At 58.6% G+C, this 57,421-nt stretch carries 54 protein-coding genes and 1 tRNA gene (1 of these 55 cut by a window edge); 17 read left to right on the forward strand and 38 right to left on the reverse strand.

Going from position 1 to position 57,421, the window contains the following annotated elements; translation table 11 throughout:
• Positions 1-135: 135 nt before the first annotated feature.
• Positions 136-1,422: a tyrosine--tRNA ligase gene (tyrS, locus tag ABRP95_RS04845; protein WP_349839030.1), complete on the reverse strand. Its 1,287-nt coding sequence runs from the start codon at positions 1,420-1,422 to the stop codon at positions 136-138.
• 70 nt (positions 1,423-1,492) lie between these two features.
• Positions 1,493-1,684, reverse strand: a complete 192-nt coding sequence (locus ABRP95_RS04850; protein WP_284850219.1) for a Trm112 family protein — start codon at positions 1,682-1,684, stop codon at positions 1,493-1,495.
• Positions 1,685-1,928: 244 nt separating this feature from the next.
• Between ABRP95_RS04850 and thiC the strand changes: the two genes are divergently transcribed.
• From thiC to ABRP95_RS04880, 6 genes are read left to right on the forward strand one after another with little or no spacing between them, the layout of a single operon-like run.
• Positions 1,929-3,860: a phosphomethylpyrimidine synthase ThiC gene (thiC, locus tag ABRP95_RS04855; RefSeq protein WP_349839031.1), complete on the forward strand. Its 1,932-nt coding sequence runs from the start codon at positions 1,929-1,931 to the stop codon at positions 3,858-3,860.
• Complete coding sequence (locus ABRP95_RS04860) at positions 3,850-4,530, forward strand: thiamine phosphate synthase (RefSeq protein ID WP_349839032.1); 681 nt, start codon at positions 3,850-3,852, stop codon at positions 4,528-4,530. The genes thiC and ABRP95_RS04860 overlap by 11 nt, the downstream gene beginning before the upstream one ends.
• A complete protein-coding gene (gene thiO / locus ABRP95_RS04865; protein WP_349839033.1) occupies positions 4,523-5,659 on the forward strand; it encodes a glycine oxidase ThiO in 1,137 nt (378 codons plus the stop codon). The genes ABRP95_RS04860 and thiO overlap by 8 nt, the downstream gene beginning before the upstream one ends.
• Before the next feature lie 24 nt (positions 5,660-5,683).
• Entirely contained in the window at positions 5,684-5,887 is a 204-nt protein-coding gene (gene thiS / locus ABRP95_RS04870) for a sulfur carrier protein ThiS (RefSeq protein WP_349839034.1), read from the forward strand.
• Positions 5,888-5,898: 11 nt separating this feature from the next.
• A complete protein-coding gene (locus ABRP95_RS04875) occupies positions 5,899-6,681 on the forward strand; it encodes a thiazole synthase (protein ID WP_349839035.1) in 783 nt (260 codons plus the stop codon).
• On the forward strand, positions 6,681-7,844 hold the full coding sequence (locus ABRP95_RS04880) for a ThiF family adenylyltransferase (RefSeq protein WP_349839036.1): 1,164 nt from the start codon (positions 6,681-6,683) through the stop codon (positions 7,842-7,844). The genes ABRP95_RS04875 and ABRP95_RS04880 overlap by 1 nt, the downstream gene beginning before the upstream one ends.
• 51 nt (positions 7,845-7,895) lie before the next feature.
• On the opposite strand, the gene argH is transcribed toward ABRP95_RS04880, so the two are convergent.
• The 17 genes from argH to uvrA all read right to left on the reverse strand — a co-directional run bounded on the left by argH (position 7,896) and on the right by uvrA (position 27,013).
• A complete protein-coding gene (gene argH / locus ABRP95_RS04885) occupies positions 7,896-9,335 on the reverse strand; it encodes an argininosuccinate lyase (protein ID WP_349839037.1) in 1,440 nt (479 codons plus the stop codon).
• A 6-nt stretch (positions 9,336-9,341) separates the two neighbouring features.
• The gene (locus ABRP95_RS04890) at positions 9,342-10,562 is read right to left on the reverse strand and encodes an argininosuccinate synthase (RefSeq protein ID WP_349839038.1); all 1,221 of its coding nucleotides are present in this window, start codon (positions 10,560-10,562) and stop codon (positions 9,342-9,344) included.
• A gap of 78 nt (positions 10,563-10,640) precedes the next feature.
• A complete protein-coding gene (locus ABRP95_RS04895; RefSeq protein ID WP_284770485.1) occupies positions 10,641-11,123 on the reverse strand; it encodes an arginine repressor in 483 nt (160 codons plus the stop codon).
• Positions 11,124-11,125: 2 nt separating this feature from the next.
• Entirely contained in the window at positions 11,126-12,046 is a 921-nt protein-coding gene (gene argF, locus ABRP95_RS04900; protein ID WP_284850226.1) for an ornithine carbamoyltransferase, read from the reverse strand.
• Positions 12,043-13,221, reverse strand: coding sequence for an acetylornithine transaminase (locus ABRP95_RS04905; RefSeq protein WP_284850227.1), 1,179 nt, complete (start codon positions 13,219-13,221; stop codon positions 12,043-12,045). Before ABRP95_RS04905 ends, argF begins: the two co-directional genes overlap by 4 nt.
• Positions 13,218-14,153: an acetylglutamate kinase gene (gene argB / locus ABRP95_RS04910; RefSeq protein ID WP_284850228.1), complete on the reverse strand. Its 936-nt coding sequence runs from the start codon at positions 14,151-14,153 to the stop codon at positions 13,218-13,220. Before argB ends, ABRP95_RS04905 begins: the two co-directional genes overlap by 4 nt.
• A gap of 8 nt (positions 14,154-14,161) precedes the next feature.
• Positions 14,162-15,331, reverse strand: a complete 1,170-nt coding sequence (gene argJ / locus ABRP95_RS04915) for a bifunctional glutamate N-acetyltransferase/amino-acid acetyltransferase ArgJ (RefSeq protein ID WP_349839039.1) — start codon at positions 15,329-15,331, stop codon at positions 14,162-14,164.
• 28 nt (positions 15,332-15,359) lie between these two features.
• A complete protein-coding gene (argC, locus tag ABRP95_RS04920) occupies positions 15,360-16,403 on the reverse strand; it encodes an N-acetyl-gamma-glutamyl-phosphate reductase (protein ID WP_349839040.1) in 1,044 nt (347 codons plus the stop codon).
• A gap of 203 nt (positions 16,404-16,606) precedes the next feature.
• Positions 16,607-19,123 (reverse strand): phenylalanine--tRNA ligase subunit beta, encoded by a 2,517-nt coding sequence (gene pheT, locus ABRP95_RS04925; protein ID WP_349839041.1) that lies wholly within the window; start codon positions 19,121-19,123, stop codon positions 16,607-16,609.
• A gap of 23 nt (positions 19,124-19,146) precedes the next feature.
• A complete protein-coding gene (gene pheS, locus ABRP95_RS04930) occupies positions 19,147-20,193 on the reverse strand; it encodes a phenylalanine--tRNA ligase subunit alpha (protein WP_284770492.1) in 1,047 nt (348 codons plus the stop codon).
• 120 nt (positions 20,194-20,313) lie between these two features.
• Positions 20,314-21,120, reverse strand: coding sequence for a TrmH family RNA methyltransferase (locus ABRP95_RS04935; RefSeq protein ID WP_284853738.1), 807 nt, complete (start codon positions 21,118-21,120; stop codon positions 20,314-20,316).
• 95 nt (positions 21,121-21,215) lie between these two features.
• Positions 21,216-21,626, reverse strand: a complete 411-nt coding sequence (locus ABRP95_RS04940) for a TM2 domain-containing protein (RefSeq protein WP_284850233.1) — start codon at positions 21,624-21,626, stop codon at positions 21,216-21,218.
• A gap of 164 nt (positions 21,627-21,790) precedes the next feature.
• The gene (rplT, locus tag ABRP95_RS04945; protein WP_023017886.1) at positions 21,791-22,174 is read right to left on the reverse strand and encodes a 50S ribosomal protein L20; all 384 of its coding nucleotides are present in this window, start codon (positions 22,172-22,174) and stop codon (positions 21,791-21,793) included.
• A gap of 56 nt (positions 22,175-22,230) precedes the next feature.
• Positions 22,231-22,425: a 50S ribosomal protein L35 gene (gene rpmI / locus ABRP95_RS04950; RefSeq protein WP_239269865.1), complete on the reverse strand. Its 195-nt coding sequence runs from the start codon at positions 22,423-22,425 to the stop codon at positions 22,231-22,233.
• A 35-nt stretch (positions 22,426-22,460) separates the two neighbouring features.
• Complete coding sequence (gene infC / locus ABRP95_RS04955) at positions 22,461-22,982, reverse strand: translation initiation factor IF-3 (protein WP_081443661.1); 522 nt, start codon at positions 22,980-22,982, stop codon at positions 22,461-22,463.
• 270 nt (positions 22,983-23,252) lie between these two features.
• A complete protein-coding gene (locus ABRP95_RS04960; protein ID WP_349839042.1) occupies positions 23,253-24,089 on the reverse strand; it encodes a serine hydrolase in 837 nt (278 codons plus the stop codon).
• Between the two features lie 83 nt (positions 24,090-24,172).
• A complete protein-coding gene (gene uvrA / locus ABRP95_RS04965; RefSeq protein WP_349839043.1) occupies positions 24,173-27,013 on the reverse strand; it encodes an excinuclease ABC subunit UvrA in 2,841 nt (946 codons plus the stop codon).
• Positions 27,014-27,077: 64 nt separating this feature from the next.
• On the opposite strand from uvrA, the gene ABRP95_RS04970 reads away from it, so the two are divergent.
• From ABRP95_RS04970 to ABRP95_RS04980, 3 genes are all read left to right on the forward strand, one after another.
• Positions 27,078-27,680: an MBL fold metallo-hydrolase gene (locus ABRP95_RS04970; RefSeq protein WP_349839044.1), complete on the forward strand. Its 603-nt coding sequence runs from the start codon at positions 27,078-27,080 to the stop codon at positions 27,678-27,680.
• A 77-nt stretch (positions 27,681-27,757) separates the two neighbouring features.
• Positions 27,758-28,774, forward strand: coding sequence for a DoxX family protein (locus ABRP95_RS04975; RefSeq protein ID WP_349839045.1), 1,017 nt, complete (start codon positions 27,758-27,760; stop codon positions 28,772-28,774).
• A gap of 98 nt (positions 28,775-28,872) precedes the next feature.
• Entirely contained in the window at positions 28,873-31,176 is a 2,304-nt protein-coding gene (locus ABRP95_RS04980) for a HelD family protein (RefSeq protein WP_502880353.1), read from the forward strand.
• A gap of 73 nt (positions 31,177-31,249) precedes the next feature.
• On the opposite strand, the gene ABRP95_RS04985 is transcribed toward ABRP95_RS04980, so the two are convergent.
• The 7 genes from ABRP95_RS04985 to rpsA form a co-directional block, all read right to left on the reverse strand.
• Complete coding sequence (locus ABRP95_RS04985) at positions 31,250-31,690, reverse strand: universal stress protein (RefSeq protein ID WP_023026529.1); 441 nt, start codon at positions 31,688-31,690, stop codon at positions 31,250-31,252.
• A gap of 83 nt (positions 31,691-31,773) precedes the next feature.
• Positions 31,774-32,226, reverse strand: a complete 453-nt coding sequence (locus tag ABRP95_RS04990) for a universal stress protein (RefSeq protein ID WP_023026527.1) — start codon at positions 32,224-32,226, stop codon at positions 31,774-31,776.
• A gap of 151 nt (positions 32,227-32,377) precedes the next feature.
• Positions 32,378-34,471, reverse strand: coding sequence for an excinuclease ABC subunit UvrB (gene uvrB / locus ABRP95_RS04995; RefSeq protein WP_284770501.1), 2,094 nt, complete (start codon positions 34,469-34,471; stop codon positions 32,378-32,380).
• Between the two features lie 39 nt (positions 34,472-34,510).
• A complete protein-coding gene (locus tag ABRP95_RS05000; protein WP_284770502.1) occupies positions 34,511-34,873 on the reverse strand; it encodes a DUF4259 domain-containing protein in 363 nt (120 codons plus the stop codon).
• Positions 34,874-34,948: 75 nt separating this feature from the next.
• Positions 34,949-35,551 (reverse strand): dephospho-CoA kinase, encoded by a 603-nt coding sequence (gene coaE / locus ABRP95_RS05005; RefSeq protein ID WP_284770503.1) that lies wholly within the window; start codon positions 35,549-35,551, stop codon positions 34,949-34,951.
• Between the two features lie 74 nt (positions 35,552-35,625).
• The gene (locus ABRP95_RS05010) at positions 35,626-37,674 is read right to left on the reverse strand and encodes a glucose PTS transporter subunit IIA (RefSeq protein ID WP_349839047.1); all 2,049 of its coding nucleotides are present in this window, start codon (positions 37,672-37,674) and stop codon (positions 35,626-35,628) included.
• 314 nt (positions 37,675-37,988) lie between these two features.
• Positions 37,989-39,452, reverse strand: a complete 1,464-nt coding sequence (gene rpsA, locus ABRP95_RS05015; protein ID WP_005280312.1) for a 30S ribosomal protein S1 — start codon at positions 39,450-39,452, stop codon at positions 37,989-37,991.
• A 249-nt stretch (positions 39,453-39,701) separates the two neighbouring features.
• Here rpsA and ABRP95_RS05020 point away from each other — a divergent pair, with 249 nt between their 5' ends.
• Entirely contained in the window at positions 39,702-40,433 is a 732-nt protein-coding gene (locus ABRP95_RS05020) for a class I SAM-dependent methyltransferase (protein ID WP_284796594.1), read from the forward strand.
• A gap of 10 nt (positions 40,434-40,443) precedes the next feature.
• Positions 40,444-40,911 (forward strand): RDD family protein, encoded by a 468-nt coding sequence (locus ABRP95_RS05025; protein ID WP_349839048.1) that lies wholly within the window; start codon positions 40,444-40,446, stop codon positions 40,909-40,911.
• On the opposite strand, the gene ABRP95_RS05030 is transcribed toward ABRP95_RS05025, so the two are convergent.
• From ABRP95_RS05030 to polA, 3 genes are read right to left on the reverse strand one after another with little or no spacing between them, the layout of a single operon-like run.
• Positions 40,875-41,246 (reverse strand): hypothetical protein, encoded by a 372-nt coding sequence (locus ABRP95_RS05030; RefSeq protein WP_349839049.1) that lies wholly within the window; start codon positions 41,244-41,246, stop codon positions 40,875-40,877. The genes ABRP95_RS05025 and ABRP95_RS05030 overlap by 37 nt on opposite strands.
• A gap of 38 nt (positions 41,247-41,284) precedes the next feature.
• Positions 41,285-42,211 (reverse strand): DNA glycosylase AlkZ-like family protein, encoded by a 927-nt coding sequence (locus ABRP95_RS05035; RefSeq protein WP_349839050.1) that lies wholly within the window; start codon positions 42,209-42,211, stop codon positions 41,285-41,287.
• 4 nt (positions 42,212-42,215) lie between these two features.
• Positions 42,216-44,864 (reverse strand): DNA polymerase I, encoded by a 2,649-nt coding sequence (polA, locus tag ABRP95_RS05040; protein WP_349839064.1) that lies wholly within the window; start codon positions 44,862-44,864, stop codon positions 42,216-42,218.
• 144 nt (positions 44,865-45,008) lie between these two features.
• On the opposite strand from polA, the gene ABRP95_RS05045 reads away from it, so the two are divergent.
• From ABRP95_RS05045 to ABRP95_RS05065, 5 genes are all read left to right on the forward strand, one after another.
• Positions 45,009-45,082 (forward strand) — tRNA-Leu (locus tag ABRP95_RS05045).
• Positions 45,083-45,445: 363 nt separating this feature from the next.
• Entirely contained in the window at positions 45,446-46,282 is an 837-nt protein-coding gene (locus ABRP95_RS05050) for a DUF368 domain-containing protein (RefSeq protein ID WP_284782982.1), read from the forward strand.
• Positions 46,282-47,169, forward strand: coding sequence for an ABC transporter substrate-binding protein (locus tag ABRP95_RS05055; protein WP_284782980.1), 888 nt, complete (start codon positions 46,282-46,284; stop codon positions 47,167-47,169). The genes ABRP95_RS05050 and ABRP95_RS05055 overlap by 1 nt, the downstream gene beginning before the upstream one ends.
• The gene (locus ABRP95_RS05060) at positions 47,162-48,115 is read left to right on the forward strand and encodes an amino acid ABC transporter permease (protein ID WP_284783040.1); all 954 of its coding nucleotides are present in this window, start codon (positions 47,162-47,164) and stop codon (positions 48,113-48,115) included. The genes ABRP95_RS05055 and ABRP95_RS05060 overlap by 8 nt, the downstream gene beginning before the upstream one ends.
• Complete coding sequence (locus tag ABRP95_RS05065) at positions 48,115-48,879, forward strand: amino acid ABC transporter ATP-binding protein (protein ID WP_284770511.1); 765 nt, start codon at positions 48,115-48,117, stop codon at positions 48,877-48,879. Before ABRP95_RS05060 ends, ABRP95_RS05065 begins: the two co-directional genes overlap by 1 nt.
• Positions 48,880-48,907: 28 nt before the next feature.
• On the opposite strand, the gene ABRP95_RS05070 is transcribed toward ABRP95_RS05065, so the two are convergent.
• The 8 genes from ABRP95_RS05070 to ABRP95_RS05105 are packed head-to-tail and all read right to left on the reverse strand — an operon-like array spanning position 48,908 to position 56,142.
• Entirely contained in the window at positions 48,908-49,654 is a 747-nt protein-coding gene (locus ABRP95_RS05070) for a sulfite exporter TauE/SafE family protein (RefSeq protein ID WP_284782978.1), read from the reverse strand.
• Positions 49,651-50,124: a pantetheine-phosphate adenylyltransferase gene (coaD, locus tag ABRP95_RS05075; RefSeq protein ID WP_005280301.1), complete on the reverse strand. Its 474-nt coding sequence runs from the start codon at positions 50,122-50,124 to the stop codon at positions 49,651-49,653. The genes ABRP95_RS05070 and coaD overlap by 4 nt, the downstream gene beginning before the upstream one ends.
• Positions 50,125-50,139: 15 nt before the next feature.
• Positions 50,140-50,733, reverse strand: a complete 594-nt coding sequence (rsmD, locus tag ABRP95_RS05080; RefSeq protein WP_284770513.1) for a 16S rRNA (guanine(966)-N(2))-methyltransferase RsmD — start codon at positions 50,731-50,733, stop codon at positions 50,140-50,142.
• Complete coding sequence (locus tag ABRP95_RS05085) at positions 50,734-50,946, reverse strand: acyl-CoA carboxylase biotin carboxyl carrier protein subunit (RefSeq protein WP_284770514.1); 213 nt, start codon at positions 50,944-50,946, stop codon at positions 50,734-50,736.
• Between the two features lie 19 nt (positions 50,947-50,965).
• Positions 50,966-53,098: an ATP-dependent DNA helicase RecG gene (locus tag ABRP95_RS05090; RefSeq protein ID WP_284770515.1), complete on the reverse strand. Its 2,133-nt coding sequence runs from the start codon at positions 53,096-53,098 to the stop codon at positions 50,966-50,968.
• 2 nt (positions 53,099-53,100) lie between these two features.
• Positions 53,101-54,453: a DAK2 domain-containing protein gene (locus ABRP95_RS05095; RefSeq protein WP_284770516.1), complete on the reverse strand. Its 1,353-nt coding sequence runs from the start codon at positions 54,451-54,453 to the stop codon at positions 53,101-53,103.
• A gap of 10 nt (positions 54,454-54,463) precedes the next feature.
• A complete protein-coding gene (locus ABRP95_RS05100; protein WP_284770517.1) occupies positions 54,464-55,102 on the reverse strand; it encodes a uracil-DNA glycosylase in 639 nt (212 codons plus the stop codon).
• Between the two features lie 2 nt (positions 55,103-55,104).
• Positions 55,105-56,142, reverse strand: a complete 1,038-nt coding sequence (locus ABRP95_RS05105) for a thiamine-phosphate kinase (protein WP_284770518.1) — start codon at positions 56,140-56,142, stop codon at positions 55,105-55,107.
• Here ABRP95_RS05105 and ABRP95_RS05110 point away from each other — a divergent pair.
• On the forward strand, positions 56,090-56,989 hold the full coding sequence (locus tag ABRP95_RS05110) for a DUF3515 domain-containing protein (RefSeq protein ID WP_284782973.1): 900 nt from the start codon (positions 56,090-56,092) through the stop codon (positions 56,987-56,989). The two genes, ABRP95_RS05105 and ABRP95_RS05110, sit on opposite strands and share 53 nt — an antisense overlap.
• A gap of 43 nt (positions 56,990-57,032) precedes the next feature.
• Here ABRP95_RS05110 and ABRP95_RS05115 read toward each other — a convergent pair whose 3' ends face one another.
• Positions 57,033-57,421: the final stretch of a D-alanine--D-alanine ligase family protein gene (locus ABRP95_RS05115; protein ID WP_349839051.1), read on the reverse strand. Its footprint extends 679 nt past the window's final position; the window shows 389 of its 1,068 coding nt (coding positions 680-1,068); its start codon lies off the right edge, out of view; the stop codon is at positions 57,033-57,035.

Below are 57,421 nucleotides of genomic sequence, written 5' to 3' on the forward strand. Positions count from 1 at the left end.
CTAAAAAGTAACCAACCGGCTACCTCTCGGCGACTTGGATAAACCTACACCCCACTCCAAGAAACGCACAAATCCCCTGGCAAAAGCGTAAAACCGCAATTACCAAGGGATCAGTTAACAGCTAGGGCGCCATCACTAGGAAGGATTCACAACCCGTGCCCCGGCGAAACGCTTCTTGCCCTTACGCAACACCAGCCAAGAGCCATGCAGCAGGTCTTGGGAAGACGGGGACCACTCGATGTCCTCGATGCGCTGGTTATTCACGTACGCGCCACCTTCACCCACAGTGCGGCGCGCGGCACCCTTTGATTTCTCCAATCCCGACTCAACCAACAAGTCCAGGATGGTGGCCCGCGTGCTGACCTCAACCACCTCGGTTTCCTGCAACGCAGAAGACAGCGTGGACTCGTCCAGATCCTGCAGTTCTGCCCTGCCGAACAGTGCCTGGGAAGCCAGCTCCACTGCTTCGGTTGCCTGCGCGCCGTGCACCAAGGTGGTCATCTCCCGCGCCAACACGCGTTGCGCCTCACGCTTGTGGGGTTCCTGCTCTACCTTGCGCTCCAGCTCCGCGATCTCTTCTTGGTTTAGGAAGGTAAACCAACGCAGGTAATCGATAACAACGGCATCACCGGCATTGATGAAGTATTGGTACCAGGAGTACGGGCTGGTCAGCTCTGGATCTAGCCACAGTTTGCCGCCGCCGGTGGATTTGCCAAACTTATTGCCCTCGGCATCTGTCACCAGCGGTACCGTCAGGCCGTGCACCTTCGCACCGTTTACGCGGCGGTTGAGATCCACGCCGGAAACGATGTTGCCCCACTGGTCGCCACCGCCAATCTGCAGTACGCAGTCGTACTCGTTGTGCAGGTGCGCAAAGTCGTTAGCCTGCAGCAGCATGTAGGAAAACTCGGTGTAAGAAATACCGTCGGATTCCAAGCGCCGCTTAACGGTATCGCGGTCCAGCATGGTGTTGAGCGAGAAGTTCTTACCAATGTCGCGCAGGTATTCAATGACGTTGATCTGACTGGTCCAGTCGGCGTTATTGACCATCACTGCCGGGCTTGCAACCTCGCCCGAATCGGTGAAGTCCACGAAAGCCTCAAGTTGAGTCTTGATTGCCTGCATGTTCTCTGCGATCTGCTCTTCCGAGAGCATGGAGCGCTCGCCGACATCGCGCGGGTCACCAATCATTCCCGTCGCTCCACCGGCCAACGCGATTGGACGGTGACCGAATTGCTGAAAACGCTTCAGCATAATCAGCGGCACCAGGTGGCCCGCATGCAGCGAGCTGCCCGTCGGATCGAAACCGCAGTACAAGCTGATCGGGTTCTCTGTGGCTTCCTTCAGCGCCTCCAAGTCCGTGGACTGGTTGATCAGCCCGCGCCATTGCAGTTCGTCGATGATGTTCGTGGTGTTGCTCATACGAAGGTGTTCCCTTTGCTCCCTAATATTTGTTCTTTTTTGGGGTTATTTCTTTGCAGGGCGTGCGGTTCTACTTATCCGCAGCCAATGGGTGGTACTCGCCGGGCCAGTCCGTGGCCTCGTCGACCAGCAGCACCGGGATGCCATCCTGCACCGGATAGGCCTTGTTCAGCCTGGGGTTCACCAAATAGTCACCGTGATCCTCCAGCGGTTGCCTGTCGATTGGGCACACGAGGATCTCTAGGAGCTTCTGATCAATCATGCTGCTTAGTTTAGCCCCTGCCCCGGACATCTCACCGAGTGACTCCCTGGTGTTGCTTGCCGATGCCTCCTCGGTCAACCACCTAGCCCATAACTTCACTCTCTGGTGGTGTGCGTTACAGTGGAAGGTGCAACCGAACACGGGCGCTCGAGGTATCGAGCTGAGATCGCGCTGTATGCCCGCGCGAGTACCGCTAGAACCTGCCTGGTTAGAACCAGCGAAGGAAGAATGAGGAGAGTCAACTATGACGGATACGTCTACCCAACACACCCGTACCACCATTCCGAACGACGAGTACGGTGCGGAAATCCACCCGAAGCACAGCTTCGCCCCCATCGAAAAGCAGGTGGAATCCTTCGGCAAGACCTTCACCCTGCAGGTGCCGGAGACCGAGGTGCAGCTGGACGATTCCCCGACCGGCCCGAACGCACCGCAGAAGCTCTACCGCACCCGCGGTCCGTGGGCCGAGCCAACCGAAGGCCTAGAGGCCCTGCGCAGCGAGTGGATCGAAGCCCGCGGAGATGTGGAGGCCTACGAGGGGCGTCGTCGCAACTTGCTGGACGACGGTAACCGCGCCCTCAAGCGTGGCGAAGCCAGCGACGAGTGGAAGGGCGTCAGCCGCGAAACGCTGCGGGCCAAGGAAGGAAAGCGCGTCACCCAGATGCACTACGCCCGCCAGGGTGTTATCACCCCGGAGATGGAATACGTCGCACTGCGCGAGCACTGCGACGTAGAAAAGGTGCGCGAGCAGGTTGCCTCCGGTAAAGCGATCATCCCGAACAACATCAACCACCCGGAGTCCGAGCCGATGATCATCGGCAATGCCTTCAACACGAAGATCAACGCCAACATCGGTAACTCCGCCGTGACTTCCTCGATCCGCGAAGAGGTAGACAAGCTGCGCTGGGCTACCCGCTGGGGCGCAGATACCGTGATGGATCTATCCACCGGTAACGACATTCACACCACCCGCGAGTGGATCATGCGCAACTCTCCGGTGCCGATTGGTACCGTGCCGATCTACCAAGCACTCGAGAAGGTCGACGGCGTCGCCGAGGATCTGACCTGGGAAATCTTCCGCGATACCGTGATCGAGCAGTGTGAGCAGGGTGTGGACTACATGACGATCCACGCCGGCGTGCGCCTGCCCTTCGTGCCGCTGACCACCAAGCGCGTGACCGGCATCGTCTCCCGCGGCGGTTCCATCATGGCTGGCTGGTGCCTGGCACACCACAAGGAATCTTTCCTCTATGAGAACTTCGACGAGCTGTGCGAGATCTTCGCCAAATACGACGTCGCGTTCTCACTCGGTGATGGCTTACGCCCAGGTTCTATCGCCGACGCCAACGACGCAGCCCAGTTCGCCGAGCTAAAGACCATCGGCGAGCTGACCCACCGCGCGTGGGAATACGACGTGCAGGTGATGGTCGAAGGCCCGGGCCATGTGCCGCTAAACATGGTGCAGGTCAACAACGAAAAGGAGCAGGAATGGTGCGGCGGTGCACCGTTCTACACCCTGGGACCGCTGGTTACCGATATCGCTCCCGGCTACGACCACATTACCTCCGCCATCGGTGCGGCCAATATCGCCATGGGTGGTACCGCAATGCTGTGCTACGTCACCCCGAAGGAGCACCTCGGCCTGCCGAATAAGGACGACGTGAAGACCGGCGTGATCACCTACAAGGTCTCGGCGCACGCCGCGGACGTCGCCAAGGGCCACCCCGGCGCCCACGAATGGGACGATGCGATGAGCAAGGCGCGCTTCGAGTTCCGCTGGCACGACCAGTTCGCCCTGTCCCTGGATCCGGATACCGCTCAGTCCTACCACGACGAAACCCTGCCTGCGGAGCCGGCAAAGACCGCCCACTTCTGCTCGATGTGTGGACCCAAGTTCTGCTCCATGCGCATTAGCCAGGACATCCGCGACGCATTCGGCGAGAAGATCGATGAGGCTCTGGCCACCGACCACGAGCAATCGCTGGTCAAGGACCTCGGCTTGCCGGGCTTCGGCCGCCAGAGCGTGGACGAAGCGGGTGTCACTAATGCCGAAGGCGAAGAAGAAATGGCCGAAGAATTCCGCCGCGCGGGTTCCAAGCTGTACCTGAACCGCAGCGAGGCCAAGGAAGTAGCCGAGGACTTGGAAAAGGAAGCAGCCGCGTACAGTGAGCGCTAACCTACTGGACCTGCGGTGCTACCACGTCACGGGCGCACCGCAGGAAAAGGTCGTACAGGTTGCCGCGGCAGCAGCGGCAGGTGGTGCGGGCGTGATTCAAGTTCGCAGCAAGCCCATCAGCGTGCGCGATTTGACCGCCCTGGCCATCGACGTTGCCGCAGCAGTAGAAAAAGCCAATCCGGCAACGCGAGTGCTTATCGATGACCGAGTGGACGTAGCGGCCGCCCTGATGGGCGAACACCATATCCACGGCGTGCACATCGGCCAGGACGATCTGGACCCGCGCCTGGCGCGGCGAATCCTTGGCGAGGATGCGATCATCGGGCTGACTACGGGCACCCTCGAGCTCGTACAGGCTGCTAACGAATACGCCGATGTGATCGACTACATCGGAGCCGGCCCCTTCCGCCCCACGCCGACGAAGTCCTCCGGCCGCACCCCACTGGGATTGGAAGGTTATCCCCCACTCGTGAGTGCATCGGCAGTTCCGGTGGTGGCTATTGGAGACGTGCGGGCCACCGACGCAGAAGCACTGGCCAAAACCGGTGTGGCTGGAGTGGCGATTGTGCGTGCTTTTATGGACTCCGATGATCCAGCTGCGCTGGCAACCACGGTTGTCGATGCCTTCGATCGGGCAAATACGGCCCCAGCAAACGGTTCTCATGAATAATGCCGAGCACGCCATCATTGGAGCGGGAATCATCGGGCTGACCACCGCATTCGAGCTGCTGGAGGCGGGCGTGGACCCGCAGAAAATCCTAGTGGTAGATCCCCAGCCCATCAGCGGTGCCACATTCGTGGCCGGTGGCATGCTGGCTCCGGTTGCGGAGGTGCAATACCGGCAAGAACCGCTGTACCCGCTGATGGAGGCTTCGGGAGAGATGTTCCCTGACCTGCTGGCCAGGTTGGGGGCGAAAACCACCGCACCAACCGGGCACCGTAGTGAATCCACCTTGGTGGTGGGCGCCGACCGCGCCGATGGCGTGCACGTCCGCGAGCTTCTGGCGCTGCAGCAGAAACACGGCATGGATGCCCACGCGCTGCCACTACGGCAAGCCCGAAAGCTAGAACCGGGCCTAAGTCCCCAGCTGGCGGCCGCGGTGGAAATCCCGGGCGATCATCAAATCAACCCGCGCATGTTCAGCGCGTGCCTTTTGGAGTACCTACAGCGGGCGGGGGTTCGATTTATGTCCACTGCAGCAACGCGCATCGACGGGCAAAATGTGCAGCTTGCCGATGCCCGGGGACTCACCGCCGACATGATCTACCTCTGCAACGGGCTGGGGTCCAAGGAGGTGGACGGCTGGTTCGAGGGCGCCAATCCCCTGGCACTTCGGCCGGTGTACGGCGACATGTTGCGGCTGCGGGTACCGGAAGAACTAGTGCACACCAGCGGCGAACCGCTCACCCGAGTGGTGCGCGCATTCGTGGAGGACCGGCCGGTGTATGTCATCCCCCGCACCGATGGCACCATCGCCGTCGGGGCGACCAGCCGCGAAGACAACCGCAAGGGGCCCACCGTAGACGGTGTGTACACACTGCTGCGCGATGCCATCCGGGTGGTTCCTGGGCTGGAGGAATGCGAATTCATCGAAGCGATCGTTGGAGCCCGGCCTGGCACCCCCGATGACCTTCCCTACCTGGGCAAAGTTCGCGACGGGCTAGTGGTCTCTACCGGATACTTCCGCCACGGAATTCTGTTGTCCGCCTTCGGGGCTAAGGTAGGTGCCCAGTTGGGGCTAGGTACGTCCCCGGGGTTGGACATCTCGGCCTGCGATCCACTACGCCACGCCCGATAACCATAAAAGAAAGGAAAACTCACCATGGAATACACGGTTAATGGAGAACCCCGCAGCAGCGATAGGCACATCACCGTGACCGCCGTCGTAGAAGCAGAAACTGGCGATGCCGCGCCGAAAGGCGTGGCCGTAGCCGTCAATGGCGATGTCGTTCCAGCCAGCAACTGGTCTTATGAAGTCACCCACGGCGACGTGCTGGATATCCTCACCGCCGTGCAGGGCGGTTAGGAGCTTTAACCATGCTTTCTATCGCGGATAAACAATTCGATTCGCACCTAGTAATGGGAACCGGCGGTGCCAGCAGCCAGGCTATGTTGGAACAGTCCCTGGTTGCCAGCGGTACCGACCTCACCACGGTGGCCATGCGTCGGCACAGTGCCACAAGCTCCAGTGGGGATTCCATCTTCGAGCTCTTACAGCGGTTGAACATTGACGTACTGCCCAACACTGCTGGGTGCCGCACCGCCCGCGATGCCGTAACTACAGCCAAGCTAGCCCGCGAGGCGCTGGGCACCAATTGGGTGAAGGTCGAGGTTATCGCGGATGACCGCACACTTCTGCCGGACGTGGTGGAGCTCGTAGATGCGTGCGAGATGCTGGTTGCCGAAGGATTCGTGGTGTTGGCATATACGAGCGACGATCCGATCATCGCCAAGCGGCTAGAAGACGTCGGCGTGGATGCGGTGATGCCTTTGGGCTCGCCCATCGGCACGGGCCTGGGCATCCTGAATCCGCACAATATTGAGCTGATCTGTTCGCGTACCCACGTGCCCGTACTGCTGGATGCCGGTGTGGGCACGGCTTCCGATGCTGCACTGGCTATGGAGCTGGGCTGCGACGGCGTTCTCCTCGCCAGCGCTATCAACCGCTGCCAGGATCCCCTGGCAATGGCCACTGCAATGAAATACGCCGTGGAAGGCGGCCGGTTGGCCCGCCAAGCCGGCCGCATTCCAAAGCGACAGCACGCCGTAGCATCGTCATCGTTTGCAGGCTTGGCTAGCTGGGAAGACAAGGTCCTGTAATGAGCCAACTGCCCCGCGAAGAGTTGCACAGGGTTGCCCGCCAAACGCTGTTGCCTGGCTTCGGCATCGCCCAGCAAGAGGCGCTGCACTCCACCCACGTCTTCGTCATCGGCGCTGGTGGTTTGGGCTGTCCCCTGATGCAGCAGCTGGCTGCGGCCGGTGTTGGTGAGATCTCGGTGATCGACGACGACACGGTGGATTTAACCAATATCCACCGCCAGATTCTATTTGGCGCCCACGATGTGGGAAGGCCCAAGGTGGAGGTCGCAGCCGAAAAGCTTCAGCAACTGCAGCCCGGCATCGTGGTGCATGCGATTCGCGACCGACTTACTGCTGACAATGCCGTGGACTACCTCCGAGGGGTGGACATCCTGGTGGATGGTTCCGATACGTTTACCACCAAATTCCTAGCAGCCGATGCCGCGGAAATCACCGGCACCCCGCTGGTATGGGGCTCTGTGCTGCGTTTCCGTGGCGACTGCGCAGTGTGGTGGTCCGGGCCCGGCGCCGAGTCGGGCGTGGGCATGCGCGACCTCTATCCCCTGCAGCCCGACCCCGATTCCGTCCCGGATTGCGCCACCGCCGGCGTGCTGGGTGTGACCACCAGCGTGGTCGCGGGCCTGATGTCCACCGAGCTGATCCAGTTCGCAACGGGCATGAACCGCGAGCGGGTGGGCCTGCTAAGCATCTACAATGCACTAACCGCCTCCATCGACCACTTCCGCGTGCCCCGCGACCCAGCACGCGAACTAACCACCCAGCTGCAGCATGACTACGGTGGCGCTGCCTGTGCCGTGCCGGAGGCTGCTGATGTCGCTTCCGCGATGTTCGACGATCTGCGCGATGGCGCCGCGGCCATCGATGTGCGCGAAATCAGTGAAGCCGTAATTGATGATTTCTTTTTTGACTCCACCGCCAAGCATTACCACTTACCAACCTCCGTGTGGCTGGAAGATCCAGAGGCAGCGCGCAGCTTGCTCGATTCCCTGCAGGCCGAGGGGCTTAGCGAAGCGTGGGTGTACTGCGCCTCCGGCAAGCGCTCGGCCAGCTTCATCTCAGCTTTCGCCGAGGATGCCGAACGGCGCAGCATCACGTTGCACAACGTCGCAGGCGGCATAAAGGGCCAACCCGCAACGTCTCATGGAATGCCGTCCTCTCATTGATGAGGGCATTTTTATCTTCTAGATAAGCCAGGGGCCTTGTCTGTCGCCCCTCTAGTTCTGCGTGCGCACTGGCTTGGTGGCCCACTTACGCGCCGAGGCAGCATGTTCGCGGACGGTTTCGCGCTGCTCAGCAACGCGGACGCCGGCGGTCCCGCCCTTGGTTGTGCGGGAAGCGACCGCACCATCAATGGTCAGGACCTCACGCACCTCTGGGGTCAGCCGCTTGTCGACGCCCCTAAGTTCCTCGTCAGTGAGATCCACCAGGTCCACTCCCCGCTCTTCGGCGATGCGTACGCACGCGCCGGAAGCCTCGTGTGCTTCGCGGAAGGGCACGCCTTGGCGAACCATCCACTCGGCTAGGTCGGTGGCCAAGGTGAATCCGCGTGGCGCCAACTCGCGCATCCTGTCCTCATTAAAGGACAGGGTGGACACGAGCCCGGTCATCGATGGCAACAATAGGTTGAGCTGTGCCACCGAGTCCACAATGGGTTCTTTGTCCTCTTGCAGGTCGCGGTTATAAGCCAGCGGCTGTGCCTTGAGCGTGGATAGCAACCCAGTGAGATTGCCAATTAGGCGACCAGTCTTGCCGCGGGTAAGTTCCGGGATATCCGGGTTCTTCTTTTGCGGCATGATGGATGAGCCCGTAGACCACGCATCATCCAAGGTAACGTAGCCGTACTCCGGGGTACACCAGTAGATGATCTCTTCTGCCAGCCGGGACATGTCCACTGCGATCTGCGCCAGCACAAAGGCCGTTTCCGAGGCGAAATCGCGAGACGCGGTGCCATCCAGGGAGTTTTCCGCTGCGGAATCGAATCCGAGCTCTGTGGCGATGGCTTCTGGGTCAAGCTGCAGGGAGGAACCTGCGAGTGCGCCCGAGCCGTAGGGAGATACGGCTAGCCGCTTATCCAAGTCCTGCAGGCGCTGAATATCGCGCAGCAGCGGTTGGGCGTGACCCAATAATTCGTGCGCTAGCAAGATGGGCTGTGCGGCCTGGGAGTGCGTTTTACCAGGCATGATGGCTTCGGGGTGCGCTGCGGCTTGGTCCTCTAGGGCATCAACAAGCTCGGAGACCTGCAGGGCCGTATCGCGAATGGCATCGCGCACCCACATCCGAAAGAGCGTGGCAACTTGGTCATTGCGGGAACGTCCCGCGCGCAGGCGGCCGCCTACCTCAGGCCCGACGATGTCGATGAGGCCACGCTCCATGGCGCCGTGCACGTCTTCATCGGTGGGTGCTGGCACAAATTCGCCCGAAGCTACCTTCTCCCCGAGCTCGGTGAGCCCGGAAAGCATGGTGTCGAGGTCGGCATCGGAAAGCAGCCCTGCCTTGTGCAGCACCTTGGCATGCGCCTTCGAGGCGAGTACGTCGTAAGGGGCAAGCACCCAGTCAAAATGGGTCGAAACCGAGAGAGCGAACATTGCTTCGGAAGGGCCGCCGGAGAACCGGCCGCCCCAAAGCGCGCCTTCGTTAGTCTTGTGTGGTTCCATCAGTGCCTATTTTTCTGCGCTGGTGGGGAAACCACCCTCGCGGTCACGCTGGTTGGAAATCTGGGTGGACAAGCCGTGCAACTGGACAAAGCCCTTTGCAGCGGTCTGGTCGAAGGTATCGCCGGTGTCGTAGGTAGCCAAATCGAAGGAATACAGCGACTGTCCGGAGCGGCGGCCGGTGACGGTCGCGGTACCTGCGTGCAGGCTCAGGCGGATATCGCCGGTGACGTTCTCCTGGGACTCCTCGATGAAGGCATCCAGAGAACGCTTGAGCGGCGAGTGCCACAGGCCGTCGTAAACCTCCTCGGACCACCGTGCATCCGTCAGGCGCTTGTAGCGTGCCAGCTCGCGCTCCACGGTGACATCCTCCAGCGCCTCGTGGGCCTGGATGAGCACCATGGCGCCCGGTGCCTCGTAGACCTCGCGGGACTTAATGCCCACCAACCGGTCCTCTACCATGTCCAGGCGGCCAATGCCCTGGGCGCCAGCGCGGCGGTTGACCTCTTCGATGACCTGCAGCGGGGTCAGCTTCTTGCCATCGACCGCAACCGGAACGCCCTTCTCAAAGGAAATGATGATTTCATCCGGAGCATTGCCCAGGCCCGGGTCTTCCGTATATGCGTAGAGATCCTTTGTCGGCGGGTTCCACAAATCCTCCAGGAAGCCGGTTTCTACCGCACGGCCCCACAGGTTCTGGTCGATGGAAAATGGCGAGGCCGCCGATTGCTCAATGGGCAGGTTAATCTCTTCTGCAAAATCGATGGCCTTATCGCGGGTCCATGCATAATCGCGCGCTGGGGCGACGATCTCTAGCGATGGATCCTGGGCGCGGAAGGACAGCTCAAAGCGCACCTGGTCATTGCCCTTACCGGTACAACCGTGAGAAACGTGCGTTCCACCGTGCTCCTGCGCTGCCTTCACGAGGTGCTTGGTAATAAGCGGGCGGGAAATGGCAGATACCAGCGGGTACTGCTTCATGTACATGCCATTCGCCTTAATGGTGGGCACGCAGTATTGCTCCGCAAACTCATCTTTGGTATCGATAACGATGGACTCCACCGCACCGCAATCGAGCGCGCGCTGGCGTACGGACTCCATATCCTCGCCGCCCTGACCCAAGTCAAGGGAGACGGCGACAACGTCGCCGCCGGTCATCTTTGCCAGGTATGGAATGGCTACCGAGGTATCGAGGCCACCGGAATAGGCCAAGACTACGCGTGCAGACATGCTAAGACTCCTTCAATAATTGAAAAAAATTCGGTTAGTTAAATAATATACGAGCGGGTGCGAGAATGCCACTATTCTTTAAATCTTCTGCGCCTTCAGCCTTTCCGCCAATTCCGCACCGGTAACCCCCTCGCGTGCCAGCACAAAGATGGTGTCATCACCGGCGATGCACCCCACTACATCGTGCAGGCCCACGCGATCGATAAAGCTGGCGAGGTACTGCGCTGCTCCCGCCGGCGTGCGCAACATCGCGATATTCATCGAAGAATCGTGGGAGACCACCAATTCATCCAACATGCGCCGCAGCTTCTCGCGCGGTCCGCCCACCTGATCTTCGAATTGTTCCAGCTCGCCCGCGACCATATAGTACGAGCGCCCACCGTCTCGCTTGACCTTCTTCGCTCCCAGCTCATCAAGATCCCGCGACAGCGTGGCCTGCGTGATATCGATGCCTTCTGCCAACAAGAGCTCCGATAATTGCACCTGGCTCGTGACGCGATTGCGATCCAAAATTTCCAAGATCTTTGCCTGCCGGGCAGTTCGAGTGCTCGGGGTGCTCATCGCTAACGGTTCTCCTTATTAATATCGAGCAGCCACACCAGCAGTGCCTTTTGGGCATGCAGGCGGTTTTCCGCCTCATCGAATACTCGGGATTGCGGCCCGTCGATGACCTCTGCGGTCACCTCGTTGCCACGATAGGCCGGCAGGCAGTGCAAGAAAATCGCGTCCTGCTTTGCCTTTGCCATCACATCTTTAGAGACCTGATAGGGCAAAAACGGAGTGCGCCTATCCTGCCCATCGTTTTCCTGGCCCATAGACACCCAGGTATCCGTTATGACTACATCGGCGCCGGCTACTTCCGCAACGTCATCGGTAACCGTGACGTTGCCGCGCTGCCGTGCGCGCTCGACAAATTCGGGACGAGGCTGGAACCCTTCCGGCGAAATGATGGAAATATCCATGCCAGCGGTAGCAAAGCCAAGCATATAAGAATTGGCCATATTATTATTGCCATCCCCAAGGTAGACCGCCTTGCGGCCAGCAAGATCGCCAAAGTTTTCCCGGCAGGTCAGAAGATCGGCCAAGATTTGGCAGGGATGCAGGTCATCGGAAAGAGCATTGACCAACGGAACCGTGGATGTCTCCGCCATCTGTTCCAGGTTGTCGTGGGCATAGGTGCGCCAGACGATGGCCTCCACGTAGCGGGACAAGACCGCGCCCGTATCCTGGTAGGACTCGCCCTTGCCCATCTGTGTGCCCGAAGAATCAACGGTAATGGCGCTGCCGCCCATATGCGCAATTCCGGTTTCAAAAGAAAAGCGGGTGCGCGTAGATGTCTTATCAAAGAGGACGGCTACCGTCTTTGGTCCCTCCAGAGGGCGCCGCGCAAACGGATCGGCCTTGAGCTTAACCGCGAGATCGAGGACTTCTTTTTGTTCCTCCGGGCTGAGGTCATCATCGGCTAAGAAATGGCGCAAGTTCATACTAATTCCTCCACAACGGTGCGTAGCTTTTCTAGGGCAATATCAATTTCCTGCTGGGAAATGACCAGTGGCGGGGTAAGGCGCAAGACGTTCTCGCTCGGCGCATTGAGGATAATCCCCTGCTCAAATCCACGCTTGACGGCCTCGCGAGCCACCGGTGCATTTAATACAACACCTAGCATAAGACCGCGGCCGCGCACGTCGCTGACCCCGGAAATCTTCTTGACTTGCTGCGTTAAATCCTCGCCCTTTGCGCAGACCTCATTCAAGAATTTCTCATCGAGGGCATCAAGGACAACATTGGCCGCGGCACACGCCACGGGGTTTCCGCCAAAGGTGGTCCCGTGGGAACCTGGCTGGAACAGATCTTTGGCGCGCCCGCGGGTGATGGTGGCGCCGATGGGCAGTCCGGCGCCCAGCCCCTTGGCCATGGTGATGACATCGGGGGAAATATCTTCGAGCTCGTGGGCAAAGAACTGCCCCGTGCGCCCTGCTCCGGCTTGGACCTCATCGACGATCAGCAAAATGCCGTGTTCATCGCATAAATCAGAAACCGCCCGCATAAACCCGGCAGGGGCAGGAATGACTCCGGTCTCGCCCTGAATAGGCTCGAAGATAATGGCGGCGGTATCCGCGGCATCTTGCTCCACCAACTGGCGCAGGTAGTCGATATCGCCGTAAGGGTAAAATTCCACGCCGCTAGGCAGTGGACGGAATGCCTTTTGCTTATCGGGCTGCCCAGTCATGGCCAAAGAGCCCATCGTGCGCCCGTGAAAACCATGGTGCGCAGCAAGGATACGCCGCCTACCCGTGAGCCGTGCGAGCTTGAATGCCGCCTCGTTAGCCTCTGAGCCGGAGTTGCAGAAAAATACGCGCGCGTCGCTATCGCCTACCCGCTCAATCAGCTTTGCCCCGGCGTCGAGCACGGGTTGGGTGGCAAAAAGATTGGAGGTATGCACAAGGGTGCGGCTTTGCTTGGCAACAGCATCTGCTACCTCCGCATTGCCATAGCCCAAGGAATTCACGGCGATGCCGGCCAGCAGGTCAATGTAGGTTTTCCCGTTTTCATCGGTAAGCGTGGACCCCTCCCCGGAGACCAGCCCGAGTGGCGGCTGGCCATAGGTATTGGCCAGCGTTTCTGACCACCGGCCGGTTAATGTTTCTTGCGTGCTCATGCGATATCGTCCTTCCTGAACACTGTGCCTTCGGGATAATCGTGCTTTTCGTAATCATCGGGCAGGACCATCGTTCCAATGCCGCCTGGGGTTAAAAGCTCAAGGAGCACGGAATGGCCTATTCGGCCGTCGATAACGTGCGCGGCGGATACTCCGCCCTGCACGGCATTGAGACAGGATTCCATTTTGGGAATCATGCCGGAGCTCAGGCCGGGAAGCAGTCCGCTAAGCTCATCGCTTTCGATTTTGGAGACTAGGGAGTCTTTATTCGGCCAGTCGGTATAAAGGCCTTCCACGTTGGTCAAGATGACAAGGCGTTCTGCTCCCAGTGCGCTCGCTAGCGCACCCGCGGCGCTATCGGCGTTGATGTTATACACCTCGCCATCGGTTCCTGGCGCGATAGTTGAGACCACCGGGATGCGGCCAGCTTCGATGATGTCATTGACGGCTGCCGGGTTGACCTCCACGATATCGCCCACCATCCCGATATCGGTTGCTTCCCCTTCTACGTCCACAAACCGCTTGGTGGCGCGGAAAAGCCCAGCGTCTTCGCCACTTGTGCCCACGGCGTAGGGCCCGTGCGAGTTAATGAGATTCACCAATCCGCGGCCGACTTGGCCAAAAAGGACCATCCGCACCACGTCCATGATTTCGGGCGAGGTGACGCGGAAACCGCCCTTAAATTCGCCTTCGATGCCGAGCTTATCCAGCATGGAATTGATCTGCGGGCCACCGCCGTGGACGACAACGGGCTTTGCTCCGATGGTGCGCAGAAACACCATATCCGCCGCAAAGGCTTCCTTGAGTTCCTCATCCACCATGGCGTTGCCACCATACTTGACGACGACGATTTTATCGCGGAAGTGTTGCAGCCACGGCAGGGCTTCAGCCAGCACCGTAGCGCGTTCTTGATTATTCAGTCCGGGAAACATTTCTCCTCCTAGGAGCTATACGCCGAATTGATCTCAACGTAGGAGTAGGACAGGTCCGTAGTGCGAACGAACGCCGTGCCCTCGCCACCCGCACCGAGATCCACGCGGACATCGATATCCGCTCCGCTCAAGTCCACATCGCGGGCTCCAGGCGCGCCCGTCGAGTGCACACATACCGGCTGGTCATTGAAGTAGACGGAGATATTGTCTGGGTCCATGTCTGCATCTGCCATGCCGACGGCGGCCAGTACCCTGCCCCAGTTGGGATCGGAGCCGAACATGGCGCACTTGAATAAATTATCCCGGCCCAGGGTGCGAGCGGCATTGAGCGCCTGCTCATCAGAGCCCGTGCCTTCGACGGTGATCTTTACGCGCTTTGTCACTCCCTCAGCATCGGCTTGAAGCTGATCTGCAATATCCGCGCAGACCTCTAGGATTGCCTGGTCCAACTCTTCTTCGCTGGGCTGCACGCCGGAGGCCCCAGAAGCCATGACGATCACGGTGTCATTGGTAGAGGTTGAACCGTCCACATCCAAGGTATTAAAAGTCTGTGCGCAGGCCTTTTCCAGCGAGCTTCGCAGGATCGCCGCGTCAGCGACGGCATCAGTAGTAATGCACACCAACATCGTGGCCAGCGAAGGCGCCATCATGCCAACGCCCTTGCCCATAGCGCCCACGGACCATCCATCGCCAGCAAAACCGGATTCCTTGGGAACGGTGTCCGTGGTCATAATGGCTGTAGCTGCGTCATTGCCGTGCTGTGGAGTCGTACCCGCGTGGTTTATGACATCCGCGATGCCTGCAAGCGCATTGTCCATAGGTAGCGGCTCACCGATGAGCCCGGTAGAACAAATGGCAATATCCTTCACGGCAATATCCGTGCTATGAGATACGGCGTCCACCATGGCGCGCGCATCGGCATCGCCTTGCGCGCCATTGCACGCATTGGCATTGCCGGAGTTGATGACTACGGCACGCAACTGGCCATCCGCTACGGCCTCGCGGGAGACCTTAACGGGGGAAGCCACCACGCGGTTGCGCGTGAACACCGCCGCCGCGTCCGAGCGAGGGCCCTCGTTTACAAGCAAAGCCAAATCCGCTTTTCCGGAGGGCTTGATTCCGGCCTTTACCGCGCCGGCGCTAAATCCGGCGGGTCCTGTGATTCCTGGTGTAGTCATCAAATTCTCCTCTAAGTAATGCGCAGCCCTACGGGGCGACTGCGGCTTGGGGCAATCCCAAAGTTTCTGTCCATCCCAGCGCAAGGTTCATACATTGCACGGCGGCACCGGCGGTACCCTTGCACAAATTGTCTAGCGCCGCGGTGATGATGAGGCGGTGGGAATTTTCATCAACATGGGCTTGGATATGCACCATGTTTGTGCCCACCACGTTCTGGGTTTCCGGTTGCTGGCCTTCTGGCAGCACGAGGCAGAAAGGTTCATCGGCATAGAATTCCTCGAATGCGGTGCGCACCTGCTGCTTGCCGATACCCCCTTTCAACTCCGCCGTAATCGTCGCCAGAATCCCACGGGGCATGGGCGCAAGCACCGGGGTAAAACTCACGGACACCTCATCGTGGGAAAACGGTTGCAGGTTCTGCACGATTTCCGGGGTATGCCGATGGGTGCCGCCTGGTTTATAGGCCTTGACGTTTCCCATGGTCTCTGCGCCCAATTGCGCGACGGAAGCCTTCTTTCCCGCTCCGGAGACGCCGGTAACAGCAATCACGGAAAGGGTGGATTCCACTAGCCCTCGCGCAATAGCGGGCAGTGCCCCCAGGGTAATGGCCGTGGGGAAACATCCGGGCACGGCTACCCGGTTTGTGCCTTTAAGGTTTGACCTGTTTTCCGGGATTTCCGGGATACCGTACGGCCACTGCCCCGCATAGTTCCCGCCGTAATAGGCTTTCCAATCGCTTTCCTTACGGAGCCGAAAGTCGGCGGCGCAATCGATGATCGTGACCTCATCGCCCAATTGCTCCGCGAGCCGCGCCGAGTGTCCATGCGGCAAGCCCAAAAAGACGACGTCGTGTCCTGCAAGTTCTTCGGGCGTGGTGTCAGCAATGACGCGATCTGCCAGTTGTGGAAGATGCGGCATAATTTCTGCGACGCGCTGGCCTACTTGGGAATTTCCCGTCAAGGAACCAATGCGCAGGTCACCGGAGTGATAGGCAGGGTGGGATAGCAACAGGCGCAAAATCTCTCCGCCGGCGTACCCTGTGGCCCCTGCCACTGCTACTGAAATCGTCATACCCGGAACTATAGCAAGAAATACGCTCCGCTGTATGTTATTCAGTGAATCGGGTTACTTTTCCGAGGTCAAAGGGCATGAAAGTAATTAGTACATTGCATGAAAACGCAGAACGGCGAAGGCCCAGCGCCCAAGTGGCTTTTGCGCCACCGAGCTCAGGATCTCCGCCGTTTAATGCAAAGGGCTGGACTACTGGGTCTGCCCTATGCTCGCATTTCTGCGCCGAAGCGCTGCTTGGCCAATTCGGCTGCCGTCGTGCGGTGCTCGTTGACCTCCTCATCGGTCAAGGTACGGTCCGCAGCGCGGAATTGCAGCTGGAAGGCCAAGGACTTCTTTCCTTCACCCAATTGCTCGCCGCGGAAGATATCAAAAAGGTCGACCGACTCGATGAGATCGCCGGCTCCCTCTTCCACCGTGGCGCGCACCTTTTCCGCTGGGATATCTTCATCCACCACCAGCGCGATGTCTTGGTGTAAGGCTGGGAATGCCGACAATACCGGCGCCGGGAAGTGTTCAGTCAGCGGCAAGGCCGTGATATTAAGCTCCATCGCGCACGTGCGCGGCGGCAAGCTGAGCGCCTCAAGAACCTGGGGGTGCAATTCGCCGGCGTAGCCCACGATGTCATCTGTTCCTGCCACCTTGATTGCGGCACACCGGCCTGGGTGCCACGGCAGGTGTTGCGCGGCCTCGACCTCGATATCAAGGCCCGCGGCGCGAGCAACCAGACGTGCGGATTCAATGGCATCCGCATAGGTGTAATCGCGGCCTTCGCCCCACGGGCCCTCGTGTTCCATCTTGCCCGTAGCGACGGTTGCCACGTGCAAGGGCTGCTCCGGAAGCGTGCGCAGGAGTTCTTCCACAACTTCATCGCCAGGGCGCTGGGCTACGGAGGGCATAGGAGACGATTCTGCGCGCTTGAATGCCACCTGCTGGAGGCCATAGAGCGCCAGATCCTTGCGGCCGCGAGCTACGTTGCGGCCCAAAGCCTCAAGCGTTGCGGGAAGCAAGGTCGTGGCCAAGATGGCTTTGTCAGACTCCAACGGGTTCTGCACTGCCACGGTATTGCGACGGGCATCGTCGGCGGCAAGGCCCCACACATCAAAGGTGTCGTTCGCGATAAACGGCGTGGGCAATACCTCTGCGTAACCGGCGTAGGCCAAACCGTGGCCGATGGCGCGGCGACGCTTTTGCGCTGGGGTCAAACCGCGACCGCCTGCCGGCGTGGGCAGAACGGTGGGGATATCTTCCAAGCCTTCAAGGCGCAAGACCTCCTCGATGAGGTCAACGTCCATGGAAATATCGGTGCGCCAGGTCGCGGGTGTGACTTTAAGTACCGAATCCGATTCTGCTTCGACGGAGCAACCGACCTCTTCTAGGCGGGAGATAACGGTCTCGCGGGAGTACTCCACGCCGGCGTATTCGCTCGCCTTTTCCGCACGCAAATGGATGGCCTGTGGCTGAGTTACCTCACCGACGAGGGTGCGACCCTTTTCAATCGTTCCGCCCGCGATGGAGTGCAACAATGCACACGCTATGTCGAGGGCCACCTCGACGATAGCCGGATCGACGCCGCGCTCAAACCGGCGCGATGCCTCAGAAGAAAGCTTGTGTCGGCGAGAGGTACGAGCCACGGTGATGGGATCCCAGATTGCGGACTCGAAGTAGACATCGGTGGTCTGGTCAGAAATCTCTGAACTCGTACCGCCCATAACGCCGGCTAGGGATTGAATGCCGTTGTCATCACAGATGACCACGTCTTCACCAGAAAGTTCGCGAGTGACGTGATCGAGGGTCTCGAACTTCTCGCCTTCTTGTGCATTGCGCACCGTAAGGTCGCCCGCGATTTCATTGGCATCGAAGGCATGCATCGGGGCGCCCAAAAGCAACATGACGTAGTTGGTCACATCCGTTGCCACATTGACGCTGCGCTGGCCGGACAGCATGAGTTCGCGTTCCATCCAAAAAGGAGTGCGTGCCTGCGGATCGATGCCGCTTACCTTGCGCACGCCAAATCGCTGCGCCTTGGTTTCCTCGCGGAGATCGATATTGAGAAGCGATCCTTCGGCCGCTGGCACAGCAGAGGTATCGATTCCGGCGACCGCTGGATCGTCGGCGACGTCCTTAAACTCCAGATCAAAGGCAGAGGCGATCTCGCGGCTTAAGCCACGCGCAGATAGTGCGTAGCCGCGGTCTGGGGTGATATTGACGTCAAAGTCGGTATCGGACAGACCGATGATTGGACGAGCATCTTCGCCCACCATGTCCGCGACCTCATCACCAAGCACGATGATGCCGTTTGCCTGCGCGCCAAAGCCCAGCTCCGCAGCGGAGCACATCATGCCGTTGGAGATGTGATCATAAGTTTCGCGCGCAGCGATTTTGAAGCCACCGGGCAACTCTGCGCCCGGCAGGGAAACTACGACATAGTCGTGCAACCGGAAGTTGCGCGCACCGCAGATAATGCCCTGCAATTCACCGGTGCCATTGGCCTGGCCGACATTGACCTGGCAGTACCGAATGGGCTTTTTGAACTGCGTGAGCTCTTCAATTTCTACAACCTGGCCAATGACCAATGGACCAGTAGTCTCAGGGATAGGCTCATATCCTTCGGTTTCAAAGCCCACACGGACGAAACCGGAATCCATATCGGCAGCAGACACGCTCCAGTTCGGATTGGAAGCGCCAAGGATACGGGTAACCCAGTCTTGGGAAATAAGCATGATGTATCTATCCTTTCTGGGTTTTAAGCCTGTACGCCAAAGGGCAGGGTGAATCGGACATCGCCTTCAACCATGTCGCGCATATCGGTCAGTCCATTGCGGAATTGCAGGGTGCGCTCTAGGCCCATGCCGAAGGCAAAACCCGTATATTCTTCCGGATCAACACCTACCGCGCGCAGCACGTTGGGATTGACCATTCCGCAACCGCCCCATTCGATCCAGCCGGCGCCGCCCTTTTTATTGGGGAACCAGACATCTACCTCGGCAGAAGGCTCCGTAAAGGGGAAATAATTAACGCGCATGCGCGTCGTGGTTTCGGGGCCGAAGAGCACCTTGGCCAAGTGCTCGAGCGTTCCGCGCAGGTGAGCCATGGTCAGGCCCTTATCCACGGCGAGGCCCTCCACCTGGTGGAATACCGGGGTGTGAGTAGCGTCCAGCTCGTCCGTACGGAAAACGCGCCCCGGGCAGGCGATGTACAGGGGCACATCGCGCTCGAGCATCGTGCGCACCTGAACAGGCGAGGTGTGCGTGCGCAGAACCTGCTTGGAGCCTTCCTTGCCCACATGGAACGTATCCTGCAGGGTGCGCGCTGGGTGATCCGGCTTGAAGTTCAGGGCATCGAAGTTAAAGTACTCTGCTTCGATTTCTGGACCATCGGCGATTTCCCACCCCATGCCAACGAAAATATCGGCGATGCGCTCCGATAAGGAGGTAATGGGGTGCAGTGCACCTGTTTGCGCTCGAGTCGTAGGAATCGTCACGTCGACGGTTTCGGCCTTTAGCTGGGCCTCGCGCGCCTGCTGCTCCAATTCCTCCTTGACCTGCGCAAAACGCTTTTCCATCTTGCCGCGGGCCATATTCACGGCCTTGCCGGCGGATTTGCGCTGATCCTTAGGGATTTGGCCGAGGGATTGGCGGGCTTGCGGGATATACCCGTTATCGCCTAAGTGCTCGCGGCGGGCAGCGGTGAGATCCTCTAGCGTCTCTGCTGCTTCGAAGGCTGCGATAGCCTTATCGGCCGCGGCCCCGAGGGCCTGTTCGGTCAATTCGATCTGCGGTGTATCGGACACGTACTTCGTACCTTCTTCTCGCGCGAAAACTAACGCGTGCAATCTTACTCTGTCACCGGGACACGGACAGCCCCAGGGACCCCTTTTTCATTCTCTACCGCGACCAAGCGCGCATGCGGCCTAGTCGTGGTCCTGTGCCTTGGCGGACTCGTACAAACAAATGCTGGCCGCAGTGGCAAGGTTGAGTGACTCCGCGCGCCCCCGCAACGGGATACGTACCCGCATATCGGCCTCTTCAAGCAGCTCGCCCAGTCCGTGGGCTTCATTGCCAAAGAGCCAGGCGGTGGGTTGGGTGAGGTCGGCATCGGCAAGCTCTACTTCCCCATCCGCGGCCGTGGCGACAATTTGCATGCCAGACCGGCGCAGCTGCCCCAGTACGTCTTTGATATTTGGATCGCGCGCGACCGGGACGTGGAATAGGGAGCCGGCCGAAGCGCGGGCGACCTTGCTACCTAAGGGATCCACGGTCTCGCCAGCGAAAATGACGCCATCAGCGCCCATCGCATCCGAAGTCCTAATCAACGTCCCCGCGTTCCCGGGCTCCGAGGTAAGCACCGGCACCGAAATCAAATTCGGTTTACCATTGAGAATCTTTCCTGCAGACCACAAGACCGAGGAACTGCACAGGGCAAAAATTCCCGTAGTTGTCGCGGTATCGGCCAGGTGCTTTGCGGCCTTGTCCGTAATGGGGTGGACGTAAACATCCATATACCCGCAGGCCGTGACGATGTCCGCGAAGCGCTCCGCGGCCTTTTCCGTCACGAATACATCCGTGGCCGCACCCGTAGACACCGCTGCGTCCACGGCGTTTTCGCCCTCGATAATGAACTGCTTCGCCTTCTTACGGCTAGCAGCTCGGTGCAATTTCGCCGCGTTGACGATGCGCGGAGTGCGTTCAGTAAAGGCGGAATCAAAGTCTAAATTCATAGGCTCTACCCTACCGTGGTCCCATTACTGGCCGTGTCGCACCTTAGGCATGACAAAACCCTGCCAGAAATCCGGCAGGGCCTTGGCGCAATCGATTATTTCTGAAGGGGAACTCCGCGCGCGTCCTTGTCATAATCACCCGCACCAAGAAGAATCATGAAGAACTCAACGAGTACCCAGATTCCCAGCACGGCCCAGAAGAGGATGCCCAACAGAAACCAGAAGGTAAACCAGCCGATGATATTGAGCGATAACTGCACAATGGCATAGGTGGTGCGGCCGGTGTAGAAGTTATGCGCACCGACGCTGCCCAAGAAGAAGCACAGGAGCAAGGTAGCAACCCAAGACTTCTGGTTACCTGCAGCTACATATTGTTGCTGCGGATAGCCCTGCGGCGCATAACCACCGGATTGGAAATCCTGGGAGTAATACGGCTGATTCTGGCCAGGGAATTGGTTGGAACCAGAGTTTCCTTCTGGTTGCTCACGGTTATACGGGCTCGTCATAGCTTGGCGGTCTCCTTGCGAATACTGACTTTATAGACTCATTAATCTAGCACACAGCGCGCATGTCTTTGGCGAGCATCAGGCGTTGAGATAGCACGAAACCCACCCCACGCCGGGGATTAACCGGTGATGGGGTGGGCAAGCAGCTATGTAGCTGAGAAGGCTTACGCAGCCTTCGGTGCGTTGACGTCCTCAGGCAGGGCAGCCTTGGCGGTCTCGCACAGTGCGGAGAAAGCCTCGAAGTCGTTGACGGCAAGCTCGGCGAGGATCTTGCGGTCTACCTCGATCTCAGCCAAGCGCAGGCCGTGGATGAGGCGGTTGTAGGTGATATCGTTCATGCGGGCAGCAGCGTTGATGCGCTGGATCCACAGCTTACGGAACTCAGACTTACGCGCGCGACGGTCGCGGTAAGCGTAAGTCATAGAGTGCAGCCACTGTTCCTTGGCCTTACGGTACAGGCGGGAACGCTGGCCACGGTAGCCCTTGGCGGACTTCAGGATCGCGCGACGCTTCTTCTTTGCGTTAACTGAGCGCTTTACTCGTGCCACAGTAATACTTCCTTAAATTCTGATTGAGATGGTGGATGTGGGTTGATTGGGCGCTTTTAGGCGCGACCGAGCAGGCGCTTGACGCGCTTGGTGTCCGGCTGGGAGACGGACTCGGTGCCCTTGAGGCGACGGGTGCGCTTGGAAGGCTTGCCCTCCAGCAAGTGGCGGCGGTTTGCCTGCTCGCGGCGCAGCTTGCCGGAACCGGTCACCTTGATGCGCTTTGCGGTGCCCTTGTGGGTCTTCTGCTTCATGAGTATAAGTCCTTAAATCCTACGTGGAATATGGTTTACTTTTTGCCCTTACGAACCGGACCCAAAACCATGGTCATATTGCGACCATCCTGCTTGGGGCGGGACTCAACTACGCCAACCTCAGCGACGTCATCGGCCAACCGCTCCAAAAGCCGGAAACCCAGCTCCGGTCGCGATTGCTCGCGGCCGCGGAACATGATGGTCACCTTGACCTTGGATCCCTTTTCCAGGAAGCGAACTACGTTACTCTTCTTGGTCTCATAATCGTGATCGTCGATCTTCGGACGGAACTTCTGTTCCTTCACCACGGTCTGCTGCTGGTTCTTACGAGATTCGCGAGCCTTTTGGGCCTGCTCATACTTGAACTTGCCGTAGTCCATGATTTTGGCAACTGGGGGCTTAGCCTTAGGAGCTACCTCGACCAAATCCAGGTCAGCTTCATAGGCAAGCTTGCGGGCATCATCGGTGCGGACGATACCCACCTGTTCACCACCGGGGCCGACAAGACGGACCTCGGGTACTCGGATACGCTCATTAATGCGAGCTTCAGCGCTGATTGTGGTTCTCCTCGATTAGGGTTTTGGGTAATGAGTTCACCTACCGTGGACCACAAACGAATCTAACCCGGTCTGCCAAAGACAGCCGGGAGATCTCACAGAGCCAGACACGAACGTCTGGTTACCTTTACCGTTATCCAACGAACTTTAAGTTCGCGGCATCGGGTGGGAGAATCTCCGCTTGTGACCCAGGTTCCTGCAAAAGGTACCTTGGGCGGTAGTGGGTATGACACTAGCAGCCCGCTACCACTTAAAGCAAACCGCGGTGAGCTAAGCATCCTCGCAGGTGGAATCGGGCTCTAGTTTTTCATCCTCAATGGCTTTGTCGATGACCTTGAGGACGTCATCGGCAAGATGATCGATCGCGGCGGAGCCACTTTCATAATCCTCGCCTTCGACGATGACGCTTAGGGCTACTCCTACCCTTTTGCCGTCCTTTTCATGCACGCCGAATTGGCGAAAAGTGTAGTCATCGCTATTTTCATCGAGCCCCCAGCCGCTTTTTGCCCGGGTGCTTGCATGTTTGGATAGGCCAACATTTTGCCATTCCACGATGTCATTTAATACTTCATGGACGTATTCGGCTTCCTTGATGCAGGGCAATTGCGCGCCGAAATTCGCCTGCTCCTGCAATGGCCAGGTGGAGTAGCCAAAAGCATCGGCTTCAATGGAGGCCTTCGAGTCGTGCTCACGCAAGAGCTTTTCCACCGCCTCCGAGGCCACGCCTTCTTCCCACTGCACCTGCGACCACAATGCGTACGCGGCATCATTATCGGATTCTTTGATGGCCAGATCCACCAAGGATGGATCGGCGCCGTCTTGCAGCGCCGTAATGGCAATGGGCACTTTGATGGTGGACCAAGCCGGTCCATCGCCTGTGTCTCCCGCAGAAATTTTTTCTTCGCCGGCGGAGATGGCCACTCCGACCTGGGCGTCATAGTCCTTGGACAACGACTCAACGGCGCGGCCCAGATCTTTGGTGAGCGCCGCATCGGCTTTAGCGCTCACGCTTGCCGATGCCCCTTCCCCCACCGTATCCGCCGCCTGCTCGGGGGACGAGCACGCCGCCACGGCAGCAAGCGATACCGTCGCGAGTATCGCTCCCATTCTCCGCCGTAGATTCATTCCTCACAGACTAGCCCATGTTTTGAAAAGGAGACAATTTTTCGCAGAAACTATCTCCTTAGTTTTTAGGGCAACATTTCCTTGAGGTAGCCGCCAGTATAGGAACCTTCTACCTGTGCGACTTTTTCCGGAGTACCCTGCGCGACCACGGTGCCGCCACCGGCACCGCCTTCTGGGCCCATATCCACAATCCAGTCTGCAGCCTTGATGACATCGAGGTTGTGCTCAATGATAAGCACGGAATTACCCTTATCTACCAAGCCTTGAATCACCAGCATTAACCGGCGAATATCCTCAAAGTGCAGACCGGTCGTCGGCTCATCCAGGATATAGATGGTGCGGCCATTGGTGCGCTTTTGTAGCTCCGAGGCAAGCTTCACGCGCTGGGCCTCACCGCCGGACAACGTGGTGGCGGCTTGGCCGAGGCGGACGTAACCCAAGCCGACATCGACAAGCGTGGCCAAGTAGCGGTGGATGGACGTAATGGGCTCAAAGAAGTCCGCTGCCTCTGAGATGGGCATATCCAGCACTTCCGCGATGTTTTTGCCCTTGTAGTGGACCTCCAGGGTTTCGCGGTTATAGCGCGCGCCCTCGCAGACCTCACACGGGACATAGACATCCGGCAGGAAGTTCATCTCGATCTTGATGGTGCCATCGCCCTGGCAGGCCTCGCAGCGTCCACCTTTGACGTTGAAGGAAAATCGCCCCGCCTTGTAGCCGCGCACCTTTGCCTCTTGGGTCTCCGCGAAAAGATTGCGAATCTTATCAAAGACGCCGGTATAGGTAGCCGGGTTGGAACGCGGTGTGCGGCCAATCGGGCTTTGATCCACCTGTACCAACTTATCCAGGTGCTCGATGCCCTCCACACGCTTGGCACGCCCAGGAACCTGTCGGGCGCGGTTCAAGTTATTGGCCAGGGTCTTGGCCAGGATTTCATTAACCACGGTGGACTTGCCGGAGCCTGATACACCGGTAATGCAGACCAGCACGCCGAGCGGAATCTCGACATTAATCCCCTTGAGGTTATTTTCCCGTGCGCCGACTACCTTCAGGGTGCGATCTTTATCGATCTCGCGGCGGTGATCCGGAACAGCCAGCACCTTGGAACCAGACAGGTACTGCCCCGTCAAGGACTCCTCTACCTCCTCCACGCCGGCGGGTTCGCCTTGGTAAACCACTTCGCCGCCGTATTCGCCGGCGCGCGGGCCCACATCCACCAGCCAATCGGACGAGCGGATGGTGTCTTCATCGTGTTCGACCACGATAAGCGTATTGCCAATATCGCGCAGGCGCTGCAGAGTTGAGATCAAGCGGTGATTATCGCGCTGGTGCAAACCAATGGACGGCTCGTCCAAGACGTACAAAACGCCTGCCAGCCCGGAACCAATCTGCGTGGCTAGGCGAATGCGCTGGGCCTCGCCGCCGGACAGGGTCGAAGCACCGCGGTCCAGGGTGAGGTAATTAAGCCCCACGTCCAATAAGAAACGCAAGCGGGCCTGGGTTTCCTTCAGCACCGCTCCCGCGATAATTTCCTCACGGTGCCCCAAGACGAGCGAATCCAAAAACTCTGAGGCATCCTCGATAGACAGGGCGCTTAGCCCCGCGATGGACTGTTCGCCATGCGTGGTCGACGCCAGGCGCACGGCGAGGATTTCCGGTTTCAGGCGCGTTCCCTTACACGTGCTACACGGCACTCGGCGGGTGTATTGCAGCAGGCGATCCTTTTGGGACTGCGAATCCGTGGTATCCAATTTGCGGTGTAGGAAGCCTACTGCGCCCTCAAAGGGCGCGGTCCAATTGCGCTGGCGGCCATAACGGTTCTTATATCGCACTCGCACTTCGGTTTCGGTACCGTAAATCAACGCATCGCGCTGCTCCGCCGTCAGCTCGCTGACCGGGGTCTGTGGATCAAAGCCCATGGCTTTGCCCAAACCTTCCACGAGTTTCACGAAGTACCGGGAGTTCGGGCTGGAATGCCACGGCTGCACGGCATCGACGGCAGGGGCGTCCGGATCCGGAATGAGCAGGTCTACATCCACTTCGAGCTTGGTGCCCAGGCCATCGCAGACCGGGCAGGAGCCAAAGGGTGCGTTAAAGGAAAAGGCGCGCGGCTCGTACTCCTCGATGGTCAGTGCATGGCCATTGGGGCAGGCCGCCTTTTCGGAATAGGTATGCGTGAGTTCCTCTTTATCAACGAACTCGATGGTGACGAGGCCATCGGCAAGCCGCAAAGCCGTTTCCACGGAATCGGTCAAGCGCTGCTTCTGGGAGGCTTTGACCTGCAACCGGTCCACTACCACCTCAATGGTGTGCTTAACCTGCTTCTTCAGCTTCGGCGGATCGCTTAATTGGTGGGTCTCACCATCCACACGCACGCGGGAGTAGCCCTGCGCCGAAAGATCTTGGAAGAGGTCAACAAACTCGCCCTTACGCTTGCGCGCTACCGGGGCGAGCACCTGGAACTTCAGCTTTTCTTCCTGCTCCAGTACTGCATCAACGATCTGCTGCGGCGTCTGGCGCTCGATAACGGCATCGCACTTGGGGCAGTGCGGAGTGCCAGCGCGTGAGAAGAGCAGGCGGAGGTAATCGTAAATTTCCGTAATCGTGCCCACGGTAGAGCGCGGGTTGTGGTTCGTGGATTTCTGATCGATGGACACCGCCGGCGATAAGCCACCGATGTATTCCACGTTGGGTTTATCCATCTGGCCCAAAAACATCCGGGCATAAGAGCTCAACGATTCCACGTAGCGGCGTTGGCCCTCCGCGAAGATGGTATCGAAGGCCAGCGAGGACTTACCGGAGCCCGAAAGCCCAGTAAAAACCACCATTTTATCGCGCGGAATATCGATATCCACGCCCTTGAGATTGTGTTCCCGTGCGCCTCGCACAATCAATCGTTCTGCCACTGCGCTCCAGCCTCCAGATCCTAGATTTTAATCTCCCCTTGAATGTACCCGTAAGCTGGAACGTATGACTAACGAGCTACATCTTCATCAAATCTCCGTTTCGGAGATGGACAATAACTGCTACCTGCTCACCGCCGGCGATCAAGGCTTGCTTGTCGATGCCGCCGATAACGCCCCCGCTATCCTCGACATGGCGCGCGAGACAGGCGTTGACATCACCGCCGTTCTCACCACGCACCGCCACTGGGATCACGTGCGGGCTCTCGGCGAGGTTTTGGAGACCACCAACGCAAAACACTACGCCTCCTTTATTGATTCGCCCGCCATTCCGGAAGACGTGGACGTTGAGCTGCGCGAGGGCGATTCCATCGAGTTTGCCGGCATGAAATTGCCGATCATCATCCTGCGCGGCCATACCCCCGGCGGCGTCGCGCTAGTGGCCACCGTTGACGGTGTCACGAACCTCTTTGTGGGAGATTCCGTATTCCCCGGTGGATTGGGTCGAACGACCTCTGAAGGCGACTTCGTGCGGCTATATAAGGACGTCAGCAAGCGCATCTTCGAGGAGTTCCCGGATAACGCCATCATCCGCCCGGGGCATGGCAAACCCACCACCTTGGGGGAAGAACGCCCCAAGTTGGGTGATTGGTGGGAGCGCCGTTGGTGATCTAGGCGGCTATTTCAGCGTATAATGGTCAATCACACGATTGGTCTAGAACAACGAGCTAAGGAGCTTAAAGGACTATGATTCGCAAGTTTGCCCGCCCCATGCTGGCATCGGTATTTGTATGGGAAGGTGTAGACGACCTGCGCAATGCCTCGGAGCACACCAAGGAAACCGAAGGCTTCCTCAAGACCCTGCGCAAGTTCGTCCCCTCCGGTTACAAGAATCTGATTCCCAACGATCCGGAACTAGCTACCCGCGCCCTCGGCGGCGCAAAGATCGGTGCAGGTACCACCTTGGCTCTGGGCAAGGCACCACGTACCTCCGCAGCCGTGCTGGCTGCCGCTACCCTGCCCAACTTGGTGGGCAAGAATAACTTCTGGGCCGCGGATAATAAGAAGGACAAGGAAAACCGTCGCAACGGCTTCATTACCAACACCGCCCTGCTCGGCGCGCTCTTTATCACCACCCAGGACACTGAGGGCAAGCCATCCCTGCGCTGGCGCGCACAGAAGGCCGGTGAGCGCACAAATAAGAAGATTCAGCAAGCGCTGCCCACCAAGTCTGAGTCCCAGGAAAAGCGCGAGGAGCTTTCCGCTCGCGCCAACGAACTGTCCAACAAGGCCGGCGACTGGTTCAATGAAACCTCTCAGAAGGCGCAGGCCTATGTGGATGACAACAAGGATGACTGGCAGTCCACCGGTCGCGGCCTTCTCGATACCGCAAAGTCCTATGTCGATGACGCCAAGGACTACGTCGATGACAACAAGGACGACTGGCAGGATTCCGGCCGCGACTTCTTGGACAACGCGAAGTCCTTCATCGAGGACTCCGTAGATAGCGCCAAGTCCTACGTTGATGACAACAAGAAGGACTGGCTGAAGTCCGCTGAGTCCAACGCTAAGACCGCCCGCAAGGGTGCCGTCAAGGCCGCGAACAAGGCACAGAAGCGCGCCGATGATGCTGCATCGAAGCTCGACAAGGCAGACTCCAAGCGCGCTGCTAAGAAGGCTTCCAAGCAGGCAGATAAGCTGCAAAAGAAGGCTAATAAGAAGATCGAAGCCGCTATCAAGAAGATTGAAAAGCGCGCTAAGTAATTCGCCTTATCCCTCGCACACGGCCCAGCCCTTACGCTGGGCCGTTGTTCTTTGTCACGGCAAGGTCTAAACTCGAACCTCCCCTACGCGGCACGCGGATGCGTGTCCACCCCATATTTTCGTGTTTCATTCTGAGGAGTCTTGTGAACTCTGCACCGAAGAATTCTCCAGCCACTCATTCTCCCGCTAACGCATCTTCATCCCGCCGCGCGGATAACGCTGGAATTTCCGGCATCGAAGCCGAGCAGAACTACGTCGATGGCCTTTTTGACCGCCTCGATGATGAGGTGGCCGCGGCTAATGCACGCTTGAACGAAGTCCAGGCCGAGGTCGACCCTGCAACCCCCGATGCCGATGCCCTAGTGCGCCGCGAAACGGAATACCACGGCCTCCAAGCCAAGTTAGACCGCCTCAACGTCGCACAGATGGGGCTCGTCTTTGGCCGTATCGATATCGATGCTCCCGGCGATAACCCAACTGATGAGGGACTGGACCGCCGCTATATCGGCCGCATGGGTTTGGATGCGCGCGAAGAAAACTATCGCACCCTCCTTCTGGATTGGCGCGCCCCCATGGCCCGCCCCTTTTATCTCGCCACTACCGCACAGCCTGAAGGTGTACACACGCGCCGCCAGATCCGTATGTCCGGCCGCACGGTCACTGATGTCAATGACGAGGCATTAAACGGCCCAGGCGTGCGCGAGGAGGAAGCGGGCGTGGCGAGCGAGTCTGCCCTGTACTTTGCCATGCAACGCGCCCGCACGGGACACATGACGTCCATCGTGGAAACCATTCAGCGCGAGCAGGACGAAATCATCCGGGATAATACCCGCGGCGTAATGGTGGTAGAAGGCGGTCCCGGCACCGGCAAGACTGCCGTCGCGCTGCACCGCGTTGCCTACCTGCTCTATACCCACCGCGAACTGCTATCTTCCACCGGTGTACTCATCGTTGGACCCAATACTAATTTTTTGGACTATATTTCCCGCGTCCTGCCAGAACTCGGTGAAACCGGCGTCGTGCTCTCCACCATCGGTGGGCTATTCCCCGGCATTACACCCACCCATACCGAGGGTCTTGTGGGCCGCGAAATTAAAGGCAGCGAGGCCATGGCGGAAATCCTGAGCGCTGCAGTCAAGGATTATCAGCAGGTGCCGAATGAGGCTCGGGACATCACCGTGGATGGCCTGACCCTGACCATCACTCCATCCATGGTGAAGAAGGCGCGCACCCGCGCCCGCCGCTCACGCAAGCCGCATAACCAGGCGCGCGAGGCATTCATCGAGCACTTCGTGGAGGACCTGGCACAGGAGATGGCCACCAAGGTTGGCACCGATCCGCTGGGCGGGGAAAACCTCTTAAGCCGCGCGGATGTGGACCAATTCCACGACGATCTTGCCATTGATGAGTCCGTGGTCAGCTGCATCGATAATTTTTGGCCCCAGCTTGATCCCTCTGAGGTCCTCGCCGCCTTGTTGTCGTCCCGCGAGCTCATTGCCTCAGCTGCCCGTGGCTACGATGAGGAGACCCAAGCCGCCTTGTACCGCGCAGATGGCTACGGTTGGACCGATTCCGATGCTGCCCTATTGGATGAGTTGGCCGTCCTCATCGGGCTGCCCAGTCCTGAGGAGAAGAAGGCGGCCAAAGACGCCGAGTGGCGCGAGCAGATCGCGGATGCAGAAGATGCGTTGGATATCCTGTCATCTTCTGAATCCACCGATAACGACGATGACATGTTTGAGGCGGAAATCCTCTCGGCGCACGACGTGATCGACGCGGAAACCCTAGCGCAGCGCCAAGAGGTGCGGGATACGCGCACCACCGCGCAGCGTGCCCGGGAGGATCACACGTGGGCCTTTGGCCACATCATCGTGGACGAAGCGCAGGAACTTACCCCGATGGAATGGCGGATGCTCTTCCGCCGCTGCCCGTCGCGCTGGATGACGCTGGTGGGCGATACCTCGCAGACCGGTTCCCCGGCCGGCGTGGATGACTGGGGCGAGGCCTTGGAGCCGTTCATCGCCCAGCGCTTCCGCCACCACCTCCTTACCGTCAACTACCGCACACCTGAGCCCATTACCGAGCTTGCTAATGGCCTATTGGCCTCCATTAATCCGGATGCCACCCCTGCCATTGCTATTCGCGATGGTGTGCCGGTGCGTCGGCTTGACGATGCCGACTTCAGCCCCGGCGTCACCACCGAGGACGATGGGCGCCTGACCGCAATCATTGACGCCACGAACGCCGAATCCGTCAAGGGCCTCGAGTTCGACCACGTAATCGTGCTTAACCCGCGCGAGATTGTTGATGCTTCCCCGCAGGGGCTGCAGAATTTATACGTCTGCATCACTCGGGCCACGCAGACGCTGACCCTGGTAGGAGATACTGGGGATGTGATTTAGCCAGTTAGGATCACAAAACCCACCGCGCGACTCCAGAAAAGGACTCGCTGCGGTGGGTAAGGCGAAGCCTAGATTAGTTGACGGTGTGAACGATCATGACGTCACAGTCGGACTGGCGCGCCACATCTGCCGGCACCGAGCCAAGCAAACGGCCGGTCAGGGAATTAATACCGCGGTTACCAACGATGAGCAGGTCTGCATCATTGTCGTTGACAATGGACATGAGGGCTTGTACCGGCGTGCCAGGGCGGACTGCGGTTTCCACCTTGGAAACCCCGTGCTTTTCCGCTTCTTCCCTACCCGCCTGCAGGTTAGCTTCAGCCTTCTCATCACCGAGAATAGTGACGGAATCCTGGCGCAAGGTCTTCGAGGCCTGCTCTTGATTCTCGTAGTAAGCACAACCGACGATCAGCGTGGCATCGAATGCAGCGGCAATCTTGGCTGCTCGCTCCACGGCGAGGAGGGAGGACTTGGAACCGTCAGTACCGACAACAATCGTGCTGTAGTCGCTCATGATGACCTTTCTTTGTGGGTGTGTACCCTATCTATTCTAGTGTGCCAACTTGGCGTTACTGCAAGTGTAACAATGAAAAATGATTAACGTTTTTCACTCGTGTTGACCACCACGACATCCACCTTGGATTTATGGGTAAGTTCCGTGGGCACTGAACCGAAAACGCGTCCGCGCACGGAATTGACGCCGCGATTGCCCACGACCAAGAGCTCCACGTCGTATTTCTCCGTAACCTCAATTAAGGCGTTGACAGGGTCACCGGGGGTGGTGACCACCTCAATATTTTCCGCGCCTTCGGACTCTGCAATCCGCTGCGCATTCGTGAGGTAAGTATTCGCCATTTCCTCGCTGACCACCGGTAGCCGGGATCCTTCCCCGCTGGGGGCACCGAGCATGGAGCCTGAATGATTATAGGCTGCGGAGACGATGATGAGCTTGGCGTCATATGCCCGTGCCATTGATGCCGCCGAACGCACTGCGCGCAGGGAAGTTTCGGAGCCATCGGTACCGACGGCGATGGTGTGATACGTAAGCATGATTCTCCTTGCTGGTGAATAACTAGGTCGGCACATTGAACCGGCTTATTAAGTCGCCCCCAGTATAGTCAGGACGCTGAATCAATAAGCCCAAGGTTGCAGGAGTGCGCACTTTTAGGGGGAAAGCGTTATTGGGCCCCTGCGCGTGCTGCTAGATTCCAGCGTCTTTCAGGCCGCGCAATTCCTTCTTCAAATCCGCAATCTCATCGCGCAGCCGCCCGGCCAGCTCGAATTTCAGCTCGCGCGCGGCAGCGCCCATCTGTGCCTGCAGGTCATTAATGAGAGCCTCAACCTCATCGGTAGCCATGCTGGAGACATCGCGCTTTTCCACCACCGCCGAAGGATCCGACTCGGCTACCTCTTCCCCATTGTTTTCGTAGACCTGATCCAAAATATCGGCGATCTTCTTGCGCAAAGGCTGCGGATCCACGCCGTGTTCCTTGTTATAGGCAATCTGCTTCTCGCGGCGGCGCTCAGTTTCATCGATGGCTTCCTGCATCGAGTCTGTGATTTTATCCGCATACATGATGACCTCGCCCGATACGTTACGCGCAGCGCGGCCAATGGTCTGGATGAGCGACGTCGTCGAACGCAAGAAGCCCTCCTTATCCGCATCGAGGATGGCCACAAGCGAGACCTCGGGCAAGTCCAAGCCCTCACGCAAAAGGTTAATGCCTACAAGCACGTCGAATTCACCCTGGCGCAATTGACGCAGAAGTTCCACGCGCTGCAGCGTATCGATATCCGAGTGCAGGTAGCGGACCTTAATCCCCTGCTCCAAGAGATAATCCGTCAGGTCTTCTGCCATGCGCTTGGTCAAGGTGGTAACCAATACGCGCTCCTGAGAGGCAATGCGACCACGGACCTCATCAATAAGGTCGTCGATCTGGCCCTTGGTGGGCTTCACCGTCACCTTAGGATCAACCAGACCGGTCGGGCGAATGACCTGCTCGACAAACTCGCCGCCGGAGGAGGTCATTTCGAAATCACCCGGCGTAGCAGACATGTAGACGGTCTGGCCGACGCGCTCCTCAAACTCGTCGAAGGTCAGTGGCCGGTTGTCCACCGCGGAAGGCAGGCGGAAGCCAAATTCCACCAAGTTTCGCTTGCGCGACATATCGCCTTCGTACATGCCACCAATCTGCGGCACGGTCACGTGGGACTCATCGATGATGGTAAGAAAGTCCTCCGGGAAATAGTCCAAGAGCGTAGCTGGCGCAGACCCTGCCGGGCGGCCATCCACGTGGCGGGAGTAGTTCTCAATGCCGGAACAGAATCCCACTTGCTCGATCATCTCTAGGTCATATTCCGTGCGCATGCGCAGCCGCTGCGCTTCCAAGAGTTTGCCCCGGTTTTCTAGATCTTCTAGGCGCTCAGCCAATTCTTCCTTGATATCGGCCACGGCCTTTTCCATGCGCTCTGGGCCGGCCACATAGTGCGTGGCGGGGAAAATGCGCACTTCATCGACCTGCTCGATAACATCACCTGTCACCGGGTGGATATAGTACAGCGAGTCAATATCATCACCGAAGAACTCAATGCGCACCGCGCGCTCTTCATACGCCGGAATGATATCGACCGTGTCACCCTTAACGCGGAAGGTACCGCGGGTAAAGCCCACATCATTGCGCTCGTATTGGATATCTACCAACAGCCGGAGGAAACGGTCCCTATCGAGTTCCTCATCAACGGCAATAATGACCGAGCGATCCAAATAGGATTGCGGGGTACCAAGGCCGTAGATGCACGAGACCGAAGAGACCACCACAACATCGCGCCGCGAAAGCAATCCAGAGGTGGCCGAGTGGCGCAGGCGCTCTACATCCTCATTGATGGAGGAGTCTTTTTCAATATAAGTATCGGTCTGCGCGATATAGGCTTCTGGCTGGTAGTAATCGTAATAAGAGACGAAATATTCCACCGCGTTATTGGGCAATAATTGGCGCAGCTCATTGGCCAACTGTGCAGCCAAGGTTTTATTGGGAGCCATCACTAGCGTGGGCCGCTGCTGTTTTTCAATCAGCCACGCGGCCGTCGCGGATTTACCAGTACCGGTGGCACCCATGAGCACCACGTCGCGCTCGTCGCGGTTGAGGCGCTCATCAAGTTCCTTGATGGCCGCAGGCTGGTCACCGGCGGGTTCATATTCAGAAACGACTTGAAACTTGCCGGGGGTGCGTTCTACCTCACCGACAACGCGGTGTTCAGAATTTGGAATAAGGGGATGTTCAGCAGCAAAAGCCATACCCGCTATTCTACTGCTTATACGCTCCTGCTAGCCATTTCACGGCAGCGCGGCCTGGGCGGTGTGTAGCCATTGGTCGAGCTCCCCTGTCGGTTCCCATAGCGCGTAGACCGACGAGGAATCAGAGCGCATCGCTTGGTTGATGCGCCGGCGCAGCCACGCCTTAGATTGCGGGGTATATAGGGACGCCAAATCCCGTGGGGCTACGCCGTCTGGCAGGCCATCGGCAGGCAGCTTCGTCAGCGCACCCAATGCGATAACCGCTTCGGCTTCATCGGAATCGAGGACCCCAGTGCCGCACGAACGCTGAAAGTGCCGGAGATCAAAAGAACCATCCCGCAGGCTATCGAGTATGTCTCGCGCCGCGTGATTATCGAATGGTCCAGTGCCCCAAGTTCCCACGCTCAAATAGTCTAGGGGCCAAAAGTAAACGTTAATAGGAAAATACGTTAACGCTACTTACCCAAAAGGTTAAGCTTAAGAAGACGCCGCTTCGATTTCATCGCAGACTGCTGCGGCGCGCTCGGCCAATTGTGCCTGCGTGCCGTTATTGTCAATGACATGGCTTGCTGCCGCGAGCCGCTTCTCATCAGAAATCTGGGCGTTAATCCTTTTGCGCGCGTCTGCTTCATCGAGTCCGCGGAACTCCACGAGGCGACGCACCCGCTCTTGCGGAGCCACGTCAACGACGATGACAAAATCCATATCCCCGTCGAGCCCATTATCAACGAGCAGCGGCATGTCATAGACCGTAAAATCAACGCCCTCTTCGCGCGCGGCAGCGAATTGCCGCTGGGTCTCTTCTTGGATACGCGGGTGCGTAATCGAATTAAGAAGATCGGTGTGTTCCCTATCCACAAACGCGCGGCGGGCAAGTTCCTTGCGGTCGAGGCAGCCGTCTTCCTGCAAGATGTCCTCACCGAACTTCTCCGCAAGCTCGGCCAAGGCTGGTTGCCCAGGCTTGACGATGTCCCGGGCAATGCGATCTGCGTCCACAACCCGCCAGCCGCGCTGGGCGCACAGCTTCGCTACCGTAGATTTCCCGCTGCCGATTCCCCCGGTTAATCCGATTAGCTTCATAAGATACCAGGGTACGCGAAAAGGAGCCCGGCACGACTGCCTAGGCTCCTTGCTGCGGAAATTACGAGTGCCTATTAGGACTCAATTTCCTCTTCCGGCTTTGGATGAACCTGCAAGAGTTCATCGCTTGGGGTGACCGCACCAGTAGCGCCGCTCACGGAACCAAATTTCTTGGCGTTGGTGACAACGACCGGGGTAATCAGGTTGTAGTTCTTGGACTTGATGAAGTCTGCGTCAAAGCTGATGAGCTTATCGCCAGCGGACACGCGCTGCTTCTTTTCCACATGAACATCGAATCCCTCGCCGCCCAGTTCCACGGTATCCAGGCCAACGTGGATGAGCAGCTGTACGCCGCTGTCCAGGTTAAGCCCGATCGCATGGCCGGACTTTTGGACGGTGAGCACGGTGCCATCGGCAGGCGCGTAGACGGTATTGCCAGTTGGCTTCACGGCAGCGCCCGGCCCAAGCTTGGCGCCGGCAAAGATGGGATCCGGCACCTCAGACAGGTCCACGGCCTCGCCCTCCAAAGGAGAGTCCAGCGCGATGGTTGCCTGTTTCGCCTCCTTGGTGGCGATCCCGGTGGCTGTCGCAACCCCTGCAGCCTGTGCGTTCTCAGAACCGTCCGACTCATCATCGGAGGAGCCAAGGACGCGGGACTCGGAGCGGCTAGCAACCTCTTCGACACTCTCGTTATTTTCGCGGGCGATGCGTTCAAGATCGGCCTGCTTTTCCTCTGCAGTGCGGTAGCCAAACAGCAGCGTGAGGAAGAAGGAGGTGAAGAATGCCACGGCGATGCCGATGATGTAGCCCAGCTTCGGGGACATGGCTGGAGTGGTCAAGATGGAGGTGAAGACGAAGGCATTAGCGCGGACATCGAAAAGCCCCATCACTGCACCACCCACGGCACAACCTGGCAGCAGGCGGTAGTAGGTGCGGCGGAAGCGGAGCAAGATGCCGTAGAGAGACGGCTCCGAAATACCGCCGAGCATGCCGGCTGCAAAGGCACCGACGGAGACCTGGCGCATGGAGTTGTTCTTCTCCCTCATGGAGATGACCATCACGGCGCCGGTGACGCCGAAGCAAGCAAAGTTCCACGCACCCATGGGGCCCTGAATGAAGTCGTAGCCGTAGGTCGTGATGTTTTGAATCATGATCACGTTGAGCGGCCAGTGCAGGCCCATGGGCACCAGGAATGGGTACAGCAGCGGAATGACAATGGCCAAGATGAACGGCGAGAAATCATTAATTTGGAACAGTACCCAAGAGATACCGTTGCCCACGCCGATACCGAATGGACCGAGCAGGAAGGCCGTTGCCGGAATCATGATGAGCAGGGAGAAGAACGGCACGAAGACCATGTGCACGGCGCCCGGGATGATCTTCTTCAAGCCCTTTTCCACCCAGAACAGGCCGATAGCGGCCAAGATCGGGGGGAATACCTGAGAGCCGTAAGAGTTAATCACCAGCGGCAGGCCGAATACATTCACGGTATCGCCCTGTTCACCCAGGGACATAAACTCCGGTGTCAGAAGCGCGGCAGGAATGGCTGCCGAGACCCACATATTCGCACCCAGCTTCTGCGCGGCGGTGGCACCCACCATCACCGGCAAGAAGTAGAAGACCGATTGGAACATCGCGTGGGCCAAGCGGAAGCCCTCAGGCTGCTCCTCCATCGGCGCGCGGAAGTCTTGAATGCCAACGGTATCTGCCAGTACCAGCAGCGTGATAATGAGGGAGGCGCCAAGCAGTGCCCACAGAATCGGGCGGAACGTATCAGAGAGGAACTCGAAGCAATAGTCGATCCAATCGTACTTTCCGCGCACGCCGTCGTAGTTTTTCTTTGATGAGGAGGATTCCTCATCAGCGGGACTTACCCCGGGGTCTTTGATGATTTCGCCGTAGTAGTTAGCCACGCCGCCACCCATGACCACTTGGTAACCATGCGAACCCTGCGTGACGGAACCGAGAACGGCCGTATCACTTTCCAGCTTTTCCTGATCTACTTTCCCCACATCAGCGAGTTGAAAGCGCAGGCGCGTCGCGCAGTGCGTCAGCGATGTGATGTTATCGGCGCCGCCTAGGCTTTCAATGATGTGTGTGGAAGTGTCCTTCACAGATGCCACTTCATACTCCTTGCATAAAGACAAAACAATAGTCAGTACTCAACTGGCTATTACGTCACACTCGGATTATAAGTGAGAGACAACACAAACAAAAGCCCAATTTAGTGGCCTTTAGTGGGGATAGTTGCCTTTTTTGCGGGCGAAATTACTTCGCCGCAGGTCAAGGAACCAGCAAGCGAAAAGTGACAGGCAATCGTTTGCATATACTGTCATAAAACTCACAAAGCCGCGTCCTGTCTCCCTAAAGGAGAAGGACGCGGCTAGTGCAGCTGTGTGGAGTTAGGGACTATCTCACCCTAAACCCCAAAGGCGTCTTAGTTGCCGGCGAGCTTGTCGCGCAGTGCAGCGAGCTGCTCGTCAGAAGCCAAGGATCCGCCGGACTCTGCCTGAGTCTCCGATGCCGGAGCTGCATCGGTGGAGTCAGAAGAGTAGTTGGAGGATGCTTCAGCGGACTCTGCAGCCTCTGCGGCCGCAGCGCGGTTGCGCTCGATCTGAGCGGTGTGCAGGTTGAAGCGGCGCTCGGACTCTGCGTAGCGTGCCTCCCAAGCCTGACGCTGCTCGTCGAAGCCTTCCTTCCACTCGTTGGTGTCCGGGTCGAAGCCTTCTGGGAACACGTAGTTGCCCTGCTCGTCGTAAGAGTCAGCCATGCCGTACTTGGACGGATCGAACTCTTCGGAGTAGTCCTCATCAGCCTGCTTGACGGACAAGGAGATGCGACGACGCTCGAGGTCGATGTCGATGACCTTGACCATAACTTCCTGGCCAACGGTGACAACCTGGTCCGGAACCTCGACGTGGCGCTGAGCCAGCTCGGAGATGTGGACCAGACCCTCGATACCTTCCTCGACGCGAACGAACGCACCGAACGGAACGAGCTTGGTGACCTTGCCCGGGACGATCTGGCCCACAGCGTGGGTGCGGGCGAAGACGCGCCATGGGTCTTCCTGGGTTGCCTTCAGGGACAGGGAAACGCGCTCGCGGTCCAGATCAACGTCCAGAACCTCAACGGTTACCTCGTCACCAACGGTGACAACCTCAGATGGGTGGTCGATGTGCTTCCAGGACAGCTCGGACACGTGGACCAGGCCGTCGACGCCGCCAAGATCGACGAAGGCGCCGAAGTTGACGATGGAAGAGACAACGCCCTTGCGGACCTGACCCTTCTGCAGCTGGTGCAGGAACTCGGAACGGACCTCGGACTGGGTCTGCTCCAGGTATGCACGGCGGGACAGGACAACGTTGTTGCGCTGCTTGTCCAGCTCGATGATCTTAGCTTCCAGCTCCTGGCCAATGTAAGGCTCCAGGTCGCGGACGCGACGCATCTCAACGAGGGAAGCAGGCAGGAAGCCGCGCAGGCCGATGTCCAAGATGAGGCCGCCCTTGACAACCTCGATGACGGTACCGGTAACCGGCTCTTCCTTGGCCTGCAGCTCCTCGATGGCGCCCCAAGCACGCTCGTACTGTGCGCGCTTCTTGGACAGGATCAGGCGGCCTTCCTTGTCCTCCTTGGTCAGGACAAGTGCGTCAACCTCATCGCCGACCTCGACGACCTCGTCGGGGTTGACGTCGTGCTTGATGGACAGCTCGCGGGAAGGGATAACGCCTTCGGTCTTGTATCCGATGTCCAGCAGTACCTCGTCGTGGTCAACCTTGACGACGGTACCCCCGACAATGTCACCATCGTTGAAGTACTTGATGGTGGCGTCTACAGCTGCGAGGAAGTCCTCTGCGGTTCCGATATCGTTGATCGCAACCTGAGGGGTAGTAGAAGATGGCATATTGTAAAAATGCTCCGAATAAATGTAGGAAATCGTTCGTGGACAACTGCGTGTCTCTCGAATTAAAAGCCCGTCTACACTGCACAAATACAGGAGATAGAGGCCGCATTCGATCCCGCCGCGTGATTGCCCCAAGCTTTCCTACAATAGCCTGCAACAACCCGTGGCATAGACATGCTTGTAAGAGCCTACATCTGTCCAGCTTATACGGCAAATATTGCACGCCACCAAGAAAGGTAGCGCACCCCAATGACTTCGCCCTCTCGCGCCAATCAATCCCACTGGGATGATGATGCGGTCTCTTACCATGCCGAGCACCCCGAGTACCTCTCCTCTTTTTACTGGTGCCCGGAGATGTTGCACGAGGCCGATGCGCAGTTGCTTGGCGATGTCTCCTCTGCCGCTGTCCTCGAAATCGGCTGCGGTTCTGCCGCCTGCACCCAGTGGCTCAGCACCCGCGCCCGCTTTGTCACCGGCTGCGATATTTCCCGCGGCATGCTCTCCCACGCAGATCCCGGGTTGGCGCTCATCCAAGCCGATGCGCTGGCACTGCCCTACGCCACTGATTCCTTTGACGTGGCATTCTCTGCATTCGGCGCATTACCCTTCCTCGCCGATCTCGATGCCGCGCTCGCGGAGGTTGCCCGCGTGGTGCGCCCAGGTGGACGCTTCGTATTCTCCGTGACCCACCCAATGCGCTGGATCTTCCCCGATGATCCCACCAGCCTCACCGCTGAGATAAGTTATTTCGACCGCGCCTATCTGGAACACGATTCCGCCGGGACGCTAACCTATGCCGAATTTCACCGCACCATCAGCGATTGGTTCCGCGCGCTCCAAGGTCGCGGACCATTCCTCATCGAGGACATCATCGAACCGGAATGGCCCGAAGGCTTAGATACCACCTGGGGTCAGTGGTCTAGGCAGCGCGGGGAAATTTTCCCTGGCAGCATGATTTTCATCTGCCGCGCCTACAGCTAACGTAGAGAACATGATTGCCGAAAGACTGGGAATTTTCCTGCGCCGCGCCGTGGCGTGGTGGATCGACGCCTTTCTCGTCGCCGCCATCGTCACCGTGGTGCGGTGGGTGATTAATGCTCTTGCCAGTACCCCCTTAGCCGGCCGCTCCCAAGAAATCTATGAGGCCGTCGCTCTCGCCGTGGTCTTTTATATCTACCGCGTGTGGGTGGAAACGAAGAAGTCTACCTCCCTGGGCAAATGGTCGATGCAGCTCGAAATCATCCCGGCCCGCTCGCCGTTTGTCACCGCGTGCCTACGCAATTCATGGCTGCTGCTCACACCCTTGACGCTTACCAGCTGGAACATTGACGGCATTATCCTTGCGATTCTAGGCCTTTCTGTTTTAGCCATCGGCCAAACGCCCTTTGACCTCTTGGCCGGCTGCCTGGTGGAAAAGCGACCTCAGGAGGATTCCACCGCGATGCGCGGCCAAAAGTAGTACGCCAAGGCAGCAATAGTAATGGACGCGAATACCCACGAATACGGGAAGGCCACGGCAATGACAGTTACAGCGATCATTACACCGGCCGCCTGCCCCCGGTAGCGCCACGGGTTCTCGCCTTCCCTGGCGTCGTTACCAGCAGAAAGGAAAAACCCAAAAACCATGACCGCATAGTAAATGAAGTAAAATGTATCGCTGCTTACCGCTTCTTTTAAGCCGCTCTCAGCAATCTGTCCCGCCGGGTATGCGACCATGGCTGCCCACGTTGTCTCAAAAAAGCGCAAGACGTAGGGCTGAGACTTCCACCTAATACGTTTTCCGAGAAACTCCATGAAATTACTTTAAAATCCTATTCTGCTTCACGCACTTCTCAGCACTCTTTCCACTGGCGATCCACGCGGCGTGCCGCGTAAGCGGGAATACCCCAGTCCTCAATCCCCTGCTTATTCCACATGCCGCGCACTTGGCCGTCGATAACGATGGCGCGGCGGAAAATTCCTTGGTTTCCGGGAACGAGCGCGTGGTGCATATCCGCTGACATGGCAAAAAGCCGATCCTGGTAGCCCAAGATATATTCATCAAAGGCTCCTAAAAGCAGCACCGATTTCTTTCTTCTTACCTCTGGTAGCTCTAGGACCTCTGCAGAGACCAGCTCCTCGCCTTCCCTATCTATCCGGATGAGGTCATCCGGCAAATTCTCGGCTGCGGGACGAATGAGCTTTCGGGGCAGCTTGGACCACCATGCAAAGTCCTGCACAGTCGCCAGCCCATGGGTGCGAAAATGGCGCGTCATCAATTCCGTCGTGGCGGCCACCGAGTCGCCATTAAAAAGGGCCTCCATGCCGTCTAGCTCGACCGGAGTAATGAGCTGTTCTTCGCCATGCCCGCTTTCCATGCCGATACGTACTACGTGCCAGAAAGGCAACTCGGTCAAGGCTTGGGCGGCGCGTGATTTCAATTCTGCGCGCGTTAATGGGGCATCGCTAAGCTGCAGCACGGCTTCCCGTACCGCGGAATCTCCCTTGCGAGGCTTTGCGCACAGTTCAGTTATCCAGCCCATATCCTTGACTAAGGCGGCGAACAGCGTGTTGCGCATGGCATAGCCGCGCACGATTTCAGACTTATCAGATTCATCGGTTGAACGCAATGCCAAGGACCGGCGCACCGAGTGCAAGTCCTGGCGCTGCATGACGCCAAAGGCACGGACTGACTCTGCAGCGGTGTGCCAGCGCTCGGCCGTGAGGCCCTGGGCGGCCAAGCGCATGCGGGCGCGCTCGCGCCGGTTAAGCATCACCATCGAACTAGTGGGCCGCAGCGTCCCAATCCGTGCCGGCGCCGGCAGAGACCTCAAGCGGTACGTTCAGCTCGATGGCGGAATCCATCTCACGCTCAAGAATCTCGCGGACTTGATCGGCCTCGCCGGGGGCAACTTCCACCACCAGTTCATCGTGGACCTGGAGCAATACACGAGATTTCATATCGCGCAACGCACGGTCCACGCGAATCATCGCGACCTTGATGATATCCGCGGCCGTTCCCTGGATCGGCGCATTGAGCGCAGCGCGTTCCGCGTTTTCGCGAGCCAGACGGTTATCGGAGTTAAGCTCTGGCAGGTAGCGGCGGCGACCAAAGAGTGTGGCCGTATAACCATCCTTGCGGGCTTGCTCCACGACATCATCCAGGTACTTCTTCACACCGCCAAACCGCTCAAAGTAGCTTTCCATGATGGACTTGGCTTCACCCGCTGGGATTCCCAGCTGCTGCGATAGTCCAAACGCGGACAAACCATAGACAAGGCCATAGGACATGGCCTTTACCCGGCGGCGCAGCTCAGGGGTCACCTGGTCCACTGGTACATCGAAGACCCTAGAACCGACGAAATTGTGCAGGTCCTCGCCGGCCTTATAGGCCTCAATCAACCCGGGATCGGCAGAGAGGTGCGCCATGACGCGCATTTCAATCTGCGAGTAGTCCGCGGTCATTAGCTGCTCAAATCCCTCGCCTACGATAAACGCCGAGCGAATCTGGCGGCCAGCCTCCGTGCGCACCGGGATGTTTTGCAGGTTGGGCTCCGTCGAGGACAAACGCCCCGTCGAGGTCACCGTCTGGTTAAAGGTGGTGTGAATGCGCCCATCCGGCTGAACGGTCTTGATGAGGCCCTCCAGCGTGGTCTTCATCTTCTGGTACTCGCGGTGGGCCAATAGGTGGTCCAAGAACGGGTGCGGGTGCTTGATGGCCAGCTGCTCGATTTCCTTCGCGGCCGTGGAATAGCCCGTTTTCGTCTTTTTCGTCTTGGGCATATCAAAGGTCTCAAAAAGCACCTTTTGCAGCTGCTTAGGAGAATTTAGGTTGAGCTTGTCATCGCCAGCAAGCTCGCGCGCGGAGCGTTCTTGCTCCCCCACCTGCTCCACAAAGGCATCCTTTTGGGTTTCCAAAATATCTACATCGACCGCGATACCCGTAGCCTCCATGCGCGCCAGGATGGTCACCAGCGGCAGTTCCAGGTCGGTGTACAACTCGAATGAGTCGATGTCCTGCAGCTCCGCGGTGAGTTTTTCCGCCAGCTCCATGATTGCCGCCGCCTGATCTACCAGGGAGGAACTATCGAGCAGCGTCATCTGATCCGAAGCGGCGCCGAGGGACTTTTGAAGGTGGCGCTGGTAGACATCGGAAAGCTCGTAGGTGCGCTGGCCTGGGCGCAGGATATACGCCGCCAAGGCCGTATCGTGCGCAAGCCCGTTGAGCTCAATGCCGCGCCCTGCCAGCATGTGGAACGCGGCCTTTGCGGCGTGGAAATACTTAGGGGCCGACGATTCTAGCCACTGGACCAAGGCCTTTTCCTCATCGGCGGAAAGTTCCCCGAGTTCCACCTGCAGTCCGTGGTGTTCGCGGTCCACAAACGCGATGGCAGAAGCATCACCCTGACTTGGGATGCCCTCGCCCTGCACATACACAGCTACGTGCTCGCGGCCAGGTAGCCACTCGCTCAAGGAGGCGTCATCGATAGTGAGCTCTACGTCTGGGGTGTCCGCGGCTTGCTCAGCAGCCTCTGCACCATCGTTGGGGATGGCAGATAAGACACGATCGCGCAGGTTGGTGCCAAACTCCAGCTCATCGAACTTCGCGGCGACATCGGCAACCTTGGCTTCCCTAAAGGCCAGATCATCAGGGCCAACATCTAAGTCCATGTCTGTAATCATCTGGGTGAGCTTCCGGTTCATCTGCACCTGCTCGATACGTTCGCGGAAGTTAATTCCCACCACGCCATTGATTTCCTCGGCGTGCTCTACCAATGAAGCCAAGTCTCCGTACTTGACTATCCACTTGGTGGCGGTCTTTTCTCCCACCTTGGGAATGCCGGGGAGGTTATCGGAAGGGTCGCCGCGCAGAGCAGCAAAGTCGGGATACTGCGCGGGGGTAAGCCCGTATTTATCCTCGACGGCTTCTGGGGTAAACCGGTGCAGCGTGGATACGCCCTTCATGGGATAGAGCACCGTGGTCGAATCCGTAACCAGCTGCAGATAATCCCGGTCACCGGTGACAATCAGCGTCTCGTAGCCCTGTGCCTGGGTGGCAAGGGTTGCCAAAATATCGTCGGCCTCGTAATTTTCACGCGAGAGCGTCGTAATACCCAAGGTCTCTAAGGTATCGCGAATGATATCTACTTGGCCCTTAAATTCTTCCGGCGCGGCCTCGCGCTGCGCCTTATAATCCGGGAACATCTCCGTGCGGAAAGTCTTCCGGCCAACGTCAAAAGCAACCGCGATAGCATCCGGCCTTTCCTCAGAGACGATATTGGACAGCATGGATAAAAAGCCATACACGGCATTGGTGTGCTGACCACCGGAGGTAGAAAAGTTTTCCACCGGGAGGGCATAAAAGGCACGAAATGCCATGGAATGGCCGTCAATGAGCAAAAGGCGGGTCTTATTGGAAGTCACCTGCCCCATATTAGGCAACACAATGGACACGGCGATACCCCGCCCAACCTCACCGTCTTGAGCAGGCCTTTTCACCGGAAAGGGACCCCAATTAGGAATTGCGCCAACCCCTGCGCTAGTATTTCCAACAGTCAAAGGCGCTCGCTTTTGATTGCCCCTGTAGCCCAATTGGCAGAGGCAACGGATTCAAAACCCGTCCAGTGTGAGTTCGAGTCTCACCAGGGGCACAGTACAACCCCGCTTCTTTCCGGAAATATATCCACGAAGGAAGCGGGGTTTCGTCATGCCGCCTAGTTCCCTATGTCCCCTACAGCGGCCTCGATTCAGCTTATATCCTTCCGCGAATTGCATATTTACACAACGCCCGAGAAGCCTAACTGCTGCAAAATTACGCCTTCTTACCTCGAGACTTTAAGCACAAGCCCGTCTCATATAAGGTGGGTAACCGTTAAAGTAATGAAAGATATGCAGGCTTAAGCCACCGCGGGCGGTGCTACACCTCGCCGTACGGTCTTGAGCAAAGAGTTTTTGGCACCCCGAGTGGCCCGTCAAACGCAGTCATGTCTTGTACCCAGGTAGATTTTTAATTTATGCACTATATTTTGAACGCCATTCGTGGCGCCCTCATCGGTATGGCCGAGCTGGTTCCCGGCATCTCCGGCGGAACCGTCGCCCTCATCGTGGGGATTTATGAGCGCGCCGTCCGCAATGCCAATGACCTCATCTCCGGCAACTTTAAAAAGGTCGAGTGGTCCTTTCTAGCCTCAGTTGCCGTCGGCATGCTAATCGCCGTATTCGGCTTTTCCACGCTCCTGTCTAACTTCGTCGACAACAACGTCTCTGCCTCCAGCGCCCTCTTTTTAGGCATGGTGGTCATCTCCATCATCGTTCCGCTTTCCATGTTGTCTAAGGCGGAGCGCACCGCCCCCTCGTCCATCATCGCGTTTATCGCTGCTGCCGTCCTGATTTTCATCGTCACGGGCTTTACCTCTGAGCCGCAGGATGACCCGAGCCTCATCGTGGTCTTCTTTGCCGCAGCAATCGCCGTATGCGCGCTAATTCTGCCGGGTATTTCCGGCTCGCTCATCTTGCTGACTATGGGGCTCTACCAGCCGATCATTGGCGCAGTATCGGACCGTGAATTAAGCACCATGGGCGTCTTTGCGCTGGGTGCCCTGTGTGGCCTCGCCGCCTTCATCAAATTGCTCAACTATTTGCTGAGCACCCACCGCGCGCCCACCCTGGCCGCCATGGCGGGCTTCATGCTGGGATCCCTGCGCGCCCTGTGGCCGTGGGGTGCTGACCAGGACGCTTCTTCGGGCGCCATCATCGGATACTTCATCCTCGGTGCCATTATCGTGTCCATCTTCATCTATGTAGACCGCAGGAACGCGAAAGCCATCGAGGAAAGGACGGCGGAATATTAATGCCCTGGGCGATTAATCATCGACCACTAACGGCCGCCGTGATGGCGTGCGTACTCCCCTTGAGCGCGTGCGTGGTCAACGAGGAGGATTCGACTCCAGAGGGCTGGCAGGAACCCCAGACCAGCGAAGTTCCCGAAATTGCCGCGATGTACCACGACGATGACGGTGTGCTCACGGCAGGTACAAACCCGCCCTATGCCCCATTTCAGCTCAAGGACTCCCACGGCGATCTGCAGGGCGTAGAGCTTGACCTTGCCCGCGCCGTCGCAGGCGTGCTGGGCCTGAAATTCCAGGCCCTAGAGCAAGACTTCTCCATGATTTTGCCGGCTGTGCAATCGGGACAGATAGACATGGGTGCCTCTGGGTTTACGGATACGGCCGATCGCCGCGATGAATTCGACTTCGTGGACCACCTCTATGCGGGCATCCAGTGGGCAGAGCTTGTCGATGGCCCCAATAGGGTCGATCCCCAAAACCCTTGCGGTCTGACCGTCGCCGTGCAGCGCACCACCGTGTCAGAGACCGATGATGTGCGCCCCAAGCAAGAAGCCTGCGATGGCGATCTCACCGTCTTGTCCTATGACACCGGGGATAACGCCGCGCTCGCCGTCCTTATGGGCCGCGCCGATGCTTTATCCGCGGACTCGCCGGTAACGGCTTGGGCGGTCAATCGCTCCGAGGGAAAGATGCGCGCTGTGGGCGATATGTTCCAGGCCTCTCCTTACGGCTTCGCGGTCCCGAAGGACTCGGACTTGGCCAAGGCCTCAGCCGCTGCCCTCCAGCACCTCATCGATACCGGTGAGTACGCGGAGATCTTGGCCCGCTGGGGAATTGAAGATGGATTAGTAGACCAGGCGATGATTAATGAAAGGCCCATCAATGGTTAACGAGCACAAAGAGGCAGCCGGCCCCACGGCACAGCAGGAGGCACCCGCTAAGATCGAAGCCCGGCCACTGCGCCACCCCTGGCGGTGGCTCTGCGCGGTCGTGTTGCTCATTCTTGGTCTGTGGTTTGTCATTGCCTCCGCGCGCAATGAGGCCTTCGGGTGGGATACGTACTTCCAGTATCTCTTTGATCAGCGCATCGCTATCGCCTCCCTGCACACGATTGCGATCACCATCTTGTCCATGATCATTGGCGTGGTAGGCGGCGCCATCCTCGCCGTGATGCGCATGTCGCCCAATCCCATCCTGCGCGCCATTTCCTGGATCTTCCTGTGGATTTTTCGCGGCACCCCGATTTATGTCCAGCTTGTCTTCTGGGGCTTGCTATCTGCGATTTATCAATCCATCAACTTGGGCTTTGCAGAGGTCTCCTTGCAAAGTGTGTTGACCAATGCCTTCTTCTTGGCGGTCATGGGCTTGGGGCTCAATGAGGCCGCCTATATGGCCGAAATCGTGCGCTCGGGCATTTCCTCGGTTCCGGAAGGTCAAAAGGAAGCCTCCAAGGCCCTCGGCATGTCTTGGTGGATGACCATGCGGCGCACCGTATTGCCGCAGGCGATGCGCATTATCATCCCGCCAACAGGCAATGAGTTCATTTCCCTGCTCAAGACCTCGTCACTGGTGGTCGCCATCCCCTATACCCACGAGATCTTCGGCCGCGCCACGGACATTTCCGCAGCCCTCTTCCAGCCCATTCCGCTCTTGATGGTCGCCGCCTCGTGGTACTTGGTCATTACTTCCCTGCTCATGGTGGGCCAGTACTTCCTCGAGCGCCACTTTGAGCGCGGCGCCACCCGCGAGCTCACCGGGCGCCAGCTGGCCGCGCTTGCCGATGCCGAAGGTACTATCCCCCGCAACGTCTCCGTAATCCAGGAGGGTAAAAACTAATGAACACTCCCATGATCTCCGCACAGAATGTGCACAAATCCTTCGGCCAATTCGAGGTGCTCAAGGGCATCGACTTAGAGGTCCAACCCGGCGAGGTTGCCTGCCTATTGGGCCCTTCCGGATCCGGTAAATCAACCTTCCTGCGCTGCGTCAACCACCTGGATAAGGCCACGGCGGGCCGCCTTTATGTCGATGGTGAGCTCATTGGCTACCGCGAAAAGAACGGAATCCTGTACGAAATCAGCGAGAAGCAAGCTGCACAGCAGCGCTCCGATATCGGCATGGTATTCCAATCTTTCAATCTCTTTCCCCACCGCACGGTGATTGAAAACATCATTGAAGCACCAATGCAGGTCAAGAAGGTGCCGGAGGATAAGGCGCGGAAGCGTGCCATGGAGCTTTTAGAGGAGGTGGGACTTGCTTCCAAGGCCGATAACTTCCCGGTTCAGTTATCCGGCGGCCAGCAGCAGCGCGTTGCCATCGCCCGCGCCGTGGCGATGGATCCCAAGCTCATGCTTTTCGATGAACCCACTTCCGCCCTCGATCCCGAGCTCGTTGGCGAGGTCCTTCGCGTCATGAAGGATCTCGCGGCCCAGGGCATGACCATGCTCGTGGTTACCCACGAGATGGGTTTTGCGCGCGAGGTTGCCGATAAAATCTTCTTCATGGATGGCGGCGTAGTCCTAGAATCCGGTACCCCGGCTGAAGTGCTTGAGAATCCACAGCAGCCGCGCACCAAGGAGTTCTTGTCCTCACTGCTTTAGGTAAACCTCGCGCGGTGCCAGCCGCGCCCTAGGCACCGTAGGTGACGACGCCACGAATCAGCGCACTGAGAGCGCCGAGGCTAGCTACCGATAGCGACAATGCTCGCGCAATATCCCTGGAGACTACATGCGCGATGCGCGAGCCCAGCCAGATGCCGATGAACATTCCGGCAATGCCTGCGGGCCAAATGATCCAGGGCAGGCCATCGAATGTCGCAGCACCGAGCGCGGTCTTGGTGATAACGGAAAAGATTCCACCCACCACAAAAATCGGCTGCAAGGTCGCCGTATACATGGCTTGCGGCCATTTGGCCGCCTGGGCGTAGACGGTAATAACCGGGCCTGCCACTCCCGCCAGGGTATTGGTAAAACCGCCAAGGATGCCCGCAGAAATGGCCGGTCCTTTGCCTGCCATCGGCGGGACGAACTTACCGCCGTAAGTCACCACCGCCAAGGCGATAAGAAGCGCTGCACCCACCACTATCAATAGCCCTGCGGTATCGATCTTGCTAATCAACGCCGCGGCCGCCAGAGAACCGATAATCATCACGGGCGCGATGAGCCCGAACATTCTCCAGCTCACATTGCGGCGGACAGTGACCGTAGTAAGCAGAGCATTGACCGCCGCCAAGACGTTGATCACCAAGATGCCTTCTACCGGGCCCATCACCAACATAAGAATGGGCCCACCAATAAGGCCAAGCCCCATGCCGGAGACGCGTTGCAAGGTGGATCCCGCGACAACGACGGAAAAAATAATCAGCGCCAATATCATCGGCGGTATTTTTCCTTCACCGCTTGTACTACCGGATCAGGAAGCATGCCGGTGACCTCACCGCCGAATTGCGCGACCTGCTTGCACAGCGAAGAGCTGATGTAGCCGTACTTTTCATCGGTAAGCAAAAAGACCGTATCGATGCCGGACAAGCGCCTGTTCATCTGCGCCATCGGCAGTTCGTATTCATAGTCCAAGGAAGAACGCAGTCCCTTGACCAAAACGTCAACGCCGTGCTGCGAGGTATAGTCCACGAGCAGGCCGGACCAATAATCCACGTTAATGCGCGAATCCACGCTCTGGCGGATGAGGTCCATGCGCTCGTGCACGCTAAATAACCCGGAAGGCTTTTCTGGGTTGCCAGTAACAAGCACCGTAACCTCATCAAACATCTGGCTGGCGCGCTCAAAAATATTGACGTGGCCAAGAGTGATGGGATCAAAAGACCCGGGACACACGGCTGTGGTCATAAAATATCGCTTTCTCTAGTTATCTAAGGTGTCATCGGCATCGTCGGTACCGGGACGGGTATAGACTGCCATATCCATACGCGCGATGCCGAAGGTACGCTTCTTTAATTTCTGCCCCGTCGGCACAAACCCTTCTGGCCAGTCGGTCTCGGGCGATTCGACGTGGCGTTCGATGACCACCATCGCGCTATCAGTCAGCGCTGGCTCTATTGCGGCGATGAGCCCGGCGACATCGTCAAACGCATAAGGCGGATCCGCTAAAACCATGTCGAAGTAGCCGCGCGGGGCGCTGGCCAGGTACGTAGATACTTTCCTTTCCTCCACGCGAGCACCGGGATGCTTCACCACGCCTATGTTGTGCTTGATGATGGACACCGCCGCAGGGTTGGACTCCACCAGCACTGCCTCGTCTGCCCCACGGCTTAATGCTTCCAACCCCAAGGCGCCGGATCCAGCGAATAGGTCAAGCACCTTGGAGCCTGGGAATCCCCAACGGGCATTCAACGAAGAAAACAGGCCTTCCCTTGCGCGATCAGCGGTCGGGCGCGTTCCCTCCGCTGGAACTTTGATAGTCCGCCCCCGCGCTTCGCCTGCAATAATCCGCGTCATTTACGCCTCTCCAATCTCCATAATTAAGTCCCCGCCAATAACATCGCTAAAGTCTGCCACCGCTATGCGAGAAATCGTCCCCGGGCCTGGGGACACGACGGGCGATTCCAGCTTCGTCGCCTCAACGGTAGCTAGCTCTTGACCAGTGTTAATTCTCTCGCCTACGTCGACATGGCAGCGAACGATGCCCGCGAAGGGGGCGTAGATTTTCATACCTATAGCCTATCCCCTCTTAGTTTTTCTCCAAGTATTCCTGCTCACTTTGGCTCAAATTGCGCGTCAGCTCTTCGGCCAACTGGGGATTGCGCTGGACCATTGCATACGCATCCACGTGAGTGCGCTCGACAATATCTTGGTCATCTGCAAGGTTGAGCAACCGCAGCGTCCGGTGCGTGCCAGATTGCACCGCACCCAGGATATCGCCCTCGTGGCGTTGCCGAAGGTCTAATTCCGCAAGGTCAAACCCAGATGAAGTCTGGGCAATCTGGGTTATGCGCCGATACGAGGCCGAATTATCTTCCGCTTTCGTATGCATCAGACAAATCGATGCGTTCCCGCCGCGCCCTACGCGCCCGCGCAATTGGTGCAGCTGGGACACGCCGAAATTCTCTGCCTCTCGGATGAGCATGACCGTGGCGTTGGGAACATCGACGCCCACCTCGATGACCGTGGTCGATACCAAGATATCGATCTCACCCCGGGCAAATGAGGTCATCACCTCATCCTTATTCGGCATCTTGCCGTGCAAGATATCTACCCGCAGTCCCTTAAACGGGCCGGCGGCAAGCTGTTCTGCCAATTCAAGCACGCCGCCCTCGCCTTCTATGCGCGGGCAGACGATATAGGCCTGGTGGCCATGCGCCACTTCCTCGCGGATGCGCTCGAGCGCCCGCGCCACCCATATGGGCCGCCATTCCGCCACCACTGCGGACTGGATCGGCTTTCTCCCGCCGGGCAGCTCAGCGAGCGTCGATACCGCGAGATCACCGAAAATCGTCATGGCGATGGTACGCGGGATGGGGGTTGCCGTCATGACCAAGACGTGGGGACTTATCCCCTCGCGCGTCTTAGAGCGCAGGCTATCGCGTTGCTCGACGCCAAAGCGGTGCTGCTCGTCCACGATCACCAACCCCAAATCGAAGAACTCAACCGATTCTTGAATGATGGCATGCGTGCCGATGACGATATTCGCCTCACCCGAGACGATATCCAGGAGGGCCTGGCGCTTCTCGGCGGTCCGCATGGAGCCGGTTAAGAGCACAACCTTGACACCTTCTGGAACCGACGTGCCAATAGAGGCCGCGTGCTGGGAAGCCAAAACCTCGGTGGGAGCAAGCAGCGCCGCTTGGCTCCCGGCATCGATGGCCTGCAGCATGGCGCAGGTGGCGACCATCGTTTTTCCCGAGCCCACCTCGCCCTGCAACAGGCGCATCATGGGTAAGGAGCCAGACAGGTCATCGTCGATCTCAGTGATGACCCTGCGCTGGCCTTGCGTGAGCTCAAAGGGCAGGTGGGTCAATAACTCTTCGCGGAAGCCGCCCAAAATAGCGGGCATCGTCGGCGCCGTGTGCGCGTGCGCATCGCGTTGGCGCAGCGCCATGACCAAGCCAATGGAGAGCGCCTCGTTGTACTTGAGGCGCTGGATCGCGCGCTGTGGGCCAGCCGCGCCGGGCTCATGGATTTCGCGCACCGCTTGGTCCAGGCTGATAATCATCTGCTGATCTAAAGGTTCCCGGATGGTTGGGGTGTGCGAGAGCACGTAGTGGATGGCCCCCATGAGGTACCACGAGGTGATCTTTGCCGTGGCGGGGTATACCGGTATCCATTCCCTCTCGAGCAATAATTTATCGAGTCGGCCGAATTGGGATAGGTTGCGCAGGGATCCGGTTGCCTTCTGCGGCTTTTTCTTTCCCGTCGCTGGCGCCTGTTCGCGGTAGGCGGCGAGTTCCCCGTCTGGGCGCCCGAAGGCATCGATTTCTACGAAATCCGGCTGCTGTAGCTGGGGCTGTTGACGGAAGTATTTTAATTTCCCGCTCATCATCACCCGCTGCCCGCGGTGGAGCATGCGCAAGACGTACATGGCGTTAAAGAACGTGGCGATGATATGGCCATCGAGTTGGACGTTGATGATAGTCGTCTTGCCCGTATCGCGGGTTGTTATTCCCGTTACGGTTCCGGTGACGGTGACGATATCGCCCTCGGCGGCATCGCCAAGCCCCACGTCTTGATTATGGCGAATGTAATCGCGCGGATAGTGCGCTAAGAGTTCCCCGCAGGTCTTATATCCCAACGCTTTGGTGATCTTCGTGGCGTCTTTTTTATCCAGTACCTCGGTCAGAGGGCGGTCATCCTGCCAGCCAAGCATCGCTATTCCACCCCAATCTCGGTGGGAATATCCGGCACCTGCAAGGCCACCACATCGACGCCGAGCTCTGCCGCCAATTCTTCTTGCGAGATGTTAAGCGGGCTAATGACCGTGACCTGTTCCCCGCCCGCAGCAAGCAGCTGGCGGCACATCTGCGCGATGGCTAATTCAGATTCTTCTGCTGGGTGCGCCACCCGCATCGACTGCGCCGCATCACGCATGGATTCTACGACCGCGGCGGTATCCGCATTATCCGGCTCATAGACGGAGATGGCGGCTAGCCCCGCCGCAAGGGAAGAAATCTCCACGGTATGCGCTGCAGTTGCGTGTTCTTCTAGCCCGCTGGATAAAACGATGTCCTCGCCCGCCGCGTGGATGGTTTCTCCTGGTTCGACCACCGTAACCCCGGCGGACTGCACAAGCTCGGCCATGGGGCCGGCGGGCGCCGCAGCGTAGACGGTGCGCGTATGACCTTCGTCAGTGTTTTCTCGCTGAGCAGGGGCTTCCGGAAGGGCCTCTAGGCGCAGGTTGCTGACCGATCCAGCGGCAAAGGCGGTTTCGATGACCGCACCGGCCTGGGTGGAATGGATGTGGATGGAGGCGCTATCTTCGCCTGCCTGCGCGATGACCAAGCTCGTGCCCAAGGGAGCAATCTTCTCCTTCAGTACCGCGCTATCGCCTTCGAAAAAGAAGACCACCTCAAGTTCGGTGACTGTCTCCGGCATGGATTCGGGCGAGTGGCTGGTCGTGCCCTCGATTTCTGCAAGGAGGGTTTCTAAAAGGATGACCAGGCCGGCACCGCCAGCATCTACCACCCCAGCCGCGCGCAACTCTGGCAGCTGTGAGGGTGTTTCCGCTAGCGCTGTGCGGGCGGCGGAAATAGTATCCGCTACGACGCCGTGAAAACTGGAATTAGGTTGCCGCGCGGTGCTTTCCGCTGTTTCTGCGGCGCATCGCAGTACGGTAATAACCGTTCCTTCCACCGGTTCCGCAATCGCGCGGTCCACGAGCTCTACCGCATGCATAAGCGAAGCTGCAAAGATGGCGCCATCGATGGTGGAATCCACGGTGGCCTCCGCTACTCCGCGCAGGACCTGCGAGAGCACCATCCCGGAATTTCCCCGTGCCCCGCGCACGGCCCCCATGGCTAGCGCAGCCGCAATGTCGCCGTCGGCCTTTTCCACCTCGGCGACGGCGGCTTCCATGGTGTGCGCCATATTCGAGCCGGTATCTGAATCCGGCACTGGGAAGACGTTGAGCGCGTTAATTTCGGCGCGCCGATGGGAAAGCTCGCCTACAGCGCGGTGCGCCCAATTGCGCAATCCGTGAGCGTCCAGCGTGCTGGGATATGACATGCGCAATAGTTTACAAGTCCCACGCTATCTCCCGCGCGCCTTGGTCCCGCAAATGGGCGTTTGCCCGGGAAAATGGGCGGGAGCCAAAGAACCCGCGGCTGGCTGAAAGCGGCGAAGGGTGCGGGGAGGTAATGCAGGGAACATCGGGAAGGAAGCGCTCGCAGGATTGGGCATCGCGGCCCCATAAAATCGCGACCATCGGGGTGCGGTTGAGGGCGCGGATGGCGGCCTCGGTCACCTCTTCCCAGCCAATACGCCGGTGCGAACCCGCCTGGCCCGGTGCCACGGTCAGCACCCTGTTAAGGAGCAAGACTCCCTGGTCGGCCCAGGCGCTTAGATCGCCGTCCTCACGCCCGCGAACGCCCACATCGTCATACAGCTCGCGGTAAATATTGACCAAGGACCTCGGGGGCTTGACCCCCGGCTTGGTGGAAAAGGCCATCCCCATCGCGTGGCCCGGGGTGGGATAGGGGTCTTGGCCAACGATGAGCACGCGGACATCGTCAAGCGGCATCTGCAATGCCCTGCACACGTCTTCTGCCGGCGGCAGGTAATCCTGGTTGTCCAGCGCATGAGAAATACGTGGCCACTGCTGCTCCAGCACCGGCGCGAGAACCGGTTCCCACGAGGGATGGTAAGTCGGGTGCATATCTAAAATCCTGCCCACCCTTCTGCATAACGGGGTTGTTTACCGCCCACCGTAACGCCGCTGCCGCGCGAGACGGTGCCGATTTCCCGGAAACCTGAAGGCGCTTGCTTTGCGGTAGTTCCGATCAGGGTATGGTCCTCGCCGCCGGCAAGGATCCACTCCCACGGATCGCATTCGAGGACGGCGGCCGCGGCGTGCAGGAGTGGATCGGGCTGGATGGCATCAGCATCCAAATCAATGTGTACACCAGAGCGCTGCGCCATGGTCCCACAGTCTTGGATGAGGCCATCGGAATTATCGGTCATGGCCGTAACCTCGGCGGCGCGGGCGATAACACCGCGGCCGGGGCTGAGCCACGGGGCGCATTGGGCATCAATAAGCGGGTATAAATCCGCATGCTCTGCCGGCAGATCGCGGCCAAAGCGCTGCAGCAAGGACAAGCCGGCCGCGGCGTGGCCAATCGCTCCGTGGGCCACGACCTTCTGGCCCGCGCGCGCCGCATCAAGGGTCAACGCGGCCCGGCTGCCGCCCAGAAAGCCAATGGCAGTGATGTTGATGACCAGCAAGTCTGATTTCGTAATATCTCCGCCCACCAGCTCAGCGTTGTAGAAAGAGCAATGCTCGGCGATGCCCCTGGCCACACCCCTGACAAAACTCACCGGCGTATCCCCCGGTGCGGCGATGGCTAAAAGCGCCGCCACTGGGCGCGCTCCCATGGCTTCAATATCGGCGAAGTTGCGCAGGATGGCCTTCTTGCCAATTTCGCGCGGGGTGGACCATTCCCGCAAGAAGTGCCGGCCATCTACCATCAAATCGGTAGAGGCCACTGTGCGTGAATTAGGCGGTGCCCCGAAAAGCACAGCAGCATCATCGCCATTCAAGCTGCTGGGGGCAGCCGCGGTAATTTCTCGAATCACCGCCTGCTCCCCCACGTCTGCGAGAGTCTGACTTAAGTTCACCGGCGTCCTTTCGATAAAATGAGCCCCTATGACATCCCAATTTAACCGCACCGCGATCTTCATTTCACTTGGGTTGTCCATAGTGATGGTTTTAGCGGTCCTTTTCGGCGCGAAATACGTATTCACAAACACGGCCAAGGCCCCCGTGGCGGTCTCCCCGGTCGATTCCCCGGAGGCCGATTCGCAGGCATGCACGGACTTTGTGCATGCGCTTCCCGATGAAGCCATGGGCCAACCGCGCGCCGATATTGCAGAACCCGTCCCCGCTGGCGTTGCCGCCTGGGCCGCCAGTTCCCAAGAAAAGGTGACGGCGCGCTGCGGTGTTGCCATGCCTTTCCAGTACACCGATTACTCCACCACGCAAGATATCGACGGTGAGCAGTGGTTCAAGGTCAAGGATGCGACCTCTGGCTCCAACCTCTCTACCTGGTACTCGACCCAGCGCTTTCCCGTCGTGGCAGTAACGACCTTTAATGACGAAAAACCGCAGGACCTCAACGAGGCCGTTGCCACCTTGGAGAATAAGCCAGCGGAGACCCACCCTGCCCCATTGCGCAATCTGAAACCGGCAAAAAATGACCGCTGCGCCGCGGTAGAAAAGGCATTACCGGATGAGATTGCTGATGGCTACCACCGCCGCGATGTAGACGATGAGGACACCTACGTGTGGAGCTCTGAGGGGTACGAGGATATCGTCGCGCGCTGTGGCGTCGCCCAGCCAGAAAACTACGAGGCGGGCGTGCAGCTCCAGCAGGTCAACGATATCGCCTGGTTTGAGGATACGACCTTGGCGCAAGGCACGACTGCGGGAACCTGGTTTGCGCTAGGCCGCGAGAATTACCTGGCGCTGCACGCCCCGCAGGATTCCGCGCAGGCAGCATTGGTGGCCCTCAGCGATATCACCGCGGAGCACATTCCAGAAAGGTAAAACCAGCGTGACTGCCGTACCGCGACGTTACGCGGTACGGGCTTTACGCGGTACGGACTTGGGCGCGGGCAATGAGGACCTCAAGCAGCGTGGGATAATCCACGCCAGAGGCCGCCAACACCTGCGGGTACATGGAAATCGGCGTAAATCCCGGCAGGGTGTTTACCTCATTGATGTACAGGCCTTCTTCGGTGACGAAGAAATCCACGCGGGACAGGCCTGCGCAGTTGAGCGCCCTAAAGGCCCGAATCGCCATTTCGCGCAATTGCGCCGTGAGTTCTTCTGGGAAAGGCGCGGGAATCTGGGCCGTGACCACGTTATCTAGGTACTTGGTCTCAAAACCATAGAAGCCCTCATCGGAATCATCTATGCCCTTGAGCAGGGCCGGCACTGAGGCAATCAGCTCGCCATCCGGGTATTGCAGGACGCCGA

Origin of the sequence: Corynebacterium sp. KPL2895 (assembly GCF_040225815.1) — a bacterium.
Classification (GTDB): Bacteria; Actinomycetota; Actinomycetes; order Mycobacteriales; family Mycobacteriaceae; genus Corynebacterium; species Corynebacterium rhinophilum.

What these genes read in the sequence shown, in the direction of transcription:
- ABRP95_RS04960 (WP_349839042.1), bottom strand. Translation starts at nt 24,089, where the DNA reads ATGGGAGCGATACTCGCGACGGTATCGCTTGCTGCCGTGGCGGCGTGC.
- ABRP95_RS05025 (WP_349839048.1), top strand. Translation starts at nt 40,444, where the DNA reads ATGATTGCCGAAAGACTGGGAATTTTCCTGCGCCGCGCCGTGGCGTGG.
- ABRP95_RS04850 (WP_284850219.1), bottom strand. Translation starts at nt 1,684, where the DNA reads ATGATTGATCAGAAGCTCCTAGAGATCCTCGTGTGCCCAATCGACAGG.
- rpmI (WP_239269865.1), bottom strand. Translation starts at nt 22,425, where the DNA reads ATGAAGCAGAAGACCCACAAGGGCACCGCAAAGCGCATCAAGGTGACC.
- thiC (WP_349839031.1), top strand. Translation starts at nt 1,929, where the DNA reads ATGACGGATACGTCTACCCAACACACCCGTACCACCATTCCGAACGAC.
- thiO (WP_349839033.1), top strand. Translation starts at nt 4,523, where the DNA reads ATGAATAATGCCGAGCACGCCATCATTGGAGCGGGAATCATCGGGCTG.
- ABRP95_RS04980 (WP_502880353.1), top strand. Translation starts at nt 28,873, where the DNA reads ATGCGTGTCCACCCCATATTTTCGTGTTTCATTCTGAGGAGTCTTGTG.
- ABRP95_RS04875 (WP_349839035.1), top strand. Translation starts at nt 5,899, where the DNA reads ATGCTTTCTATCGCGGATAAACAATTCGATTCGCACCTAGTAATGGGA.
- ABRP95_RS05110 (WP_284782973.1), top strand. Translation starts at nt 56,090, where the DNA reads ATGACATCCCAATTTAACCGCACCGCGATCTTCATTTCACTTGGGTTG.
- ABRP95_RS04890 (WP_349839038.1), bottom strand. Translation starts at nt 10,562, where the DNA reads ATGTCTGCACGCGTAGTCTTGGCCTATTCCGGTGGCCTCGATACCTCG.
- ABRP95_RS05070 (WP_284782978.1), bottom strand. Translation starts at nt 49,654, where the DNA reads ATGATATTGGCGCTGATTATTTTTTCCGTCGTTGTCGCGGGATCCACC.
- argC (WP_349839040.1), bottom strand. Translation starts at nt 16,403, where the DNA reads ATGACGATTTCAGTAGCAGTGGCAGGGGCCACAGGGTACGCCGGCGGA.
- ABRP95_RS05105 (WP_284770518.1), bottom strand. Translation starts at nt 56,142, where the DNA reads ATGGACAACCCAAGTGAAATGAAGATCGCGGTGCGGTTAAATTGGGAT.
- ABRP95_RS05060 (WP_284783040.1), top strand. Translation starts at nt 47,162, where the DNA reads ATGGTTAACGAGCACAAAGAGGCAGCCGGCCCCACGGCACAGCAGGAG.
- tyrS (WP_349839030.1), bottom strand. Translation starts at nt 1,422, where the DNA reads ATGAGCAACACCACGAACATCATCGACGAACTGCAATGGCGCGGGCTG.
- ABRP95_RS04905 (WP_284850227.1), bottom strand. Translation starts at nt 13,221, where the DNA reads ATGAGCACGCAAGAAACATTAACCGGCCGGTGGTCAGAAACGCTGGCC.
- uvrB (WP_284770501.1), bottom strand. Translation starts at nt 34,471, where the DNA reads ATGGCTTTTGCTGCTGAACATCCCCTTATTCCAAATTCTGAACACCGC.
- rpsA (WP_005280312.1), bottom strand. Translation starts at nt 39,452, where the DNA reads ATGCCATCTTCTACTACCCCTCAGGTTGCGATCAACGATATCGGAACC.
- ABRP95_RS04990 (WP_023026527.1), bottom strand. Translation starts at nt 32,226, where the DNA reads ATGCTTACGTATCACACCATCGCCGTCGGTACCGATGGCTCCGAAACT.
- coaD (WP_005280301.1), bottom strand. Translation starts at nt 50,124, where the DNA reads ATGACCACAGCCGTGTGTCCCGGGTCTTTTGATCCCATCACTCTTGGC.
- ABRP95_RS05085 (WP_284770514.1), bottom strand. Translation starts at nt 50,946, where the DNA reads ATGAAAATCTACGCCCCCTTCGCGGGCATCGTTCGCTGCCATGTCGAC.
- rsmD (WP_284770513.1), bottom strand. Translation starts at nt 50,733, where the DNA reads ATGACGCGGATTATTGCAGGCGAAGCGCGGGGGCGGACTATCAAAGTT.
- ABRP95_RS05100 (WP_284770517.1), bottom strand. Translation starts at nt 55,102, where the DNA reads ATGCACCCGACTTACCATCCCTCGTGGGAACCGGTTCTCGCGCCGGTG.
- ABRP95_RS05065 (WP_284770511.1), top strand. Translation starts at nt 48,115, where the DNA reads ATGAACACTCCCATGATCTCCGCACAGAATGTGCACAAATCCTTCGGC.
- ABRP95_RS05055 (WP_284782980.1), top strand. Translation starts at nt 46,282, where the DNA reads ATGCCCTGGGCGATTAATCATCGACCACTAACGGCCGCCGTGATGGCG.
- ABRP95_RS04935 (WP_284853738.1), bottom strand. Translation starts at nt 21,120, where the DNA reads ATGAATTTAGACTTTGATTCCGCCTTTACTGAACGCACTCCGCGCATC.
- argH (WP_349839037.1), bottom strand. Translation starts at nt 9,335, where the DNA reads ATGGAACCACACAAGACTAACGAAGGCGCGCTTTGGGGCGGCCGGTTC.
- thiS (WP_349839034.1), top strand. Translation starts at nt 5,684, where the DNA reads ATGGAATACACGGTTAATGGAGAACCCCGCAGCAGCGATAGGCACATC.
- argJ (WP_349839039.1), bottom strand. Translation starts at nt 15,331, where the DNA reads ATGACTACACCAGGAATCACAGGACCCGCCGGATTTAGCGCCGGCGCG.
- ABRP95_RS05030 (WP_349839049.1), bottom strand. Translation starts at nt 41,246, where the DNA reads ATGGAGTTTCTCGGAAAACGTATTAGGTGGAAGTCTCAGCCCTACGTC.
- argF (WP_284850226.1), bottom strand. Translation starts at nt 12,046, where the DNA reads ATGAACTTGCGCCATTTCTTAGCCGATGATGACCTCAGCCCGGAGGAA.
- ABRP95_RS05050 (WP_284782982.1), top strand. Translation starts at nt 45,446, where the DNA reads ATGCACTATATTTTGAACGCCATTCGTGGCGCCCTCATCGGTATGGCC.
- argB (WP_284850228.1), bottom strand. Translation starts at nt 14,153, where the DNA reads ATGTTTCCCGGACTGAATAATCAAGAACGCGCTACGGTGCTGGCTGAA.
- ABRP95_RS04880 (WP_349839036.1), top strand. Translation starts at nt 6,681, where the DNA reads ATGAGCCAACTGCCCCGCGAAGAGTTGCACAGGGTTGCCCGCCAAACG.
- ABRP95_RS04895 (WP_284770485.1), bottom strand. Translation starts at nt 11,123, where the DNA reads ATGAGCACCCCGAGCACTCGAACTGCCCGGCAGGCAAAGATCTTGGAA.
- pheT (WP_349839041.1), bottom strand. Translation starts at nt 19,123, where the DNA reads ATGCTTATTTCCCAAGACTGGGTTACCCGTATCCTTGGCGCTTCCAAT.
- ABRP95_RS04985 (WP_023026529.1), bottom strand. Translation starts at nt 31,690, where the DNA reads ATGAGCGACTACAGCACGATTGTTGTCGGTACTGACGGTTCCAAGTCC.
- ABRP95_RS05095 (WP_284770516.1), bottom strand. Translation starts at nt 54,453, where the DNA reads ATGTCATATCCCAGCACGCTGGACGCTCACGGATTGCGCAATTGGGCG.
- ABRP95_RS04970 (WP_349839044.1), top strand. Translation starts at nt 27,078, where the DNA reads ATGACTAACGAGCTACATCTTCATCAAATCTCCGTTTCGGAGATGGAC.
- coaE (WP_284770503.1), bottom strand. Translation starts at nt 35,551, where the DNA reads ATGAAGCTAATCGGATTAACCGGGGGAATCGGCAGCGGGAAATCTACG.
- ABRP95_RS04975 (WP_349839045.1), top strand. Translation starts at nt 27,758, where the DNA reads ATGATTCGCAAGTTTGCCCGCCCCATGCTGGCATCGGTATTTGTATGG.
- ABRP95_RS05035 (WP_349839050.1), bottom strand. Translation starts at nt 42,211, where the DNA reads ATGGTGATGCTTAACCGGCGCGAGCGCGCCCGCATGCGCTTGGCCGCC.
- ABRP95_RS05090 (WP_284770515.1), bottom strand. Translation starts at nt 53,098, where the DNA reads ATGCTTGGCTGGCAGGATGACCGCCCTCTGACCGAGGTACTGGATAAA.
- ABRP95_RS04940 (WP_284850233.1), bottom strand. Translation starts at nt 21,626, where the DNA reads ATGACGAGCCCGTATAACCGTGAGCAACCAGAAGGAAACTCTGGTTCC.
- polA (WP_349839064.1), bottom strand. Translation starts at nt 44,864, where the DNA reads ATGGGGCAGGTGACTTCCAATAAGACCCGCCTTTTGCTCATTGACGGC.
- ABRP95_RS05020 (WP_284796594.1), top strand. Translation starts at nt 39,702, where the DNA reads ATGACTTCGCCCTCTCGCGCCAATCAATCCCACTGGGATGATGATGCG.